Annotated in this window: 51 protein-coding genes, 1 rRNA gene and 1 pseudogene (1 of these 53 cut by a window edge); 42 read left to right on the plus strand and 11 right to left on the minus strand. The window is 73.7% G+C overall.

Features of this window, described 5'->3' with window-relative positions; all coding sequences use genetic code 11:
* From rrf to ACIQF6_RS35170, 3 genes and pseudogenes are all read left to right on the plus strand, one after another.
* Positions 1–86: ribosomal RNA gene (gene rrf, locus ACIQF6_RS35160) — 5S ribosomal RNA — on the plus strand; the annotation flags it as partial.
* A gap of 588 nt (positions 87–674) precedes the next feature.
* A pseudogene (locus ACIQF6_RS35165) lies at positions 675–1,682 on the plus strand (hypothetical protein); the annotation flags it as partial.
* A 54-nt stretch (positions 1,683–1,736) separates the two neighbouring features.
* Positions 1,737–2,615 (plus strand): tetratricopeptide repeat protein, encoded by an 879-nt coding sequence (locus ACIQF6_RS35170; RefSeq protein WP_400902890.1) that lies wholly within the window; start codon positions 1,737–1,739, stop codon positions 2,613–2,615.
* A gap of 83 nt (positions 2,616–2,698) precedes the next feature.
* Here ACIQF6_RS35170 and ACIQF6_RS35175 read toward each other — a convergent pair whose 3' ends face one another.
* Entirely contained in the window at positions 2,699–4,054 is a 1,356-nt protein-coding gene (locus ACIQF6_RS35175) for a DUF1015 family protein (protein ID WP_400902734.1), read from the minus strand.
* A 41-nt stretch (positions 4,055–4,095) separates the two neighbouring features.
* On the opposite strand from ACIQF6_RS35175, the gene ACIQF6_RS35180 reads away from it, so the two are divergent.
* The 3 genes from ACIQF6_RS35180 (at position 4,096) to ACIQF6_RS35190 (ending at position 6,440) form a co-directional block, all read left to right on the plus strand.
* Positions 4,096–4,668, plus strand: a complete 573-nt coding sequence (locus ACIQF6_RS35180) for a tetratricopeptide repeat protein (RefSeq protein WP_400902737.1) — start codon at positions 4,096–4,098, stop codon at positions 4,666–4,668.
* Between the two features lie 42 nt (positions 4,669–4,710).
* Entirely contained in the window at positions 4,711–5,724 is a 1,014-nt protein-coding gene (locus ACIQF6_RS35185) for an HAD-IIA family hydrolase (protein WP_400902740.1), read from the plus strand.
* Positions 5,725–6,152: 428 nt separating this feature from the next.
* Entirely contained in the window at positions 6,153–6,440 is a 288-nt protein-coding gene (locus ACIQF6_RS35190; RefSeq protein ID WP_400902743.1) for a hypothetical protein, read from the plus strand.
* A 114-nt stretch (positions 6,441–6,554) separates the two neighbouring features.
* Here the strand turns inward: ACIQF6_RS35190 and ACIQF6_RS35195 are convergent, their stop codons facing one another.
* Positions 6,555–6,902: an alkyl sulfatase C-terminal domain-containing protein gene (locus tag ACIQF6_RS35195; RefSeq protein ID WP_400902746.1), complete on the minus strand. Its 348-nt coding sequence runs from the start codon at positions 6,900–6,902 to the stop codon at positions 6,555–6,557.
* Positions 6,903–7,089: 187 nt separating this feature from the next.
* On the opposite strand from ACIQF6_RS35195, the gene ACIQF6_RS35200 reads away from it, so the two are divergent.
* The 4 genes from ACIQF6_RS35200 to ACIQF6_RS35215 all read left to right on the plus strand — a co-directional run bounded on the left by ACIQF6_RS35200 (position 7,090) and on the right by ACIQF6_RS35215 (position 10,104).
* Complete coding sequence (locus tag ACIQF6_RS35200; protein ID WP_400902749.1) at positions 7,090–8,100, plus strand: hypothetical protein; 1,011 nt, start codon at positions 7,090–7,092, stop codon at positions 8,098–8,100.
* Complete coding sequence (locus tag ACIQF6_RS35205) at positions 8,093–8,248, plus strand: hypothetical protein (RefSeq protein WP_400902752.1); 156 nt, start codon at positions 8,093–8,095, stop codon at positions 8,246–8,248. The genes ACIQF6_RS35200 and ACIQF6_RS35205 overlap by 8 nt, the downstream gene beginning before the upstream one ends.
* Positions 8,249–8,284: 36 nt before the next feature.
* Positions 8,285–9,091: a TlyA family RNA methyltransferase gene (locus ACIQF6_RS35210; protein WP_400902755.1), complete on the plus strand. Its 807-nt coding sequence runs from the start codon at positions 8,285–8,287 to the stop codon at positions 9,089–9,091.
* A gap of 110 nt (positions 9,092–9,201) precedes the next feature.
* The gene (locus ACIQF6_RS35215; RefSeq protein WP_400902757.1) at positions 9,202–10,104 is read left to right on the plus strand and encodes an NAD kinase; all 903 of its coding nucleotides are present in this window, start codon (positions 9,202–9,204) and stop codon (positions 10,102–10,104) included.
* Positions 10,105–10,136: 32 nt separating this feature from the next.
* Here the strand turns inward: ACIQF6_RS35215 and ACIQF6_RS35220 are convergent, their stop codons facing one another.
* Positions 10,137–11,612, minus strand: a complete 1,476-nt coding sequence (locus tag ACIQF6_RS35220; RefSeq protein WP_400902760.1) for a PLP-dependent aminotransferase family protein — start codon at positions 11,610–11,612, stop codon at positions 10,137–10,139.
* Positions 11,613–11,749: 137 nt separating this feature from the next.
* On the opposite strand from ACIQF6_RS35220, the gene ACIQF6_RS35225 reads away from it, so the two are divergent.
* The 3 genes from ACIQF6_RS35225 (at position 11,750) to ACIQF6_RS35235 (ending at position 15,583) form a co-directional block, all read left to right on the plus strand.
* Positions 11,750–12,373 carry a YitT family protein gene (locus ACIQF6_RS35225; protein ID WP_400902892.1) on the plus strand — a complete coding sequence of 208 codons (624 nt, stop codon included), beginning with the start codon at positions 11,750–11,752 and terminating at the stop codon, positions 12,371–12,373.
* A 64-nt stretch (positions 12,374–12,437) separates the two neighbouring features.
* Positions 12,438–14,171, plus strand: coding sequence for a DNA repair protein RecN (gene recN, locus ACIQF6_RS35230; protein ID WP_400902895.1), 1,734 nt, complete (start codon positions 12,438–12,440; stop codon positions 14,169–14,171).
* 248 nt (positions 14,172–14,419) lie between these two features.
* A complete protein-coding gene (locus ACIQF6_RS35235) occupies positions 14,420–15,583 on the plus strand; it encodes a glycosyltransferase family 4 protein (RefSeq protein WP_400902763.1) in 1,164 nt (387 codons plus the stop codon).
* Positions 15,584–15,590: 7 nt separating this feature from the next.
* Here the strand turns inward: ACIQF6_RS35235 and ACIQF6_RS35240 are convergent, their stop codons facing one another.
* Complete coding sequence (locus ACIQF6_RS35240; RefSeq protein ID WP_400902766.1) at positions 15,591–17,672, minus strand: glycoside hydrolase family 15 protein; 2,082 nt, start codon at positions 17,670–17,672, stop codon at positions 15,591–15,593.
* 191 nt (positions 17,673–17,863) lie between these two features.
* On the opposite strand from ACIQF6_RS35240, the gene ACIQF6_RS35245 reads away from it, so the two are divergent.
* From ACIQF6_RS35245 to ACIQF6_RS35290, 10 genes are all read left to right on the plus strand, one after another.
* Complete coding sequence (locus ACIQF6_RS35245) at positions 17,864–19,534, plus strand: CTP synthase (RefSeq protein WP_400902769.1); 1,671 nt, start codon at positions 17,864–17,866, stop codon at positions 19,532–19,534.
* 116 nt (positions 19,535–19,650) lie between these two features.
* Positions 19,651–20,274: an NUDIX domain-containing protein gene (locus ACIQF6_RS35250; protein ID WP_400902772.1), complete on the plus strand. Its 624-nt coding sequence runs from the start codon at positions 19,651–19,653 to the stop codon at positions 20,272–20,274.
* A gap of 223 nt (positions 20,275–20,497) precedes the next feature.
* Positions 20,498–22,381: a tetratricopeptide repeat protein gene (locus ACIQF6_RS35255; RefSeq protein ID WP_400902775.1), complete on the plus strand. Its 1,884-nt coding sequence runs from the start codon at positions 20,498–20,500 to the stop codon at positions 22,379–22,381.
* Between the two features lie 240 nt (positions 22,382–22,621).
* Positions 22,622–23,737 (plus strand): alanine dehydrogenase, encoded by a 1,116-nt coding sequence (gene ald, locus ACIQF6_RS35260; protein WP_400902777.1) that lies wholly within the window; start codon positions 22,622–22,624, stop codon positions 23,735–23,737.
* Positions 23,738–24,207: 470 nt separating this feature from the next.
* Positions 24,208–25,269: a ParA family protein gene (locus ACIQF6_RS35265; RefSeq protein WP_400902898.1), complete on the plus strand. Its 1,062-nt coding sequence runs from the start codon at positions 24,208–24,210 to the stop codon at positions 25,267–25,269.
* Positions 25,270–25,310: 41 nt separating this feature from the next.
* Positions 25,311–25,772 (plus strand): hypothetical protein, encoded by a 462-nt coding sequence (locus tag ACIQF6_RS35270; RefSeq protein ID WP_400902900.1) that lies wholly within the window; start codon positions 25,311–25,313, stop codon positions 25,770–25,772.
* A 124-nt stretch (positions 25,773–25,896) separates the two neighbouring features.
* Positions 25,897–26,697 carry a segregation and condensation protein A gene (locus ACIQF6_RS35275; RefSeq protein WP_400902780.1) on the plus strand — a complete coding sequence of 267 codons (801 nt, stop codon included), beginning with the start codon at positions 25,897–25,899 and terminating at the stop codon, positions 26,695–26,697.
* A gap of 188 nt (positions 26,698–26,885) precedes the next feature.
* A complete protein-coding gene (scpB, locus tag ACIQF6_RS35280) occupies positions 26,886–27,488 on the plus strand; it encodes an SMC-Scp complex subunit ScpB (RefSeq protein ID WP_400902903.1) in 603 nt (200 codons plus the stop codon).
* Positions 27,481–28,770: a pseudouridine synthase gene (locus tag ACIQF6_RS35285; RefSeq protein WP_400902783.1), complete on the plus strand. Its 1,290-nt coding sequence runs from the start codon at positions 27,481–27,483 to the stop codon at positions 28,768–28,770. Before scpB ends, ACIQF6_RS35285 begins: the two co-directional genes overlap by 8 nt.
* 211 nt (positions 28,771–28,981) lie before the next feature.
* Positions 28,982–29,959 (plus strand): helix-turn-helix domain-containing protein, encoded by a 978-nt coding sequence (locus ACIQF6_RS35290; protein ID WP_400902786.1) that lies wholly within the window; start codon positions 28,982–28,984, stop codon positions 29,957–29,959.
* 7 nt (positions 29,960–29,966) lie between these two features.
* Here the strand turns inward: ACIQF6_RS35290 and ACIQF6_RS35295 are convergent, their stop codons facing one another.
* The 3 genes from ACIQF6_RS35295 to ACIQF6_RS35305 are packed head-to-tail and all read right to left on the minus strand — an operon-like array spanning position 29,967 to position 34,034.
* Positions 29,967–30,329, minus strand: coding sequence for a DUF952 domain-containing protein (locus tag ACIQF6_RS35295; protein WP_400902789.1), 363 nt, complete (start codon positions 30,327–30,329; stop codon positions 29,967–29,969).
* Between the two features lie 43 nt (positions 30,330–30,372).
* On the minus strand, positions 30,373–31,950 hold the full coding sequence (locus tag ACIQF6_RS35300) for a DUF4139 domain-containing protein (RefSeq protein ID WP_400902791.1): 1,578 nt from the start codon (positions 31,948–31,950) through the stop codon (positions 30,373–30,375).
* Positions 31,947–34,034 carry a DUF4139 domain-containing protein gene (locus ACIQF6_RS35305; RefSeq protein ID WP_400902794.1) on the minus strand — a complete coding sequence of 696 codons (2,088 nt, stop codon included), beginning with the start codon at positions 34,032–34,034 and terminating at the stop codon, positions 31,947–31,949. The genes ACIQF6_RS35300 and ACIQF6_RS35305 overlap by 4 nt, the downstream gene beginning before the upstream one ends.
* A gap of 169 nt (positions 34,035–34,203) precedes the next feature.
* Here ACIQF6_RS35305 and ACIQF6_RS35310 point away from each other — a divergent pair, with 169 nt between their 5' ends.
* From ACIQF6_RS35310 to der, 4 genes are all read left to right on the plus strand, one after another.
* The gene (locus tag ACIQF6_RS35310) at positions 34,204–35,289 is read left to right on the plus strand and encodes a prephenate dehydrogenase (RefSeq protein ID WP_400902797.1); all 1,086 of its coding nucleotides are present in this window, start codon (positions 34,204–34,206) and stop codon (positions 35,287–35,289) included.
* A 73-nt stretch (positions 35,290–35,362) separates the two neighbouring features.
* Positions 35,363–36,175 carry a DUF899 family protein gene (locus tag ACIQF6_RS35315; RefSeq protein WP_400902799.1) on the plus strand — a complete coding sequence of 271 codons (813 nt, stop codon included), beginning with the start codon at positions 35,363–35,365 and terminating at the stop codon, positions 36,173–36,175.
* Positions 36,176–36,379: 204 nt separating this feature from the next.
* Entirely contained in the window at positions 36,380–37,096 is a 717-nt protein-coding gene (gene cmk / locus ACIQF6_RS35320; protein WP_400902802.1) for a (d)CMP kinase, read from the plus strand.
* A gap of 126 nt (positions 37,097–37,222) precedes the next feature.
* Positions 37,223–38,674, plus strand: a complete 1,452-nt coding sequence (gene der / locus ACIQF6_RS35325; RefSeq protein ID WP_400902804.1) for a ribosome biogenesis GTPase Der — start codon at positions 37,223–37,225, stop codon at positions 38,672–38,674.
* A 78-nt stretch (positions 38,675–38,752) separates the two neighbouring features.
* Here der and ACIQF6_RS35330 read toward each other — a convergent pair whose 3' ends face one another.
* A complete protein-coding gene (locus ACIQF6_RS35330; RefSeq protein WP_400902807.1) occupies positions 38,753–39,397 on the minus strand; it encodes a hypothetical protein in 645 nt (214 codons plus the stop codon).
* A 14-nt stretch (positions 39,398–39,411) separates the two neighbouring features.
* Positions 39,412–40,386 (minus strand): hypothetical protein, encoded by a 975-nt coding sequence (locus ACIQF6_RS35335; protein WP_400902810.1) that lies wholly within the window; start codon positions 40,384–40,386, stop codon positions 39,412–39,414.
* A gap of 623 nt (positions 40,387–41,009) precedes the next feature.
* Between ACIQF6_RS35335 and ACIQF6_RS35340 the strand changes: the two genes are divergently transcribed.
* On the plus strand, positions 41,010–41,801 hold the full coding sequence (locus ACIQF6_RS35340; RefSeq protein ID WP_400902813.1) for a transglycosylase family protein: 792 nt from the start codon (positions 41,010–41,012) through the stop codon (positions 41,799–41,801).
* Positions 41,802–42,119: 318 nt separating this feature from the next.
* Here the strand turns inward: ACIQF6_RS35340 and ACIQF6_RS35345 are convergent, their stop codons facing one another.
* Positions 42,120–42,989, minus strand: coding sequence for an MBL fold metallo-hydrolase (locus tag ACIQF6_RS35345; protein WP_400902816.1), 870 nt, complete (start codon positions 42,987–42,989; stop codon positions 42,120–42,122).
* A gap of 162 nt (positions 42,990–43,151) precedes the next feature.
* Here ACIQF6_RS35345 and ACIQF6_RS35350 point away from each other — a divergent pair, with 162 nt between their 5' ends.
* The 8 genes from ACIQF6_RS35350 to ACIQF6_RS35385 all read left to right on the plus strand — a co-directional run bounded on the left by ACIQF6_RS35350 (position 43,152) and on the right by ACIQF6_RS35385 (position 51,717).
* Positions 43,152–43,982, plus strand: a complete 831-nt coding sequence (locus ACIQF6_RS35350; protein WP_400902819.1) for an alpha-ketoglutarate-dependent dioxygenase AlkB family protein — start codon at positions 43,152–43,154, stop codon at positions 43,980–43,982.
* Positions 43,983–44,302: 320 nt separating this feature from the next.
* Complete coding sequence (locus ACIQF6_RS35355; RefSeq protein ID WP_400902822.1) at positions 44,303–45,166, plus strand: acyl-CoA thioesterase; 864 nt, start codon at positions 44,303–44,305, stop codon at positions 45,164–45,166.
* Positions 45,167–45,238: 72 nt separating this feature from the next.
* The gene (locus ACIQF6_RS35360) at positions 45,239–46,036 is read left to right on the plus strand and encodes a DUF1684 domain-containing protein (protein ID WP_400902825.1); all 798 of its coding nucleotides are present in this window, start codon (positions 45,239–45,241) and stop codon (positions 46,034–46,036) included.
* A 180-nt stretch (positions 46,037–46,216) separates the two neighbouring features.
* Positions 46,217–46,849: a TetR family transcriptional regulator gene (locus ACIQF6_RS35365; RefSeq protein ID WP_400902828.1), complete on the plus strand. Its 633-nt coding sequence runs from the start codon at positions 46,217–46,219 to the stop codon at positions 46,847–46,849.
* 269 nt (positions 46,850–47,118) lie between these two features.
* A complete protein-coding gene (locus tag ACIQF6_RS35370) occupies positions 47,119–47,784 on the plus strand; it encodes a VC0807 family protein (protein ID WP_400902831.1) in 666 nt (221 codons plus the stop codon).
* 268 nt (positions 47,785–48,052) lie between these two features.
* Positions 48,053–48,457, plus strand: coding sequence for a hypothetical protein (locus tag ACIQF6_RS35375; RefSeq protein WP_400902833.1), 405 nt, complete (start codon positions 48,053–48,055; stop codon positions 48,455–48,457).
* A gap of 471 nt (positions 48,458–48,928) precedes the next feature.
* On the plus strand, positions 48,929–51,028 hold the full coding sequence (fusA, locus tag ACIQF6_RS35380) for an elongation factor G (RefSeq protein WP_400902836.1): 2,100 nt from the start codon (positions 48,929–48,931) through the stop codon (positions 51,026–51,028).
* Between the two features lie 230 nt (positions 51,029–51,258).
* The gene (locus ACIQF6_RS35385) at positions 51,259–51,717 is read left to right on the plus strand and encodes a hypothetical protein (RefSeq protein WP_400902839.1); all 459 of its coding nucleotides are present in this window, start codon (positions 51,259–51,261) and stop codon (positions 51,715–51,717) included.
* 6 nt (positions 51,718–51,723) lie between these two features.
* On the opposite strand, the gene ACIQF6_RS35390 is transcribed toward ACIQF6_RS35385, so the two are convergent.
* Positions 51,724–52,416: a Crp/Fnr family transcriptional regulator gene (locus ACIQF6_RS35390; RefSeq protein WP_400902841.1), complete on the minus strand. Its 693-nt coding sequence runs from the start codon at positions 52,414–52,416 to the stop codon at positions 51,724–51,726.
* 258 nt (positions 52,417–52,674) lie between these two features.
* On the opposite strand from ACIQF6_RS35390, the gene ACIQF6_RS35395 reads away from it, so the two are divergent.
* The 6 genes in view from ACIQF6_RS35395 to ACIQF6_RS35420 are tightly spaced (at most 38 nt apart) and all read left to right on the plus strand, a layout consistent with a single transcriptional unit that may run on beyond the window.
* Positions 52,675–53,535 carry a hypothetical protein gene (locus ACIQF6_RS35395; RefSeq protein ID WP_400902843.1) on the plus strand — a complete coding sequence of 287 codons (861 nt, stop codon included), beginning with the start codon at positions 52,675–52,677 and terminating at the stop codon, positions 53,533–53,535.
* Entirely contained in the window at positions 53,526–53,894 is a 369-nt protein-coding gene (locus ACIQF6_RS35400; RefSeq protein ID WP_400902846.1) for a hypothetical protein, read from the plus strand. The genes ACIQF6_RS35395 and ACIQF6_RS35400 overlap by 10 nt, the downstream gene beginning before the upstream one ends.
* Positions 53,891–54,634: a hypothetical protein gene (locus tag ACIQF6_RS35405; RefSeq protein ID WP_400902849.1), complete on the plus strand. Its 744-nt coding sequence runs from the start codon at positions 53,891–53,893 to the stop codon at positions 54,632–54,634. The genes ACIQF6_RS35400 and ACIQF6_RS35405 overlap by 4 nt, the downstream gene beginning before the upstream one ends.
* A 17-nt stretch (positions 54,635–54,651) precedes the next feature.
* Positions 54,652–54,951: a DNA-binding protein gene (locus ACIQF6_RS35410; protein ID WP_400902852.1), complete on the plus strand. Its 300-nt coding sequence runs from the start codon at positions 54,652–54,654 to the stop codon at positions 54,949–54,951.
* The gene (locus ACIQF6_RS35415; protein ID WP_400902855.1) at positions 54,948–56,066 is read left to right on the plus strand and encodes a hypothetical protein; all 1,119 of its coding nucleotides are present in this window, start codon (positions 54,948–54,950) and stop codon (positions 56,064–56,066) included. Before ACIQF6_RS35410 ends, ACIQF6_RS35415 begins: the two co-directional genes overlap by 4 nt.
* A 38-nt stretch (positions 56,067–56,104) precedes the next feature.
* Positions 56,105–56,428, plus strand: partial view of a hypothetical protein gene (locus tag ACIQF6_RS35420; RefSeq protein ID WP_400902858.1) — the 5' portion only. The gene runs 1,191 nt beyond the window's last position; only the first 324 of its 1,515 coding nucleotides appear in the window; the start codon lies at positions 56,105–56,107; its stop codon lies beyond the right edge, outside the window.

Consider the following 56,428-nt stretch of genomic DNA (forward strand, 5'->3'; position numbering starts at 1 on the left):
GTTACATTCCGAACCCGGAAGCTAAGCCTCACAGCGCCGATGGTACTGCAGGGGGGACCCTGTGGGAGAGTAGGACGCCGCCGAACAATTCTTCAAAAGGCCGAGGCCCCAGCGATGAGCTGGGGCCTCGGCCTTTTTTTGTTGGGCTTTTTCAGCCGAACAGACGGCCGGCGGACGGCGGTCGGCACCCGGACGCGGTGCTCGCCCGTCTGCCGGACAATGGACAAGACGGACGTGCCGGGCCCTGGTGGGGCTCGGGGCTCGTCCGGATCGCGCGCTGGTGTCGAGGGATCGGCAGTGGCGCCTCTCAAGCCAGCAGTGTGCAGACAGGAGTCACCAGCATGTCGAACCCGCCCCAGGACCGGCCCGAGCGCCGTAACGACGGCGGCCGGGGGTACGAGCCCAGGTCGCGCGGGGGCTGGTCGAACGACCGTGGCCCGCGCCGTGACGACCGTGGCGAAGGCGGCGGCTACCGCGGTCGTGACGACCGCGGTGACCGTGGCGGCGACCGCGGGGGTTACCGCAGCGACCGTGGCGACCGTCCGTCGTACGGCGACCGCCCGCAGGGTGGTGGCTACCGCGGCCGCGACGACCGTCCCCAGGGCGACCGCGGCGGCTTCCGCCGTGACGACCGTGGTGGCGACCGCCCGTCGTACGGCGGTGGCGGCGGTTTCCGTCGCGATGACCGTGGCGACCGCCCGCAGGGCGGCGGCTACCGTGGCCGCGACGACCGTCCTCAGGGCGACCGCGGCGGCTTCCGTCGGGACGACCGTCCGCAGGGTGGGTTCCGTCGGGACGACCGTGGCGACCGCCCCCAGGGTGGCGGCTACCGTCCGCGCGAGGAGCGGTCGTTCGACGACCGTCCGCAGCGCAGCGGTGGGTTCGAGCGTCGGGACGACCGTCCGCAGGGCGGTTTCCGTCGCGATGACCGTGGCGACCGTCCGCAGGGCGGTGGCTTCCGTGGCCGCGACGATCGTCCGCAGGGCGACCGTGGCGGGTTCCGTCGCGACGACCGCGGTGACCGCCCGTCGTACGGGCGGGACCGGGACGAGCGTGGCGGGTACGACCGTCCGCAGCGCAGTGGCGGGTTCGAGCGTCGGGACGACCGTCCGCAGGGTGGTTTCCGTCGGGACGACCGTGGCGACCGTCCGCAGGGCGGTGGCTTCCGTGGCCGCGACGAGCGCCCGTCGTACGGGCGGGACCGGGACGACCGTGGCGGCGACCGTGGCGGCTTCCGCCGTGACGACCGCGGCGACCGTCCGCAGGGTGGGTTCCGTCGTGATGACCGCGGCGACCGCCCCCAGGGTGGGTTCCGTCGCGATGACCGTGGCGACCGTCCGCAGGGCGGCGGTTTCCGTGGCCGCGACGAGCGCCCGTCGTACGGGCGGGACCGGGACGACCGCGGTGGCGACCGTGGCGGCTTCCGTCGCGACGACCGCGGCGACCGCCCGTCGTACGAGCGTCGGGACGACCGTCCGCAGGGCGGGTTCCGTCGTGATGACCGTGGCGACCGTCCGCAGGGTGGTGGCTTCCGTGGCCGCGACGACCGTCCGCAGGGCGACCGTGGCGGGCTCCGTCGGGACGACCGGGGTGGCGACCGTGGCGGCTTCCGTCGCGACGACCGGGGTGGCGACCGTGGCGGGTTCCGTTCCCGTGACGACCGCGGTGGTTACCGGGGTGGCCGGGACGACCGTGGCGGGTTCCGCGGGGAGCAGGACGAGCGTCGGCTGGAGCCGGTGCGCCGGCTGCCGATCCCGGACGATGTGACCGGGTTCGAGATCGACGCGGACGTGCGTCAGGACCTGAAGAGCCTGCCGAAGACGCTCGCCGACGACGTGGCCCGCAACCTGGTGATGGTCGCGCGGCTGCTCGACAGCGAGCCGGAGGAGGCCTACAACTACGCGCGGGTCGCGCTGCGGCTGGCGTCGCGAGTGGCGAGCGTCCGGGAGGCGGCCGGTTTCGCGGCGTACATGACGCAGCGGTACTCCGAGGCGCTGACCGAGTTCCGGGCCGCGAAGCGGATGACCGGTCGGGTGGACCTGTGGCCGGTGATGGCGGACTGCGAGCGCGGTCTGGGTCGTCCGGAGCGGGCGCTGGCGATGGCCGGCGAGCCCGAGGTGAAGCAGCTGGACAAGGCCGGTCAGGTCGAGATGCGGCTGGTCGCGGCGGGTGCCCGCGCGGACCTGGAGCAGTTCGACGCGGCCGTGGTGACGCTGCAGAGCCCGGAGCTGGCGTCCTCGGCGATCCACCCGTGGACGGCGCGCCTGCGCTACGCGTACGCCGATGCGCTGATCGCGGCGGGTCGGGCGGACGAGGCCCGTGAGTGGTTCGTGAAGGCCGTGGAGGCGGACTCGGACGGCTCGACCAACGCGTCCGAGCGGCTCGCGGAGATCGACGGCGTGGAGTTCACCGACGCGCTGGACGAGGACGCCGAGGTCGAGGTCGAGGAGTCCGAGGAGCCGGCCCGGAAGCCGGTCAACAAGGACGACATCGGCGACGACCGGATGATCTTCGAGGACGAGGAGGACGTCGAGGAGTTCTACGACGACGACGACCTCGAGATCGACGAGGAGTACGACGAGGACTCCTTCGAGGAGCAGCCGAAGAAGGCCTGACCTTCGAGCGGTGGTGCAGAACGGCCCCTGTCCCTTTCCGGGACGGGGGCCGTTCTGCGTTTCGGTGTCAGGAAGGCGGTGGGTCAGCCGAGTTCGAGCGAACGCAGCACCAGTCCGGTGGCCGGTTTGGGGCCGAAGGACGTGGACTTGCGGGGCATGGTGACGCCCTGTTCGGCGAGGCGGCGGACCACGCGTTCCTCGACGGGGTGGAGCAGGACGGCGGTGCCGCCGGTGCGGGCGGCCTCGCGGACGGCGGCTTCAGCGGAGTGCAGGTAGCCGATGTGTTCGGGGCTGTCGGGGACGTGCCAGGTGCGGTCGATCAGGGTGGCGTGCAGGACGGTGGCGTCGAGGTGGCGCCACTCCTCGGGGCGGTCGGTGCGGACGGTGGCGTCGAGGGTGCGTTCGTCGGGGCCGGTGAGCAGCAGGTGGCGGTCGTCGCCGGCGGTGAGGACGAAGGCGTTGCGGGCGTCCGTGCGGGCTTCGGCGAGGGCCTTGAGGGCGTCGTCGAGGCCGCCGGTGAGCTCGGTGAGCTGCCAGACGTCGGGGTCGAGAGCGGCGACGGCGGCGTGCAGGGGCAGCCGGTGCAGGACGCGGTGGATGGCGCGGACCCGGAGCGGGTAGCGGTCGGTGTCGACCAGCAGGACCAGGCCGCGGTCCCAGGGGCTGCGGGGCAGGTGGCGGTGCTCGCGCTGGAGCCGCAGGTACATCTCCCAGCGGTGGTGGCCGTCGGCGATCAGGGCCCGGCAGGTGGCGAGGTCGCGGCTGACGGCGGCCAGGTCGACGGGGTCGGTGACGGCCCACAGGCGGTGCTGGATGCCGTCGGAGGTGGTGACGTGCAGCAGCGGTTCGCCGGCGGCGGTGCGGTCGACGACCTCGGCGGCGCGGCCGTGGCCGCGGTAGGTGAGCAGCAGGGGTTCGAGGTTGGCGCGGGTGGTGCGCATCAGGCCGACCCGGTCGGCGACGGGTTTCGGCATGACGTCCTCGTGGGGGAGGACGACGCCGGCTTCGCGGCCGCTGACGGCGAGGGCGCCGATCAGGCCGCGCTGGAGGTCGCCGGTGGGGGAGTGCTGCTCGTAGACGTACAGGGCGGGCCGGGGGTCGGCGGTGAGGACGCCCTGGTCGCGCCAGTCGCGCAGCAGCCGGGCGGCGTGCCGGTAGCGGGTGTCGCGGTCGGGGCGGAGGCCGGAGTTCTCCGGTTCGGGGCGCGGCAGGATGAGTCGGACGATGTTGTGCGGGTCCGAGGTCTCCAGGTCCTGGCGCCGTCCGGGGTCCACCACGTCGTACGGGGGTGAGGTCACCGCGGCCAGGTCGCCGACCTTCTGGGGGTCGTAGCGCAGGCCGCGGAACGGGGACAGGGACAGCCCTGCGGTGGCGACGTGCCCGGGGTCTCCGGGGCCGCCCGAGGGCTCGTTGCCGATTTCGGCACGAGGGGCGCTCATCCTGGGCATGTTAGCCGGGTACTCCTTGTTGGGAGATCGCGATGCACGCGGCCATTCCGGTTGCGGGCGGGGCAGCGGGCGCCGAGCAGGAGAGCGGGGAGTTGCGGATGAACCACGGGAGCGACGACGGCACCGGCGCGGAGGCGTCGTCCGAGGGTGCGGCGGGGGCGCCGGGCGGCGGCGTGTACGACTGGTTCCGGCGCGGGGTGCGGCTGTTGGAGGAGCGGCATCCGGCGGCGGCGGTGCAGCTGCTGGCGCGGGCGGCGGACGCGGAGCCGGAGTCGCGGTCGATCCGGGAGGCGCTGGCGCGGGCGCAGTTCGACGCGGGGCAGTACGCGGCGGCGCGGGAGAGCTTCCGGGCGGTGGCGTTGGCGGACCCGTCGGACGACTACGCGCAGTTCGGCTGGGGCGTGGCGGCTGCCCGGCTGGGGGACTTCGAGTCGTCCGCGGAGCATCTGGCGCTGGCGGTGGCGATGCAGCCCGGCAACAAGCACTACCGGGCGGCGCTGCGGCAGACTCGGGCGACGCTGGCGGCCCGGGCGGGGGCGTTCGGGCCGTTGCAGCCGGGCGCGCCGGGGTATTCGGCGCCGCCGGAGGACTCGGACGGGTCCTAAGGTTGCGGGTGTTCGATCGTTCGAGGTGAGTGGAGAGCTGTGATGGTGCGGAGCGTGCCGCGGGGAAGTGCGGTGGCGTTGACGGAGGCGTACGACACGGCGCTGCTCGACCTGGACGGGGTGGTGTACGCGGGGCCGCACGCGATCGCGTACGCGGTGGAGTCGCTGGAGCGGGCGCGGGCGGCGGGGATGCGGCTGGCGTACGTGACGAACAATGCGTCGCGCCCGCCGCGGGTGGTGGCGGAGCACCTGTCGGAGCTGGGGGTGCCGGCCGAGCCCGGTGATGTGATCAATTCGGCGCAGGCGGCGGCACGGCTGGTGTCGGAGAAGGTGCCGGCGGGTTCGCGGGTGCTGGTGGTCGGCGGCGCGGGGCTGGTGGAGGCGCTGCAGGAGCGCGGCCTGGTGCCGGTGCGCTCCTTGGACGAGGACCCGGCGGCGGTGGTGCAGGGCTACGACCCGACGGTGGGCTGGGCGGACCTCGCGGAGGCGTCGTACGCGGTGGGCCGGGGCCTGCCGTGGGTGGCGTCGAACACGGACCTGTCGATCCCGACGGCGCGTGGCATCGCGCCGGGCAACGGGACGCTGGTGGCGGCCGTGTCGGCGGCGACCGGTGTGACGCCGGAGGTGGCGGGCAAGCCGCTGCCGCCGATGCACCGGGAGACGGTGCTGCGGACGGGCGCGAAGCATCCGCTGGTGGTGGGCGACCGCCTCGACACCGACATCGAGGGCGCGTTCAACGGCGGTGTGGACTCGCTGCTGGTGTTCACCGGTGTCACCACCCCCGAACTGCTGCTGGCCGCCCCCGTCCGGCACCGCCCGACCTACCTGTCGGACGACCTGCGGGGCCTGCTGGAGCCGCAGCCGGAGGTGTTGGAGCTGGGCGACGGCCGGTTCGCCTGCGGCGGCTGGGCGGCCGGCGTGGACGGCGGCGCGCTGACCCTGGACGGCGCGGGCGAGCGGATCGACGCGCTGCGGGCGCTGTGCGCGGCGGCCTGGACGTGGGCGGACGCGCACGGGGCGGCACCGGAGACGGCGAAGGCGCTGGCACTGCTCTGACGGCCCCGAACTGCCGTTCGGTGACGGCAGGTTGACGGGTTGTTGCGGCGGGTGCCCGGGGTAGGGCTTCGGGGCGTTCGGGCTATGGCTCGGGTGCCCGGAAGCCGGGGGGATGTGGTGCGGGGACGTGCGGTGGGGCCGCCGGACTGGTGGTGGCGGCGTCGCCGGCGGCGGGGTGCGGGGTGCGGGGTGCGCGGGGCCGGGGGCGGTGCGGCCGCCGGGCTTCGGCCCGTCGCCGGATCTCCTCCAGTTGGTGCGGTCGCGGTACCTGAACGGGCCGGAGCCGGTGACCGATTCGCTCCAGGGGGCCGGGAGACCGGGCGGACGCGGCGGGCGGTGGCTTCCGCTGGACGCTGCCGGACGGGCAGTGGTGCGTCGCGGTGACGACACCGTCGGGCAGCGGGGGGTGGAGCGCGTGCCTCCGCCCCGTGGACCGCGCCCGCGCGGCGGCCCGCCGCCGAGGTGCTGTCCGGGGGAGGGGCGCGACCTGGTCGGCGGTGCTCGTCGCCGACGGCGAGCGGCTGTCGGACCCGCGCTGCGGGGCCTGGACGGCGCCGGTGTTCGACGTCGGCACCGCGGCGGCGCCGGGCGGGCGGCTCGGGCTCTGGGTGGCGCTGGGCGACGACCGGCCGGCGGGGACGGTCGTCGAGCAGCTGCCGCTGCCGCTGCCGGCGGGCGCGACCCGGCCGGGGGCCGGGCCGCAGCCCTGCGGGTGAGCGGGCGGCGGCGCCATGAAGCAGGGGGGCGTCAAAGCGGTTGCGAGGCCCGCTGATCGGTGGGCGGCCGGGGCGGGGACGGAGTCGTCGTCCTACGGGTGACCGGGCAGGGGGTCAGAGCAGGCTGCGCAGGCGCAGCAGGTCGAGGAAGCTCGCGTCGAGCTTGAGGCGGCCGGTGGCCCACGCGGTGGGGAACGGCAGTTTGCCGTCGACCAGGGCGACCAGGTCGGTGCCGGTGGTGGTGAGCCGGATGTCGGCCTTGGCGGCGGGCGCGCCCGGGGTGTCGGTGATGCCGGTGAGCTGCCCGCCGGTGAGCCGCCCGGTGAAGGTCAGGTCGAGGTCGGTGAGGTGGCAGCTCAGCGACCGGTCGAGGGCGGCGGCCTTCCGGACGTCGCCGTTCGCGCCGGCGAGGTTGCGGCTGAGCTGCTCCAGTGCGCTGCGGCACTCCTCGATGGTGGCCATGGGTGCGGCGTACTCCTGTGTCTCGGTGGTCGGTGCGGCGTTCCACGCTAACGCGCCGGGCGGGTGCGGTGGCCGGGCGGGGTGAGAGGGGCCGACCGTGGGGCGGGCGGGGCAGTCGGGTACGGGCGGGCGTAGGACGGGGTAGCGTCATGGCGGGCAGTCGGTGCCCGCGGAGGAGGCGGTTCGGATGCTGCGGGATGCGGTGCGGGGTGTGGTGGTGGTCGCGACGGAGCTCGCCGAGGAGGCGAGCCGCCGGGTACTCGGCGCGGCCGAGGAGCTGATCCAGCGGGCCGGTGAACTGCCGCCCGGGGTGGAACAGTTGCGGGTGCTGGCGGGGGAGGCCGTGACGGCCGGTCTGGCCGGGGTCGACCTGGTCGCGGGCGTCGCCAAGAACGAGGCCGAGCGGGTGTTCGAGAAGGTCGGCGACCAGGTGGTGAAGGTCGGCGTGGTGCTGAGCTTCCTGGAGTCGAAGCTGCGCGAGGTCGACGAACCGACCGCCCCCGAGCCCGAGCCGACCCCGAAGGAGCCGACGGTCCGTCCGGCCGCCCGGGCCCAGGGCCTGTTCGACGCCGGGTGGGACGCGGAGCCCGCGCCCGCCGACGCCGGGTCGGAGCCCGCGCCCGCCGACGCCGGGTCGGACGAGGCCCCGGCGGCTGCCCGTCCTGCGCCGGCGCGAGGGAAGGCGACTGCGCGCAAGGGGGCGGCGGCAAAGCAGGCGGCGGCCGGGCGGTCGGTGCCGCGGAGGGTTCCGGCGGCGGGCAGTGCGGCGGCGGTGGGGAAGGCTTCGGCGGCCGGCGGGGAAGCTGTGACGCCGAGGACAGTGGCGAAGAAGGCCGCGGCGAAGCGGCCTGCCGCGCGACGTTCGGCTCCGGCTGCGGCTCCGGCTGCGGCTTCGGTTGCGGCTCCGGCTCCGGGGGACAGCCCGTCGGCCCCGCTGCCCGCTGCGGCGAAGAAGTCGGCGGCGAAGAGGACGGCCACGACGAAGACGGCCGCGACGAAGGAAACGGTGACGAAGGCCGCGTCCGTGGAGAAGCCGGCGACGGTGAAGAAGGCTGCGCCCGCGAAGAAGTCCGCGACTGCGACGAAGGCGGCGAAGCCGAAGCCCGCGAGCGTGAAGAGCGCGCCCGCGAAGAAGCCCGCGCCCGTGAAGAAGGCGACGGCGACGAAGCGCGACACCGGGGGCACCACCGGTGAGTGAGGTGCGGTGGACGGGCGAGCCCGAGGTGGACGAGGTGCTGGCCCGGCTGGGGGAGGCCGACGGGGTGGGGGCGGGGGAGCGGGTCGAGGTGTACGAAGATGTTCATGCGCGGCTCGCCGCGACCCTCGCGGCGCTGGACCGCGAGTGACGATTGCGGAATGTGGGAGCTGACGTAGCAGTGGCAGTGGCACGACGCCGTCTGGATGCGGAGCTGGTGCGGCGGAAGCTGGCGCGCTCGCGCGAGCATGCGAGCGAGCTGATCGCGGCGGGCCGGGTGACGGTGGGCGGCACGGTGGCGACGAAGCCGGCGACCCAGGTGGAGACGGCGGCGGCCGTGGTGGTCGCCAAGGACGACACGGACCCGGACTACGTGTCGCGGGGCGGGCACAAGCTGGCGGGCGCGTTCGCCGCGTTCGTGCCGCAGGGCCTGGTGGTCGAGGGCCGGCTGGCGCTGGACGCGGGCGCGTCCACCGGCGGGTTCACCGATGTGCTGCTGCGCGCGGGCGCCGCGCACGTGCTGGCGGTGGACGTCGGCTACGGGCAGCTCGCCTGGTCGCTGCAGAGCGACGAGCGGGTGACGGTGATGGACCGCACCAACGTGCGGGAGCTGACGCCGGAGCTGATCGGCGGCACGCTCGTCGACCTGGTGGTCGGCGACCTGTCGTTCATCTCGCTGGGCCTGGTGCTGCCGGCGCTGGCGGGCTGCGCGGCGCCGGACGCGGACCTGGTGCTGATGGTGAAGCCGCAGTTCGAGATCGGCAAGGACCGGCTGGGCTCGGGCGGTGTGGTGCGCTCGCCGGAGCTGCGGGCCGAGACGATCCGCCAGGTGGCGTCGCAGGCCTGGCAGTTGGGCCTGGGTGTGCACGCGGTGACGGCGTCGCCGCTGCCGGGGCCGTCGGGGAACGTGGAGTATTTCCTGTGGCTTCGCCGGGATGCGGGCGAACTGGATCCGGCCGAGGCGGACCGGGCCGTGGCGGAAGGTCCCAAGTAGGGTACTGGGCCCCAAGTAGGGTACTTGGCAGACGTCCGAGCGTTGCGCAGACTGGCATGCCGCGGTCGGGCCAGCAGGGTCCGGCAGGCGTAGGGAGAGGGCAGCGGGCAATGAGCGATCGTCGTACGGTCTTCCTGATCGCGCACACCGGCCGGGAGGCCGCCCTGCGCAGTGTGGAAGGGCTGGTGGACGGCCTGCTGAAGGCGGGGATCCGGATCCGGCTGCTGGAGGCGGAAGCGGTGGGCCTGGACCTGCCGGACGGGGTGGAGCTGGTGCCGGGCGGGCCGGGCGCGGCCGACGGCTGCGAGCTGATCCTGGTCGCGGGCGGGGACGGCACCCTGCTGCGGGGGGCGGAGCTGGCCCGCGAGTCCGGGCTGCCGATGCTCGGCATCAACCTGGGCCGGGTGGGCTTCCTCGCGGAGGCGGAGCGCGACGACCTGGCGACGGTGGTCGACCGGGTGGTGGACGCCGACTACGCGGTCGAGGAACGCATGACCATCGACGTGCTGGTGCGCACCAACGGCGATGTGCTGCACGAGGACTGGGCGCTGAACGAGGCCTCGGTGGAGAAGGCCGCCCGTGAGCGGATGCTGGAGGTGGTCACCGAGGTGGACGGCCGTCCGGTGTCGAACTTCGGCTGCGACGGCGTGGTGCTTTCGACGCCCACCGGCTCGACGGCGTACGCGTTCTCGGGCGGCGGGCCGGTGGTGTGGCCGGAGGTGGAGGCGCTGCTGATGGTGCCGATCAGTGCGCACGCGCTGTTCGCCCGCCCGCTGGTGACCTCGCCGGACTCGGTGCTGGCGGTCGAGGTGCAGCCGAAGACGCCGCACGGGGTGCTCTGGTGCGACGGGCGGCGTTCGGTCGAACTCCCCGCCGGGGCACGGGTGGAGGTCCGCCGCGGCAAGACGCCGGTGCGGCTGGCCCGGCTGCACCGGGCGCCGTTCACGGACCGGCTGGTGGCGAAGTTCGCGCTGCCGGTGACGGGTTGGCGTGGCCGGTCGGGATCGGCGTAGGGAGCACTGACAGGGGCGGGGGAGACCTGCTGTCACAGGCTGCACGGCTCCGGGTCCGCCGTCGTGAAGCGTTCGTTGCGGGCGAGTTCGGCGGCCTCCGCGATGCGGTGGAGGGCGTCGGGGACGTGGGCGGCGTGGAAGGTGAGGGGGAGGCGGAGGTACTCCTCGAACGCGCCGTCGATGCCGAAGCGGGCGCCGGAGGCGAGGCGGGTGCCGAGGCGTTCGCCGGCCCGGGCGAGGGCGGTGGCGGGGAGGCCGGGGGTGGCCACCCAGAGGGCCAGGCCGCCGGGTGGGAGGGTGAAGCGCCAGTGCGGGAAGTGCCGGGGCAGGGCGTCGGCCCAGGCGTCGGCGGTGGCGCGCAGGCCGGCGTGGCGTTCGGCGCGGACGGTCGGCAGGTGGTGGGTCAGCAGGCGGGTGGTGATCAGCTGGTCGAGGACCGGGGTGCCGAGGTCGAGCAGGGCCCGGTCGGCGGCCAACTTCCGTACCAGGGAGGGCTGGGCGCGCAGCCAGCCGATCCGCAGGCCGGGCCAGAGCAGTTTGCCGGCCGAGCCGACGGTGATCACCCGGGCGTCGCGGTCGAGCGCGGCCAGGGGCCGGGGCAGCGCGGAGTCGTCGACGCCCCAGCCGAGTTCGGCGCAGGTCTCGTCGGCGAGGACGGCGGTGCCGGCGGTCCGGGCGTGCGCGAGCAGGTCGCGGCGCTGGTCCTCGTCGATCAGGGCGCCGGTGGGGTTCTGGAAGTCGGGGATGGCGGAGACCAGTTTCGGGGCGGCGCCGCGGAGCACCCGCCGCCACTGCGGGAGGTCCCAACCGGTGTGCCCGGCCCGGTCGGTGGCGAACGGGACGGGGACCAGGCGGGCGCCGAACCGGTCCAGGGCGCGGAGGGTGTTGGGGTAGCTGGGCGCTTCGACGGCGACCCGGTCGCCGCGGGTGAGCAGCGCGTGGTGGGCCAGGTGCAGGGCGCTCATCGCGCCGGTGGTGATCAGGACCTGGTCGGGGTTGGTGGGCAGGCCGCGTTCGGTGTACCGGTGGGCGACGGCCTCGCGCAGTACGGGCAGGCCGGTGGGGTAGGTGCCGTGTCCGGCGGCGTACGCGGGCAGGCGGTCGAGGGCGTGGGCGGCGGCCTCGGCGAGCTGCGGCGGGGCGGTGGGCGCGGCCAGGCCCAGGTCGAGTGCGGTGCCGGGCCGGTCGAGGGCGAGCGGGTGCAGGGTGTCGGCGGGCGGTCGGGTGCCGTCCGGCAGGGCCGTCCAGGAGCCGGCGCCGCGCCGTGAGCGCAGGAATCCGTCGGCGCGCAGCGCCTCGTACGCGGCGGCCACGGTGGTGCGGCTGAGTCGGAGTTCGGCGGCGAGTTCCCGTTCGGCGGGCAGCCGGGTGCCGGCCGGGAGGCGGCCGTCGGCGACCAGCCGGGACACCCGGTCGGCGAGTGACCGGTAGGCGGGCCGGTGGCCGTCCGCCGGGGGCAGTTGGCGGGCCAGGGCGTGCGGGGTCAGTGTGCTGTGCCACTCGGCCATCGGAAATCAGTCCACTCGGATCGGATTGGCCCTGTCGGGTGTCCTTTTGGACCGCCCATAGTGACGGTCGGTGCCGAGGAACGGCAAGCACTGCACGAAAAGAGGTCCACCCGATGGCGGTCTCCCTGTCCCCCCTCATGAAGGCCGGGCGTACGAAGTCCACCGACCTTCCGGTCCGCCTGGTCCGGCTGGCCGCCGGCCTGGTGCTGTACGGCGTCTCGATGGCCCTGGTGCTGCGCTCCTCGCTGGGCGGCAACCCGTGGGACGTCTTCCACCAGGGCCTGTCCCGGCACGTCGGCCTGAGCGTCGGCACCTGGGTGACGCTGGTCGGCCTGCTGGTGCTGCTGCTGTGGATACCGCTGCGGCAGAAGCCCGGCATCGGCACCGTCGGCAACGTCGCGGTGCTCGGCGTCGCGATGGACACCACGTTGGCGCTGCTGCCGCACCCGCACGCGCTGGTCGCCCGGATCCCGCTGCTGGCGGCGGGCATCGTGCTCAACGCCGTGGCGACCGGCCTGTACATCGGGGCGCGGCTCGGCCCGGGCCCGCGCGACGGCCTGATGACCGGCCTGCACCGGCGCACCGGCCGCTCCGTGCGGCTGATCCGTACCGCCATCGAGTTGACCGTGCTGGCCGCCGGCATCGCCCTCGGCGGGACGTTCGGCGTCGGCACGGTGGCCTACGCGCTGGCGATCGGCCCGCTGGTGCAGTTCTTCCTGCCGCGACTGACCGTGCCCGAACGGCCTGCCACTCAGGTGTGAAACCCGGGGCGGTCGTCGCAAACCGACACCGGAACCTCGTAAGGTCGTCTCCGTGTTGGACGAGATGCGGATACGGGATCTGGGTGTCATCGACGACGCGGTGGTCGAGCTCGCGCCCGGGTTCACCGCCGTCACCGGTGAGACCGGCGCCGGCAAGACCATGGTGGTGACCAGCCTCGGGCTGCTGCTCGGCGGCCGGGCCGACCCGGCGCTGGTCCGGAACGGCTCCGAGCGGGCCGTCGTCGAGGGCCGGCTCGCCCTCGACCCGGACTCCGCGGTGGTGGCGCGCGCGGTCGAGGCGGGCGCGGAACTCGACGACGGCGAGCTGCTGATCAGCCGCACCGTCTCCGCCGAGGGCCGCTCCCGCGCGCACGTCGGCGGCCGCTCGGTGCCGGTCGGGCTGCTCGCCGAACTCGGCGAGGACCTGATCGCCGTGCACGGCCAGACCGACCAGCAGCGGCTGCTGCGCCCGTCCCGGCAGCGCGGCGCGCTCGACCGGTACGCGGGCGAGGCCGTCGCCGAGCCGCTGGGACGCTACCGCGAGGTGTACCGCACCCTGCGCGAGGTCTCCGCGACCCTGGAGGAGCTGACCACCAGGGCCCGCGAGCGCGCCCAGGAGGCCGACCTGCTGCGGTTCGGCCTGGAGGAGATCGCCGCCGCCGAGCCCGTCGCCGGGGAGGACGCCGAGCTGTCCGTGGAGGCCGAGCGGCTCGGGCACGCCGACGCGCTGTCCTCCGCCGCGACGCTCGCGCACGCCGCGCTGGCGGGCGACCCCGCCGACCCGGAGGCGGTGGACGCGGGCACCCTGCTCGCCCAGGCCCGCCGCGCCGTGGACGCCGTCCGCCACCACGACGAGCGCCTCGCGCAGCTCGCCGACCGCCTCGGCGAGGTCGGCTACCTGCTCGCCGACGTGGCCGGCGACCTCGCCGGGTACGCCGACGACCTGGACGCCGACCCGGTGCGCCTCGCCGCCGTCGAGGACCGCCGCGCGATCCTCGCCCACCTGGTGCGCAAGTACTCCGGCACCGAGGGCGCCCTGGCCGAGGTGATCGCCTGGGCCGAGGCCGGCTCGGTGCGGCTGCTGGAACTCGACGGCGACGACGAGCGGATCGACGAACTCGGCGCGCAGGAGACCGAGTTGCGCACCCAGCTGGCCGACCTGGCGGCCGAGGTGTCCCGCGCCCGGCACGCCGCGGCCGACAAGTTCGCCGCCGCGGTCTCCGGCGAGCTCGCCGAGCTCGCGATGCCGCACGCCCGGGTGACGTTCGCGATCAGCCAGGTCGACGACCTGTCCGGGATCGAGGTCGACGGCCGCACCGTCGCCTACGGCCCGCACGGCGTCGACGAGGTCGAGGTGCTGCTCGCCCCGCACCCCGGCGCGCAGCCCCGTCCGATCGCCAAGGGCGCCTCCGGCGGCGAGCTGTCCCGCGTCATGCTGGCCGTGGAAGTGGTGTTCGCCGGCGCCGACCCGGTGCCGACCTACCTGTTCGACGAGGTCGACGCGGGCGTCGGCGGCAAGGCCGCGGTGGAGATCGGCCGTCGCCTCGCCAAGCTCGCCCGCAGCGCCCAGGTGGTGGTCGTCACCCACCTGCCGCAGGTCGCCGCGTTCGCCGACCGGCACCTGGTGGTGGAGAAGACCAACGACGGGACCGTCACCCGCAGCGGCGTGAAGACCCTCAACGACGAGGAGCGGGTGCGCGAGCTGTCCCGGATGCTGGCCGGCCTGGAGGACTCCGAGCTGGGCCGGGCGCACGCCGAGGAGCTGCTCGAAGCCGCCCGCACCGCCCGGGCCCGCTAGTCCCGGCCCGGTCGATCCTGCGCGGCGCGCGACGCCGGATCGTCCCTCTCCCGGGGCCCGGGGGCGACGCGCGCCGATCCGGCAGGATCGACCGGCCCGGCCCCGCCCCAACGGTCCGCTCCGCACACGTCGCCCGGGTTCGCACGCCCGGGCGACGCGCCGCAGCGGTGCCGACTGTCCAAGAGGGCGACCGACCTGGCATCGTGGCGAGCGGACACCAGCTGACAACGAGTCGGAGCGAAGACGACGTGGACCATTCCGCCGCCCGGGCCACCGCGGCCCCCCAGCTGCACGTGGTGCTCGTCCTGGCCGCCGCGACGGGCGGGATCGGCGCGCACGTGCGATCCCTGACGCAGGGTCTGGTCGCCCACGGGGTGACGGTCACGGTCTGCGCGCCCGAGGGCACCGACCGCCGGTACGGCTTCTCCGTGGCCGGCGCCCACCTGCACACGGTGGACATCACCCCCACCTCGGGGGCCCGCTCCGACGCCGTCGCGATCGGCGAACTGCGCCGCGCCTTCACCGGCGCCGACATCGTCCACGCGCACGGCCTGCGGGCCGGCCTGCTGTCCGACCTGGCGCTGCGCACCGCGGGCCGGTTCCCCGGCATCCGCCCGGAGACCCCGCTGGTGGTCACCTCGCACCACGCGCTGCTCACCACCGGCCTGGACCGCCGCCTGCAGCGCCTGATGGAACGCCGGGTGGTGCGGGCCGCCGACCTGGTCCTCGGCGCGTCCTCCGACCTGGTCGCCCGGGCCCGCGAACTGGGCGCCACCGACGCCCGGCTCGGCCCGGTCGCCGCCCCGCCGATGCCGCCCGCCGACCTCGACCGCGCCGCGGCCCGCGCCGCCAGCCTGCCCGGCGGCGACGACGGCCGCCCCGTGGTGCTGGCGGTCGGCCGGCTGGTGGCGCAGAAGTGCTTCTCGCTGCTGCTGGACGCCGTCCCGTACTTCGCGGCGCCCGGCGAGCCGATGCCGCACGTGCTGCTGGCCGGCGACGGCCCCGAGCGGCAGGCGCTGGCCGAACGGGTGCGGGCCGAGCGGCTGCCCGTGGAGGTGCTCGGTCACCGCACCGACATCGCGGACCTGCTGGCCGCCGCCGACCTGGTGGTGCTCTCCTCCCGCTGGGAGGCCCGCTCGCTGGTCGCTCAGGAGGCGATGCGGGCCGGCGTGCCGGTGGTCTCCACCGCCGTCGGCGGTGTCCCCGAACTGGTCGGCGACGCCGCCGTGCTGGTCCCGTTCGCCGACCCGCGGGCGCTCGGCGGCGCCGTCCGCGACCTGCTCGGCGACGAGAAGCGCCGGTCCGAACTCGCCGACGCCGGCCGGGCGCAGGCCCGCACCTGGCCGGACGAGGCGGCCACCGTCGCCCAGGTGCTGTCCATCTACGACGAACTGGCGCAGCGTCAGAGCTGACGTCGCATCAGTGCGACGACAGGTTCAGCCCGGCGGCGGCGGTCAGCCGCAGCGCGGTGTCGATCAGCGGAACGTGGCTGAACGCCTGCGGGAAGTTGCCGACCTGACGGCGCGTCCGGGAGTCCCACTCCTCGGCGAGCAGCCCCAGGTCGTTGCGGAGCGACAGCAGCCGCTCGAACAGTTCGCGGGCCTCGCCGACCCGGCCGATCATCGCCAGGTCGTCGGCCAGCCAGAACGAGCAGGCCAGGAACGCCCCCTCGTGCCCGGACAGCCCGTCGACGTTGTTGCCCTGGTCGTCGTGCGTCGGGTAGCGCAGCACGAAGCCGTCCTCGGTGGACAGTTCGCGCTGGATCGCCTCGATGGTGCCGATCACCCGCTTGTCGTCCGGCGGCAGGAAGCCCACCTGCGGGATCAGCAGCAGCGAGGCGTCCAGCTCCTTGCCGCCGTAGTACTGGGTGAAGGTGTTGCGTTCCGGGTCGTAGCCCTTGGCGCACACGTCGGCGTGGATCTCGGCGCGCAGCTTCTCCCAGCGCTCCGCCAGGCCCTCCGGCACGTGCTCCAGCTGCTCCAGCAGCTTCAGGGTGCGGTCGACGGCGACCCAGGCCATCACCTTGGAGTGCACGAAGTGCCGGCGCGGGCCGCGGACCTCCCAGATGCCCTCGTCGGGGTTGCGCCAGTGGTCCTCCAGGTACTCGATCAGGCGCAGCTGGAGCTGGTGGGCGTGGTCGTGCCGGGCCAGGCCGGACATGGTGGCCAGGTGCAGGGCCTCGACGACCTCGCCGTACACGTCGAGCTGGAGCTGCCCGGCGGCGCCGTTGCCTACCCGCACCGGGCGGGAGTCCTCGTAGCCGGGCAGCCAGTCGAGCTCCGACTCGGTGAGTTCGCGCTCCCCGGCGATGCCGTACATGATCTGCAGGTTCTCCGGGTCGCCGGCCACCGCGCGCAGCAGCCACTCGCGCCAGGCGCGGGCCTCCTCGCGGTAGCCGGTGCGCAGCAGCGAGGACAGGGTGATCGCGGCGTCCCGCAGCCAGGTGTAGCGGTAGTCCCAGTTGCGTTCGCCGCCGAGGTCCTCCGGCAGCGAGGTGGTGGGGGCGGCGACGATGCCGCCGGTCGGGGCGTAGGTGAGGGCCTTCAGGGTGATCAGCGAGCGGACCACGGCCTCCCGGTAGGGGCCCTGGTGGCGGCACTGCCCGACCCATTCGTGCCAGAACCGCTCGGTGTTGGCGAGCGCGCCCTCGGCGTCCGGCGGGGCGGGGGCCGGCTCGTGCGAGGCCTGCCAGGTCAGTCCGAAGGCGATCCGCTCGCCGGCGGTGACGGTGAAGTCGGCGTACGTGGTCAGGTCGCGGCCGTAGGTCTCGGCCCGGCCGTCCAGCCACACCGAGTCGGGGCCGGCCACGGCGACGGTGCGGTGCCCGCCCTCGGGCTGCGCGACCCGGTGCACCCAGGGCACGACCCGGCCGTAGCTGAACCGCATCCGCACCGCGGAGCGCATCCGGACGGTGCCGGCCAGGCCCTCCACGATGCGGATCATCTGCGGCACGTCGGGGGTGCCGAGCAGGTGGCGCGGCGGCATGAAGTCGATCACCCGGACGGTGCCGCCCTGGGTGTCCCACTCCTGCTCCAGGATCAGCGAGTCGCCCCGGTAGCGGCGTCGGTCGCAGGGCAGCGCGGGCGCGGCGGCCGTCACCGGCGGGACGGCCGGCTCGTCGGCGTCCAGCAGGGTCCGGGGCGGCGGGGCGGCGGCGGGCGGCGGTTCGACGGGCAGGGCAGGGCCGATCCGCCAGAAGCCGTGCTCGTCGGTGCCGAGCAGCCCCGCGAACACCGCGGGGGAGTCGAACCGCGGCAGGCACAGCCAGTCGACCGCGCCGTCCCGGCGGACCAGCGCGGCCGTCTGCATGTCCCCGATGAGCGCGTAGTCCTCGATGCGACCGGCCATGGCTCTCCGTTCCCAGCGGCCCAGCGTGCCCCGGCGGCGGCGGTTGCGCACGGGTCGGGCGAGGATGTGGACGTTTGAGCAGAATACGTGGATTCGGATGTTTCGGGCGCATCCACGCGCCCCCTCCGTCTGCCCGGATCCCTTGCCCCGCATGCCCTCCGGGCCCGTTTCGACCAGCCCGGACGGGCCGTTCGGCCGACGCGCCGGAGCCCTCTCCACCCGGACGCGGGCGAGCACTCGCCGGGGCACTGATACGCTGGTATCCCGTGGAACTGGTGGGAACGAGGGCCGGGAGCCCCTCCACCGGCGTCACTCTCCGACACGACACCCACGGGAGCCCCCTCTTGGCACAGCCCCATTCCGGCAAGTCGGCCAACGGCCGCGCCGTGACGACCAAGCACCTCTTCGTCACCGGGGGTGTCGCCTCTTCGCTCGGCAAGGGCCTCACCGCCTCCAGCCTCGGCGCCCTGCTCAAGGCCCGCGGCCTCCGCGTGACCATGCAGAAGCTCGACCCGTACCTCAACGTGGACCCGGGCACCATGAACCCGTTTCAGCACGGTGAGGTCTTCGTCACCGACGACGGCGCCGAGACCGACCTCGACATCGGTCACTACGAGCGTTTCCTCGACACCAACCTGCACGGCTCGGCGAACGTCACCACCGGCCAGGTCTACTCCACCGTGATCGCCAAGGAGCGGCGCGGCGAGTACCTCGGCGACACCGTCCAGGTCATCCCGCACATCACCAACGAGATCAAGTCCCGGATCCGCCGGATGGCGACCGAGGACGTCGACGTGGTGATCACCGAGGTCGGCGGCACCGTCGGCGACATCGAGTCGCTGCCGTTCCTGGAGGCGGTCCGCCAGGTCCGCCACGAGGTCGGCCGGGACAACGTCTTCTTCGTGCACGTCTCGCTGCTGCCGTACATCGGCCCGTCCGGCGAGCTCAAGACCAAGCCCACCCAGCACTCGGTGGCCGCGCTGCGCAACATCGGCATCCAGCCCGACGCGATCGTGCTGCGCGCCGACCGCGAGGTGCCGCAGGCCATCAAGCGCAAGATCTCGCTGATGTGCGACGTCGACGAGGAGGCCGTGGTCGCCGCGATCGACGCCAAGTCGATCTACGACATCCCCAAGGTGCTGCACGGCGAGAACCTGGACGCCTACGTGGTGCGCCGCCTCGACCTGCCGTTCCGCGACGTCGACTGGACGGTCTGGGACGACCTGCTGCGCCGCGTCCACGAGCCGCAGCACGTGGTCAAGGTCGCCCTGGTCGGCAAGTACATCGACCTGCCGGACGCGTACCTGTCGGTGACCGAGGCGCTGCGCGCCGGCGGCTTCGCCAACAACGCGCGGGTCGAGATCAAGTGGGTCACCTCCGACGACTGCGAGACCCCCGAGGGCGCGCAGGAGCAGCTCGGTGACGTCGACGCGATCTGCATCCCCGGCGGCTTCGGCGACCGCGGCGTCAACGGCAAGGTCGGCGCGATCACCTACGCCCGCGAGAACAAGATCCCGCTGCTGGGCCTCTGCCTGGGTCTGCAGTGCGTGGTCATCGAGGCCGCCCGCAACCTGGCCGGCCTGCCCGAGGCGAACTCCACCGAGTTCGACCCGGCCGCCAAGCACCCGGTCGTCTCGACCATGGCCGAGCAGCTCGCCATCGTCGACGGCAAGGGCGACCTGGGCGGCACCATGCGTCTGGGCCTGTACCCGGCGAAGCTCGCCGAGGGCTCCATCGTGCGCGAGGTGTACGGCGGCGAGCAGTACGTCGAGGAGCGCCACCGCCACCGCTACGAGGTCAACAACGCCTACCGCGCGGACCTGGAGAAGACCGGCCTGCAGTTCTCCGGCCTCTCCCCGAAGGGCGACCTGGTCGAGTACGTCGAGTACCCGCGCGAGGTCCACCCCTACCTGGTCGCCACCCAGGCGCACCCCGAGCTGAAGTCCCGCCCGACCCGGCCGCACCCGCTGTTCGCGGGCCTGGTCGCCGCGGCGATCGACCGCAAGGTCGGCTGATCGGTTCCTGCTGAGGCCGCCCGTCCCGGAGTTCGCTCCGGGGCGGGCGGCCTCGGCGTGTCGGGGCGGCCCGGTCCGCTAGATTGTGTCGGACTGACGAGAAGGGGTGGTGCCGGGTGACCGGGATTCGCGATGTGGCCGAGGAGTGGGACGTCCGGGACGGGCACACGCCGTTCCAGGGCAGGATGACCGGCATGCGCTCCGAGCAGGTGCGGATGCCCGACGGCAGCTGGGCCCGGCGCGACTACCAGCTCCACCCCGGCTCGGTCGGCATCCTCGCCGTCGACCAGCAGGCCCGCGTCCTGGTCCTGCGCCAGTACCGGCACCCCGTCCGGCACCGGCTGTGGGAGCTGCCCGCCGGGCTGCTGGACGTCCCCGGGGAGAACCCGCTGCACGCGGCCCGGCGCGAGCTCTTCGAAGAGGCGTACTGCAAGGCCGGGACGTGGCGCGTGCTGGTCGACTTCTACACCTCGCCCGGCGGCAGCAACGAGGCCCTGCGGCTCTTCCTCGCCACCGACCTGTCCGAGGCCGACGGCGAGCGCTACGCCGCCCACGGCGAGGAACTGGAACTGGAATCCGCCTGGATCCCGCTCGAACAACTCCTCGACCTGGTGCTGGCCGGCGAACTCCACAACCCCACGCTGGTCACCGGCACCCTCGCCCTGCACGCCGCGCTGTCCCGCGGCAGCATCGACGCCCTCCGCCCGGCCGACGCACCGTGGGCGGCCCGGCCGTTCTGAGCGCGCGCCCCGGGCGCACCGCTCCTCTCCCACCGGCCGCTCCCGCCCGGTCCGGGGCCCCGTTCCGCCGAATCCGGACCTTGCGCCTGTTGGGCCGGGGGGGTGGTGTGGGGGTGGGCGGCACCGGGGTGTCTCGGCGTGGCGGGGTGGTCGAACTACGCTTCGCGGACAGGGCCCGGTGTGCGGGTCCGGGGCGCTGGGCGACGGGTCGGGAGTGGCGCGGGTGGCGAGGGATGCGGCGGCGGTGGCCGAGGCGGCCGGGATCTTCGACGCGTTGCCCGGGGCCGCCCGGCCGTTCGGGGGCCGGACGGCGGAACTCGCGGCGCTGACGGTGGCCGCCGGGCGGCCCTCGCCGGGGCGCGGACGGCTGCTGGTGCTGGCGGGGCGGCCGGGCTCGGGCCGCACCGCGCTGGCCGTGCAGTGGGCCCGCAACGTCGTCGCCGAGTACCCGGACGGGCTGCTGTACGCGCGGCTGTCCGCGCCCGACGGGACGCGGGTGGGCGCGGGGCGGGCCGCCCGGATGCTGCTGGACCAGCTCGGCGAGCGGCCCGGCCTGGCGCTGCTGCCCGGCGCCGCCGAGGAGGACCCGGCGTGCGAGGCGCTGCGGGAGGCCCTGGCCGCGCGGCGGGCGCTGCTGCTGCTGGACGACGTGCGGGACACCGGCCAGGTGTGGCCGCTGCTCGCCGAGAAGACCGAGTCGCTGGTGCTGGCCACCACCTCGGGGCCGCTGACCGGCATCGACGGCATCGACCCGGTGATCCTCGGCGGCCTGGAGCACCGCGGTGCGGTCGAGCTGCTGTCCGTCCTCGTCGGCGGCACCCGGATCTCCTGCGACCCGGTCGGCGCGGCCGAGCTCGCCGAGGCGTGCGCCAACCGTCCGGCGGCGCTGCGGCTGGCCGCGGGCTGGCTGCGCAGCGAGCCCCGACTGCCCGTCACCGAGGCCGCCGTCCGGCTGCGGCAGCCCGTGGAACAGCCGCGGGAGCGCTCCCGCACGGCGGCGGAGCGGCCGGACACCGTGCCGGTGGTGGAGGGCGACCCGCTGCGGGGGGCGTTCGAGCCCGCGTACCGGCGGCTGCCGGCGGCCCGGGCGCGGCTGCTGCGGCTGTGCACGCTGGCGCCGGGCCAGCAGGTCGACCTGCGGACCGCGTCGGCGCTGGTGGGCTGCCCGGCGCCGGAGGCCGGGACGCACCTGGCGGCGCTGGCCGAGCTGGAGCTGATGGAGCGGGAGCCGGCCGCCGCCGACGGCACCGAGCGCTACCGGGTGCCGGGACGGCTGTACGGGCGGCTGGTGGAGCTGCGCGCCGAGATCGACCGGCCGTCCGAACTGGAGCTGGCCCGGGCCCGGCTGCTGGAGCGGCTGGTGCGGCTGGTCGACTCGGCGCGGCTGCTGCTGGACCCGGCGGCCGGCCCGAACCCCGACCCGCTGCCGGGGCCGCTGCGGCTGCGTTCGGCCGCGCACGCCGGGCAGTGGCTGCTGGGGGAGCGCGAGCAGCTGCTGGCGGCGGTCGCGGACGCCGTCGGCCAGGGCGACCTGGACGGCACCGCGGGCCGCCTGGTGACGGCCCTGCTGCGCGCCCTGCCGCTGACCGGGGAGGCCGCGCCGGCGGACCTGCACGCGCTGCACGAGTCGGTGCTGAAGGTCGCCCGGCGCCAGGGCGCCCCGCGCCGGGCCGCCGCCGCGCTGCTCAACCTCGGCGACCTGCAGGCCGACGCGGACCGCTGGGAGCAGGCCGCCGAGCGCTACCGGCGGGCCGTGGAGCTGTTCCGGGGCGCGGGCGACGAGGCCGGCTGCGCCCGGGCGCTGGAGTCGGTGGGCCACTGCCACCGGGCGCTCGGCGATCCGCTGCGGGCCGCCGACGCGTACGGGCGGGCGCTGGCACTGCGGCAGGCGGTCGGCGACCAGGTCACGGAGGCCCGGCTGCTGGTGCGGCTGGCGGAGGCGCACACCGCGCTGCGGCGGTTCGAGGAGGCGCTGCGCGAGTACCGCTCGGCCGCGGCGGTGCTGCGCCGGATCGGCGACCGGGAAGGTCGGCAGCGGGTCGCGGCGCTGGCCGGGCGGCTGCGGGAGCACCTCGGCCAGGAGGGGTTTCGACCGCTTTCGGAGTAGTGTCTTGAGTGCGGAGTTCACCCCGAAAAATGGCCCCAGGAGGCCTGCAAGCCTACGAACTTGCCAATGAGTCGAGCTGATTTGTTCTCTTTGGAAGGCTGACACGCTTCCTGGGCTTCATTACAATCGAACTCGGTCGCGCATGGATCTATGCACCGGTTGCCCCGTTGTACCCCTCGTGCGCGTCGCCCCGCCGGTCTTCCCCCGGTAGGTTCCCCATGGCAAGAGGACGTGTTAGCCGTGAAGGTCGGCATCCCCCGCGAGGTCAAGAACCACGAGTACCGCGTGGCCATCACGCCTGCCGGCGTGCATGAGCTGGTCCGCAACGGACACGAGGTCGTCATCGAGGACAACGCCGGTGTCGGCTCCTCGATCCCCAACGAGGAGTACGTGGCCGCCGGTGCGACCATCCTCCCCACCGCCGACGAGGTGTGGGCCGCGGCCGACATGATCCTCAAGGTGAAGGAGCCCATCGCGTCGGAGTACCACCGACTGCGCAAGGGCCAGACCCTCTTCACCTACCTGCACCTGGCTGCCGACCGCCCCGGCACCGACGCGCTGATCGCCTCCGGCACCACCGCCATCGCGTACGAGACCGTGCAGCTGACGAACGGCGCGCTGCCGCTGCTCGCCCCGATGTCCGAGGTCGCGGGCCGCCTGGCCCCGCAGGTCGGCTCGTACCACCTGATGCGTCCGGCCGGCGGCCGCGGCACCCTGCCCGGTGGCGTGCCCGGCACCCACTCGGCCAAGGCCGTCGTCATCGGCGGTGGCGTCTCCGGCTGGCACGCGGCCACCATCGCCATCGGCATGGGCTACGACGTGACCCTGCTGGACCGCGACATCAACAAGCTGCGCGAGGCCGACAAGATCTTCGGCAACAAGATCAAGGCCATCGTCTCCAACTCCTTCGAGCTGGAGAAGGCCGTCGTCGAGGCCGACCTGGTCATCGGCGCCGTGCTGATCCCGGGCGCCAAGGCCCCGAAGCTCGTCACCAACGAGCTGGTCTCCCGCATGAAGCCGGGCTCCGTGCTCGTCGACATCGCCATCGACCAGGGCGGCTGCTTCGAGGACTCGCACGCCACCACGCACGCCGAGCCGACCTTCCAGGTCCACAACTCGGTCTTCTACTGCGTGGCGAACATGCCGGGCGCCGTCCCGAACACCTCCACCTACGCCCTCACCAACGCCACCCTGCCGTACGTGGTGGAGCTGGCGAACCGTGGCTGGAAGGAGGCGCTGCGCCGCGACGCCGCCCTGGCCAAGGGCCTGAACGTCCACGAGGGCCAGATCACCTTCCCGGCCGTCGCCGAGGCCTTCGGCCTGGAGTCGGTCTCGCTGGAGAGCGTCCTCGCCTGACGCCCCGCACCCGCTGTCGCCCCCGGCCGTCCTCACCCTTCGGTTCGGGGGCTTCGGCATGCCCGAAACGCCCCGGGGGTTTCGCCGGGATGTCCGGAGGTGTCCACGGCCGGTCAATTGCGGTGCGGTTTGTCACCCGCTCTGTCGACAAGGACACCTGACGCCTGTCTGACGCCCCCTCATGGCCCACCGCCTGCGCGGAAACGTTAGGGTCGTCTCTTGACACGGGGTGGGTGAGTGGCCGACACAACCGGCCCACTACCGTGGATTGTGTTGCTGCGAATGCCCGAAACGGCCTAGAGTCGCAAACCGTTGGCATGCTGCCACGCTGACGAATCGACATAGAGTCCTGGATGTCCAAGGAGGTAAGACGACTTGTGAATGAGTCGACATTTGCTCCCGGGGGTGGTCAGCCAGGACTGGCGGAGCTCTCCGCCGGGCAGCCGAACGAGGAAGCCCGGCACGCCACGGTGGGTGCGCAGGAGGTCGGCTCGGTCGCGGTCCGTACCTTCGAGGCGCGCCAGAGCGCGGCGACAGCCGCCACCGACTACGACGCCGACTTCGCGGCGTACGGCCTGGCCTACAACGAGCTCGGCTACGGGCCGTACGACGACCCGGACGCCGAGTACGAGCCCGACCCCGAGTACGCCGCCACGCTGGCCCCCGACGCGGCCCGCCAGCGCCGCGAGCGGGTCGGACCGACCGGCCGGCCGCTGCCGTACTTCCCGATCCCCGCGCCGCTCGCCGAGCACGGCCCCGCGCAGATCATCGCGATGTGCAACCAGAAGGGCGGAGTCGGCAAGACCACCTCCACCATCAACCTGGGCGCCGCACTCGCCGAGTACGGCCGCCGGGTCCTGCTGGTGGACTTCGACCCGCAGGGCGCGCTCTCCGTCGGCCTCGGCGTCAACCCGATGGAACTCGACGTCACGGTCTACAACCTGCTCATGGAGCGGGGCCTGACGGCCGATGAGGTCCTGCTGAAGACCGCCATCCCCGGCATGGACCTGCTGCCGTCCAACATCGACCTGTCGGCCGCCGAGGTGCAGCTGGTCAGCGAGGTCGCCCGCGAGTCCGCGCTGGCCCGCGCGCTCAAGCCGCTGCTGCCCGACTACGACTACGTCATCATCGACTGCCAGCCCTCGCTGGGCCTGCTGACGGTCAATGCCCTGACGGCCGCTCACAGCGTCATCGTGCCGCTGGAATGCGAGTTCTTCGCGCTGCGCGGCGTCGCGCTGCTCACCGAGACCATCGAGAAGGTCTGCGAGCGGCTCAACCCCGAACTGCGCCTGGACGGCATCCTCGCCACCATGTACGACTCCCGCACCGTGCACTCGCGCGAGGTGCTGGCCCGGGTCGTCGAGGCGTTCGGCGAGCACGTCTTCCACACCGTCATCGGACGGACCGTCAGGTTCCCCGAGACCACCGTGGCCGGCGAGCCGATCACCACCTACGCCACCAACTCGGTGGGCGCGGCCGCCTACCGACAGCTCGCCAGGGAGGTGCTCGACCGGTGCCGCCCCGTCGAGTGAGTCTCCCGGGGGCCGACGAGCTGTTCCGGGCGACCGGCGGAATGGCCCTGTCGCCCTCGCTCGCCCGCAACGGTTCCGGCGGCGGCGCGAGTGCCTCCGGCGGTGCCGCGGGGGCGCAGGAGCCTCCGAAGGACGGCCAGAGCGGGGCCGGGGCGGGCCGCACGGCCGACGTCCCGGCCGCCCGGCCGGAGCCCGGAGCCGCGCCCGCGGGGCGCGCGGAGGACCCCGCGGAGGCGGCCCGACGGGCGGCGACCACGACGGTGCGCGGACGCGGACGGGCCCGGCGCCCGTCCGGGCGGGAGCGGCACGACGAGAAGATCACCGTGTACGTGTCCGCCGAGGAGCTGATGGACCTGGAGCACGCGCGGCTGGTGCTGCGCGGCGAGCACGGGCTCGCGGTCGATCGCGGGCGGGTGGTGCGCGAGGCGATCTCGGTTGTGCTGGCGGATCTGGAGCAGCGAGGCGAAGCGTCGATCCTGGTGCGGCGGTTGCGGGGGCGCTGAGTCGCACCCACGTGCAACTTGCTGCCGGCGGCGCGATCTTTCCGGCGTTCGCCTTCCGACTCGCGCAGTTCCTCGCGCCCCTGGTTTCGCGCCCGCCAGCGCTTGCCTGCCAGAATTGGCCGTTATGTTCCAGGTCCGGTTGGAGAACTTCGAGGGGCCGTTCGACCTGCTGCTCGGGCTGATCGCGAAGCACAGGATGGACGTCACCGAGGTGGCGTTGTCGCAGGTCACCGATGAGTTCGTGGCGCACATCCGGGCGATGGGGCCGGAGTGGGACCTGGACGCGGCGACGGAGTTCCTGGTGGTGGCGGCGACGCTGCTGGACCTGAAGGCGGCGCGGCTGCTTCCGGCCGCCGAGGTCGAGGACGAGGAGGACCTGGCGCTGCTGGAGGCGCGGGACCTGCTGTTCGCGCGGCTGTTGCAGTACCGGGCGTACAAGAAGGTGGCGGAGCTGTTCGCCGAGCGGTGGGCGGCGGAGTCGTCGCGCCGGCCGCGGACGGTCGGGCTGGAGCCGCACCACGCGCAGCTGCTGCCCGAGGTGGTGCTGTCGATCGGGCCGGAGCGGTTCGCGCAGCTGGCGGCGCGGGCGTTCGTGCCGAAGCCGAAGCCGGCGGTGTACGTGGACCACATCCACATGCCACCGGTGAGCGTGCGGGAGCAGGCGGCGCTGGTGGTGGAGCGGCTGACCGCGCTGGGGGAGGCGACGTTCGGGCGGCTGGTCGAGGACGCGGACAACGAGCTGGTGGTGGTGGCCCGGTTCCTGGCGCTGCTGGAGCTGTACCGGGAGAAGGTGCTGGCGTTCGAGCAGCCGCAGGCCCTGGAGGAGCTGGTGGTGCGCTGGGTCGCCGAGGGGGACCGGACGGTCGAGGTGACCGACGAGTTCGACCGCCCCGCGGGCGGTGGCGAGGAAGGCGGTTCCCGATGACGGAGCGGCAGTCGCGGCGGGCGCTCGGCCTGCCCGGACAGGCCCGGCCCGGGGAGTGGCAGGAGTCGGCGTACCCCGACGGCGAGCGGGTGGAGCCGGTGGAACGCGTCCTGGCGCTGCCGGATCCGGATCCGGAGCCGCTGCCGGAGCCCGGGGCGCCGCTGCGGGCGGAGCTGGAGGCGGTGCTGATGGTCGCCGACGAGCCGGTCGCGGAGGGCCGACTGGCCTCGGCGCTGGCTGCGCCGCAGGGCGAAGTGGCCGCCGTACTGCGGCAGTTGGCCGCCGAGTACACGGCGCAGGGGCGCGGGTTCGAGCTGCGGCAGGTGGCCGGCGGGTGGCGGTTCTACAGCCGCGCGGAGTGCTCCGCGGCGGTGGAGCGGTTCGTGCTGGACGGGCAGCAGGCCCGGCTCACGCAGGCCGCGCTGGAGACGCTGGCGGTGGTGGCGTACCGGCAGCCGGTGTCGCGCGGGCGGGTTTCCGCGGTCCGTGGTGTGAACTGCGACGGCGTGATGCGTACCCTGGTACAGCGAGGACTGGTCGAAGAAGCCGGCACCGAGCCCGAGACCGGAGCGATCCTGTATCGGACGACGAACTACTTCCTGGAACGGATGGGGCTGCGCGGCCTGGACGAGCTGCCGGAGCTCGCGCCCTTCCTGCCCGAGGTCGACGACGTGGAAACGGAGTCCCTGGAGGGCACGATGATCGCGCAGGCGGTCGCCGCCGCACAGGAGGGGCCGAACCAGGCCGACCGGACCCAGACGGATACGACGTACGGACATTTTGATGCGTAGCAGTGGCAACGGCAGGAACAGCGGCGGCGGTCAGGGCCGGGGTGGACAGGGCGGCCGGGGCGGCCAGCAGGGCGGCAGCCGCGGCGGTTCGTCCTACGGCCAGGGCGGCGGCCAGGGCGGCCAGGGCGGCCGGGGCGGTTCGTCCCGCGGCGGCGGCTCGTACGGCGGCGGCGGCCAGGGCGGTTCGTCCCGCGGCGGCTCGTACGGCGGCGGCCAGGGTGGCTCGTCCCGTGGCGGCGGCTCGTACGGCGGCGGCTCGGGCTCGTACGGCGGGTCGTCGCGCGGCGGCAGCGGGCGCGAGGAGCGCCGCTACCCGGACCGGCCGCTGCGGCCGGAGGAGCGCAAGTACGACCGCCCCGAGTACGGCGGCGGCCCGAACGCGACGCCGTCGTACAGCGCCTACGGTTCGCGCAAGCCCGGGGCGGCGCCCCGGCCGCGTCGGGACGGGCAGGGCGCGCCCGGCGACCCGCGGCGTCAGCCGCAGCGTTCGCGCGAGCTGCAGGGCAAGATCGAGGACCGGGTGCTGGCCCGCCACGAGGGCCCCGGCAAGCAGGTCGGCGAGGAGGGCGAGCGTCTGCAGAAGGTGCTGGCCCGGGCCGGCATGGGCAGCCGACGCGCCTGCGAGGAGCTGATCGCGCAGGGCCGGGTCGAGGTCAACGGCAAGCTCGTGGTCGAGCAGGGCCTGCGGGTCGACCCGATGAAGGACGAGATCAAGGTCGACGGGCTGACCGTCGCCACCCAGTCCTACCTGTTCTTCGCGCTGAACAAGCCGGCCGGCGTGGTCTCCACCATGGAGGACCCGGAGGGCCGCCAGTGCTTGGGCGACTACGTGACCAACCGGGAGACCCGGCTGTTCCACGTCGGCCGCCTGGACACCGAGACCGAGGGCATCATCCTGCTCACCAACCACGGCGAGCTGGCGCACCGCCTGACCCACCCCAAGTACGGCGTCACCAAGACGTACCTGGCGGCCATCCAGGGCCCGATCCCGCGCGACCTGGGCAAGCAGCTCGCCAAGGGCGTGGAGCTGGAGGACGGCTGGGCGCGCGCCGACAGCTTCAAGGTGATCTCGAACGTCGGCAAGAACTACCTGGTCGAGGTGACCCTGCACGAGGGTCGCAAGCACATCGTGCGCCGCCTGCTGGCCGAGGTCGGCTTCCCGGTGGAGAAGCTGGTGCGGACCGCCTTCGGGCCGATCTCGCTCGGCGACCAGAAGTCGGGCTGGCTGCGCCGCCTGACCAACCCCGAGGTGGGGGCGCTGATGCACGAGGTCGGGCTGTAACGGCTCGCCTTCGGGAGCCCGTTCGCCGTGCGACGGCGGGCGGGCTCCCGGCGTGTACGGAGGACTTTGCCGGGTCTTGACCGGTGAGCGGGGCCGTGCGGCCTTGCTATCGTTCGACCCGTTGGCAGAAAATTGCCACCGAAGTTCGCCCCGGCGCGTGGCGGAAGTGCGCCATCGCGTCAGGGGACGGGGCGGCGGGGGAAGGAAGTTCATGCTCGACGCATTCACCGTGCTGGGCCTCGGCCGGCCGGACGGCCAGGTGTACGCCGCGCTGGTCGTCGCGCCGCAGTCGACCGCCCAGGAGCTGGCCGAACACTGCGGCCTGACCCTGGAGCAGTGCCGGCAGGCGCTGGACCGCCTCGCCGAACAGGGCATGGCGACGCGCGCCCCGGTCGACCGGGAGCGCTACCTGGCCGTCGCCCCCGACGTCGCCATCGGCACCCTGATAGGCCACCGCGAGGCCGAACTGCGGTCCGCCCGTGCCGAGATGCACCGCCTGATGGACGCGTTCCGGGAGGCCTCCCGGTACACCGACCCGGCGCACTCGGTGGAGGTGCTCACCGGCGGCGAGGCGATCAACCAGCGGCTGGACCACCTGGTGGAGTCCGGCCAGTACCAGATTCGCGGCTTCGACTGCCCGCCGTACGTGCAGGACCCGACCGTGCAGCAGCCCCGGCAGCGGGCCAAGCTCAAGGCCGGGGTGCGGATCCGCACCGTCTTCGACAAGGAGGCGATCGCCTGGCCCGGACGGCTGGAGCAGGAGATCCTCACCGGCGTCGAGGACGGCGAGGAGGCCCGGGTCCGGCCGGTGCTGCCGATGAAGATGATGATGGCCGACGACAAGATGGCGATCATCCCGATCAGCGTCGGCGACAGCGTCCTGGACGCCGCGTACGTCATCCACCCGTCCGCCCTGCTGCAGGCCCTGGACGCGCTGTTCGAGGCCGAGTGGGAGCGGGCCGTGCCGCTGCAGACGGTCATCGGCGGCGGGGACGGGCCCGGGCCGGACTCCGACCACCTGAAGCTGCTCGGGCTGCTCGCCGCCGGCCTCACCGACGAGTCGATCGCCCGCTCGCTCGGCTGGAGCGCCCGTACCACTCAGCGCCGCCTGCAGGGCCTGATGCGCGAACTCGGGGCCACCACCCGGTTCCAGGCCGGGATGGCGGCCCGCGAGCGCGGCTGGCTGTGACGCCCGGTCAGCTCCAGGGGAGCAGCGCGGCCCAGCGCCCGTCCGGGCCGCGCTCCAGCTTCTCCAGGCCCACCACGGCCGTCCGGTTCAGCCGCCCGTAGATGTGCGGGAACAGCACCCCCGGGGTGCTGCCGGGAGGCGGCCCGCCGGTGGCCGCCTCCCACTTCACCATCGGTTCGACGAGCTTCTCCTCGATCAGCAGCGCCATCAGCGGATCCGGCGTGTCCGGGAAGAACAGGTTGGCGACCGCCAGCACCGTGGTCTCGTCCGGCGAGCAGTGCAGGAAGCCCTCGGTGAGCAGCGAGGCGGCGGTGTACGGCCGGCCCGGGTCGCGCAGCCAGTCGTCCAGCGGGGCGAGATGGTAGATCATGTCTCTTTTGTACCGGAGTTGACGGCCCGTCGGGAGCGGCCGCTCACAGGCCCGCCACCTTCGCCGTCGCCGACACCTCGTACACCAGCGTCACGGTGCGCCGGCCGCCCGGCGGCAGCGGCACCTCCCAGCGGGCGATGCCGTCGGCGTCCAGCTCGTCCGGCGGCGGCGCGCACCGGTCCCCCAGCAGCCGCACCTCCACCGCCTGCACCTCGGAGACCGGGATCCGCTCGCGGACCGTCACCACCTGCTCGGCGTCCTCGCCGGGCGCGGAGAACCGCGACAGGTGCAGGCGCACCGTGCGGGTCAGCAGGGTGCGCCGGTCGCCCAGGCCGACGCCCTCGCGGCGCTCCTCGGCCTCCCGGACCACCCGCAGGCCGTCCGTGGAGCCGAACGCCAGGCGCACCGGCGCGCCCGGCGCGGCGAACTCCAGCGCGCCCCGGCCGGTCCAGCCGGAGCCGCGCACCAGGTCCACCGGGCCCGCCAGCAGCGCGTGCCCCGAGGCGTTGCGGAACGACACCACCTCCGTCACCAGCTCCGACAGCTCCGGCACCGCCGCGAACTCGCTGCGCGCCCCGGTCTCGAACGCGCTCACCGGCACCCGGTGCGCCCGCCCGTCCGAGGGCACCGTGACCGGCTCGGCGGCCCGCAGCACCCGCACCTCGCCGCCGTCGTCCACCCCCGGCAGGCCCGGCTCCAGCGGTCCGGCGTCGGAGATCAGCTGCTCGCGCAGCTCCACCTCGACGGTCTTCTTCTCCTGCGCCGAGCGCTCCCGCAGCACCAGCCGGTCCTCCAGCAGCGCCGGAGGCTCGCCCGCCGACGCCGAGCGGGCCGTCGACAGCGTCAGCGCGACGCCCGACCAGTCCTCGCCGGTGCGCTGCCACACCACCGCCTCGGTCTCCAACCGCAGCGTGTCGCCCACCAGTTCGGCCCGGTACGCGGGCCGCCACAGGGCACACGCCGACAGATGCCCCACCCGGGCCAGGAACCGGCCCGGCACGGCGCACTCCACCGACAGCTCCACGAACGCCAGCAGCTCGGCCGGCTCCTCCTCGGCCCGGGCCAGCGCCAGCTCCGCCTGCCCCTGGGCCGCCGCCAGCTCCACCGCGCGCATCCGCGAGGCCCGCAGCTGCTCGCCGTACGACTCCCGTTCCGCGTCCACCCGGTCCAGCTCGCGCGACCAGCGGGCCTGCTCCAACTCGCCGACGCCCGCGCCCTCGCCGATCTCCCGCAGCAGGTCCGCGGCCAGCTGCCCGAGCAGCGCCAGCCGCGCCTCCAGCCGCTCCTGGCGGCGCGACTCCGCCAGGTACTCCCGCTCCAACCGGTGCACCCGCCGCCGCAGCGCCGAATCGTCCGGGCCCGGGGCGAGCGGCGCCGGCGGCTGCCAGGACCGCACCAGGCGGACGTCCAGCACCTTCGCCCCGTCGGTCGGCGCGCCGTCCCCGGCCAGCACCGCCGCATGCAGCGAACGGTCCACCGCCAGCGCCGTCACCGGGCCCAGCCGCAGCCGGTGCACGCCCGGTGAAAGCTCCAGCTCCGCCGTCCGCTCCAGCTGCGCCCGGTCCTCCAGGCACGTCACGGCGGTCACCGGAAGGGCGATCGTCTCCTCGTACACGTTCAACTCCTCCGGTTCCCGCCGACCACGGCCCTACCGGCCGGGATACGGATCACATAACCGCCCGTCAGCTCCGCCGAACCACCCGGCGGCACCACCACCCGCCGGATCCGCGCCGACGACGGCAGCTGCGCGGTCGGCTCGTCCGGCGGCGACCAGCCCGGCCGCTCCTCGATCCGCACCTCCGCGTCGCCGCTCACCGGCACCCGCTCGCGGACCTCCACCGGCGCGTCGTGCGGCAGCCGGTTCACCAGCTCGATCCGCACCTGGTGGTCCAGCACCGTCGTCGAGTTCAGCACCCCCGACGTCGACTCCCGCACCTCGCTGTGCCGGGCCACCCGGACCTCCTCCGCCCGGCCCAGGCCCACCTCGCGCACCCCGCCCGGGGCCAGCGTCGGCAGCGCCGCCGTCGCCAGGAAATCGCCGTCCACCGACACCTCCACCGGCCCCGCCAGCAGCGCGTGCGCCGTGCCGTTCGCCAGCTCCAGCACCGCGTACACCGCCTCCTCCACCGACGGCACGCACACGTAACGCGTCGTCACCTCCACCGGCAGCTCCGCCACCGCCACCGTGTGCCACACCCCGTCCGAGGGGATGTCCGCCGGGGCCTGCGCGTCGAAACGGTGGTCGAACGACCCCGCCGAGACGCGCGGCCACGCCGCGAACGCGGGCAGGGGCAGGTGACGCACCGCCTGCGCCTGCTGCCACGACTCCGGAACGGCCGGCTCGCCACGCGGGAACAGCCGGCCCCGGCGGAAGTCCGCGTCCTGCGGGCCGGCCAGGACCATCCCCGCGTAGTCCAGCTGGTCGGTGGACGGACGCGGGCCGCCCGAGGGCTCCGCCAGGTCCGCGAACGGCGCCGCGCTCCGCAACTCCTCCGACGCGAACGCCGCCGACGCGAACGCCACCGGCGCGAACGCCACCGGCGCGAACGCCACCGGCGCCGTACCGCCGAACGCCGTCGCCGCGACCGGCGCCGGGGCGCCGGGGCCGGGGGCACCGGGGGCCGGCGGCGGGCCCTGCGGCGGTGGGCCCGACGGCGCGACCGGCGCGACCGGGGCGGGCATCGACCGGGGCCGCTTCGCGCCCGCCCCGGCGAAACCCGCCGGCCGGGCCGGCTTCGCCGCCGCCACCATCGGCGCCACGGAGACCGCAGGCGGCCACTCCGGCGCCGGCTTCGACGCCTGCGCGCCCACCCAGTCGGCGAACAACTCCTCCAGCCCCGCCGGCTGCGCCCGCCACCCCGACGGCGCCGGAACCGGCTGGCGGCGGCCGATCCGCAGCGAACTCAGCCTCGGCAGCCCGCTCGGCCGGGCCAGATCCGCCGTCGACAGCGCCAACCGCACCCCCGACCAGTCCTCGCCCGTCCGCTGCGCCACCGACGCCCGCAGCACCAGCCGCGCCGAACGCTCACCCCGGCGGTGTGCCAACCGGTACGTCGGCACCCACACCGCGCCCGGCACCGCGTACTCCACCTCCAGCTCCACCGGCCCCGCGCCCCGCACCGTCACCAGCGCCTGCGCCGACGACTCCACACCGCCCGGCCGATCGGCACTCGACCGCTGCCGCGCCCGGACCGCCGCCACGTCGAACGCGTGCTCCGCCAGCCGCACCTGCTGCGCCAGCTCCACCGCCCGCTCGTGCAGCACAGCCAGGCGCGCGTCCACGAACTCCGCCAGCTCCAGCACCGCGTCCGCGGGCGCCCGCCGCAGCCCCTCGTCCCGGCGGCGCTGCGGCGGCACCGGGCGCAGCGCCGCCACCTCGCGGATCCGCGCGTCGAGGCGCTCCTGACGCTCCAGCAGGCGGTCGCGCTCCGTGCCCAGCTCCACCAACTCCCGCTCCCAGGCAGGCGATTCGTCGTCCTCGCGGACGTGCTCCGCAGCCTCGACGCGGGCCTCCACGACCTGCGCGCCGCCGGCCAGCACCCGGACCCGCAGCGAACCCTCCGCCGCGAGCTGCGGCAGCCCCGCCACCCGCACCCGGCCGTCCGCCGGCAGCACACCCGACGCGCGGCGCCGGCACACCGCGCCCACCGCGTGCACCACCACCGACTCCAGCCTCGACTCCCACACCGCCTGCTGCCCCGCCACCTCGCCCCCTTCGCCGCCGGCCCGAACCCCGGACCCGGGCGCCCAGTCTGCACCCAACCGCCGTCACAGCACCCGGATTTCCGCTGCGCGTCGGCCAACCGCGCTGCCCGCCGGGCGGTGCGGGACAATGGCCCGGCCAGCACCGTGACCAGCGAGACGAGAACCCGCCATGCGCACAGCCGCCGTCATCGGCACCGGACTGATCGGCACCTCCGCAGCGCTCGCCCTCACCGGCCGCGGCATAAGCGTCTACCTGGAGGACGCCGACCAGGACGCCGCCCGGACGGCCGCCTCGCTCGGCGCCGGCACCACCGAACTCCCCGACGGGCCGGTCGACCTGGCGATCATCGCCGTCCCCCCGGCGCTGGTCGGCAAGGTCCTGGCGGACTGCCAGCGGCGCGGCCTCGCCCGCTGCTACACCGACGTCGCCAGCGTCAAGGCCGGGCCGCGCGGCGAGATCACCGCACTCGGGCTCGACACCGTCCGCTACATCGGGTCGCACCCGATGGCCGGCCGCGAACGCTCCGGGCCGCTCGCCGCCACCGCCGACCTGTTCGAAGGCCGGCCGTGGGTGCTCACGCCGACCCCCGACACCGACACCGAGACGCTCAACGCTGCCCTCGAACTCGTCGCACTGTGCGGGGCGATGCCGATCGTCATGGACGCCACCGAGCACGACCGGGCCGTCGCGCTGGTCTCGCACGCCCCGCAGCTGCTGTCCTCGCTGGTCGCGGCCCGCCTCGAACACGCCGAGGAGACCGCGGTGCGGCTCTCCGGGCAGGGCGTGCGGGACGTCACCCGGATCGCCGCCTCCAACCCCGCCATGTGGATCGACATCCTCTCCGCCAACGCGGGCGTGGTCGCCGACATCCTCGACGACCTCGCCGCCGACCTCGCCTCCACGGTCACCGCGCTCCGCGCCCTCCAGGGCGCCGACGAGAACGCCCGCCGCGAGGGCGCCGCCGGCATCGAAGCCGTCATGCGCCGCGGCAACACCGGCCAGGCCCGCATCCCCGGCAAGCACGGCGCCCCGCCCACCCGCTACGAGACCGTCACCGTCGTCCTCGGCGACCAGCCCGGCGAACTCGGCCGCCTCTTCGGCGAAGTCGGCTCTCTCGGCGTCAACATCGAAGACGTCACCATCGAACACTCCACCGGCCAGCAGGTCGGCCACGTCCAGCTGGCCGTCGCCCCCACCGTGGTCCGCACCCTGGCCGCGGGCCTGCGCGACCGCGGCTGGGTGGTCCGCGACTGAGTTCCGGCCCCGCCTGCGCGGAACTCCTCGGGCGGGGGCCGATGAGTTCCGGGGGCGGGGGCCGTCTGTAGGGGTGGGCGCCGCTGGGGCGCCGCTTCGACGGACGGAGGACTCTGTGACGAGTGGGACTGGCGGGCGGCCGGCGGTGGTCGACATGGCGACGTGGGAGGCCGCGCGGGCGGAGTTGCTGGTGCGGGAGAAGGCGCATACCCGGGAGGGGGATGCGTTGGCGGCGGCTCGGCGGGGGCTGCCGATGGTGGAGGTGGACGGGGCGGCCGAGGTGGTGGGGGCCGGTGGGGCGGTGGCGTTCCGGGAGTTGTTCGAGGGGCGGGACGAGCTGGTGGTGTACCAGCACATGTGGTGGGACGGGGCGCCGTTCCAGGGGCAGTGCGAGGGCTGCACGATGGTGGCGTGGCACCTGCGGGACGCCGCGTACCTGAACGCCCGGGGCGTCTCGTTCGCGATGCTGACCAGTGGGCCGTGGGCGGAGGTCGCGCCGTACGTGGAGTTCATGGGGTACACGCAGCCGTGGTTCTCGGTGCGCGACGCGCCCGCGCCGATCGGCGGGGACATGGGCCGGCTGCTGAGCTTCCTGCGGGACGGCGAGCGGGTGTTCCTCACGTACGGCACCACCGGCCGCGGCACCGAGCGGATCAACAGTTCGCTCGCACTGCTCGACCAGACGCCGTACGGCCGCCGGGAGCGCTGGGAGACGGTTCCGGACGGCCGGCCGGAGGCGCCGGACGGGGGCGCGCCGGGCTGGTTCTGGCGGACGGACGTCGACGGCGTGGCGACCTGGGGCCCGACCGGCCGCCCGGTGCCGCAGTGGACCCGCCCCGGGGTGTCGCCGGCGGAGACTCTCGGTCGGGGCGGCCACTGCCACTGACCACGGGCGGCGCGGCCACTGGCACTGCCACTGATCACGGGCCGTGCGGCCACTGCCACTGATCACGGGCGGCGCGGCCACTTGTCACCGACCGCGGGCGGCGCGGCCACTTGTCACGGGCCGCGGGCAGGGCCGGGACGGGGCACGGCGGGAGTCCATTAACCTTGAGGTGAGTTCTTGTGCCGTGAGAGAGAGGTTCGCCCCGTGGACAGTGTCGACCGAGCGTCGAACAGCCCGGTCGTCGTCGCCATCGACGGACCTTCGGGTTCCGGGAAGTCGACGGTGTCGCGGGCAGTGGCCGCGCGGCTGGGCCTGAGCTTTCTGGACACCGGCGCCATGTACCGGGCGATGACCTGGTGGATGCTCGCCAACGAGGTGGACGTGGACGACCCGGAGGCGGTGGCCATCGCCTGCGCCAAGCCGGTCATCGTCTCCGGCACCGACGCCGCCGGGCCGACCATAACCGTGGACGGCCAGGACGTCTCCGGCCCGATCCGCGGCCCCGAGGTGACCGCCAAGGTCAGCGCGGTGGCCGCGGTTCCCGCGGTGCGGGCCCGGCTGGTGGAGCTGCAGCGCGGCTGCGCCTCGCACGCCGCCCGCGGCATCGTCGCCGAGGGCCGAGACATGGGCAGCGTGGTGTTCCCGGACGCCACCGTGAAGGTCTTCCTGACCGCGTCCGAGCAGGCCCGTTCCGAGCGGCGGGCCGCCGAGCTGCGCGCCAAGGGCCTGGACGAGGCGACCATCACCGCGATGGCCGCCGACCTGGCCCGCCGGGACGCCGCCGACTCCTCCCGCGAGACCGCCCCGCTGACCCGGGCCGCGGACGCCGAGCTGGTCGACACCAGCGAACTCACCCTCGACCAGGTGATCGGTACGATCACCGCACTGGTCGAGGAGCGGGCCGGTCTGACCACCGCCTGATCCCGAGTACCCCACCTTTTTGACGATCCGACCGCGCGAGATCCGCGCGGTTCGCGCTGCCCGCCGGGCAGGTACGCACGGTCCGCCCCTGGGAAGGGCCGGGCCGGGAAATGGAAGACGGAAAACATGAGCAACGACACCACCGCCCAGCACGGCGAGCTCGGCGACGCCGAGTACGCCGAGTTCATGGCGCTGGCCGCCGAGGAGGGCTTCGACGCCTCCGAGATCGACGCCGACCTGGACGGCCACGGTCCGCTGCCGGTGCTGGCGATTGTCGGCCGCCCGAACGTCGGCAAGTCCACCCTGGTCAACCGCATCATCGGCCGCCGCGAGGCGGTCGTCGAGGACCGCCCCGGCGTGACCCGTGACCGGGTCAGCTACGAGGCGATGTGGGCCGGCCGCCGCTTCAAGGTGCTGGACACCGGCGGCTGGGAGATCGACGTCCTCGGCATCGACGCGATGGTCGCCGGGCAGGCCGAGCTCGGCATCGAGCAGGCCGACGCGGTGCTGTTCGTGGTGGACGCCACCGTCGGCGCCACCGACACCGACGACGCGCTGATCAAGCTGATCCGCCGCGCCGGCAAGCCCGTGGTGCTGTGCGCCAACAAGGTCGACGGCCCGTCCACCGAGGCCGAGGCCGCGTACCTGTGGTCGCTGGGCCTGGGCGAGCCGTTCCCCGTCTCCGCGCTGCACGGCCGCGGCTCCGGCGACCTGCTGGACGCCGTGCTGAAGGTGCTGCCGGAGGCCCCGCCGCAGCTGTTCGGCGAAGGCCAGGCTCCCGGCGGCCCGCGCCGCGTCGCGCTGATCGGCCGCCCCAACGTCGGCAAGTCCAGCCTGCTGAACAAGGTCGCCGGCGAGGACCGCGTGGTCGTCAACGAGCTGGCCGGCACCACCCGTGACCCGGTCGACGAGATGATCGAACTCGGCGGCAAGACCTGGAAGTTCATCGACACCGCCGGTATTCGCCGCCGGGTCCACCTGACCTCCGGCGCGGACTTCTACGCCTCGCTGCGGACCTCCGCCGCGCTGGACAAGGCCGAGGTCGCGGTCGTCCTGGTCGACGCCAGCGAGACCCTCGCCGAGCAGGACACCCGGATCATCTCGATGGCCGTCGAGGCCGGGCGCGCCGTCGTCATCGCCTACAACAAGTGGGACCAGCTCGACGAGGAGCGCCGCTTCTACCTGGAGCGCGAGATCGAGCGCGACCTGGTGCAGGTCCAGTGGGCGCCCCGGGTGAACGTCTCGGCGAAGACCGGACGCCACATGGAGAAGCTCGTCCCGGCGATCGAGACCGCGCTGGCCGGCTGGGAGACCCGCATTCCCACCGCCCGCCTGAACGCCTTCCTCGGCGAGCTGGTCGCCGCGCACCCGCACCCGATCCGCGGCGGCAAGCAGCCGCGCGTCCTGTTCGGCACCCAGGCGGGCACCCGCCCGCCGCGGTTCGTGCTGTTCGCGTCCGGCTTCCTGGAGGCCGGCTACCGCCGCTTCATCGAGCGCCGCCTGCGCGAGGAGTTCGGTTTCGAGGGCACCCCGATCTCGATCTCCGTCCGGGTGCGCGAGAAGCGCAAGAAGAAGTAGGACAGACACCGACACGGCCGTGGGCCGCGGACACCGGGAAGGTGTGCGCGGCCCACAGCCGTGTCCACGGGGACGGAGTCAGGCGTCCCGGCCCGGCGGCAGGGACAGCACCGAGCGGTGCCGCCCGCCCGCCGGACCGCCGGCGGGCGGAGCGGCGACCTGCTGGGACGGGCCGAGGTAGCCGGACGCCACCCAGCCCTGGCCGTTGGCCTGTGCGGCGGACCCCGGCGAGGGCATGAACTGCGGCGCGCCCGGAGCCTGACCGGCGTACGTGTCGAAGGACTGGTGCTGCGGGTACCCGGACGGCTCGCGCCGCTCGGCCGCGACCTCGCGCGGCTGCTGGTCGCGGACCGCGAAGCCGGTGAACCTCAGCCCTTCCTCGCCGGAGCGGTCGCCCGGCAGCGCCCGGAACATCCGCCGGTATTCGGAGTACAGCGAGTCGTAGATAGGGGTGGCCGACACCGGGTGCTCCGCGTCGTACGACGGGCGCATGCTCGGGATCGACCGGCTGGCGGGGGAGGAGGAGGGACGGCCGGGGGAGGCGAGGTCGTAGCTGTACACGTAGGAGCCAACGAGCGAGACCGGCTTGGGATGCGGGGGCGCCGCCCCCGGTCCTATCGCCGGCCTGCCGCCCCTGACCTCTTCAACCCCCGCCCGGACGGCCGGGGTTGACGCGGCGTCGGACGATCCGGCGGCGGCCGGGTCGTTCACCGGGTCGGTCATCGGCGTGCTCCCGCTCAGGTGCCGGCCAGCGGCAGCATGCCCGCCGCCAGCACGCCGCGGGCGGCGGCGCGGTCCAGCGCCACCCGCAGCAGGTCCTCGCGGGGCTGCCGGCCGACCGCGCCGGCCGGCACCGCGAACATGATCACCTCGGACTTCCGGGCCGCCGCCGCCCGCCACGCCGGGGTGACCTGAAGGGCCTGGTGGGCCTGCCACCAGGCGGCCGAACCGCCGGTCGCCGAGGGCTGCAGGATCGCGTGCAGCTGCCCCATCGCCATCAGCACCGACCAGCCGGCCCGCGGCCGGGACGGCGCCCGGTTGACGTCCTGGACCAGCTGGAAGCCGTGCTCGGTCAGCAGCGACAGGAACTCGTCCTCGCCGCTCACGCTCCCCGGCCGCCCGACCGGCCCGGTCGGCTCGATCACCAGCGCGGCGTGCTGGGTGTCGCCGCACAGCACGATGCCGCAGGTCACGCCGAGCACGGCGGGCTGCGGCCGGCCGGCCGGCACGGGGTTGATCGGCTCCGGGATGGTCACCAGGGTGGCGGGCTCGGCCGGGACCGCAGGGACCGCCGGCGCGGCCGGGGCGGGTGCTTGGGCCGGCACGGTGTGGGCGGCCGGCACGGCGTGGGTGACCGGGGCAGGCGCCTGGGCCGGCACGGCGTGGGTGGGTACGGCGTGGGTGGGCACGGCGGCCTCCGGGACGGCGGCGGTGCCGCCCTGGCTGATCGACGCGACCGCGCCGCGCAGCTGCTGCTCGTCCACCGTCACCACCTGGGACGGGATGCACCGGGCGTGCGCGAAAGCCAGCACGGCGGTCTCCTCGCCGACGAACAGCACCGTGCTGGTGCGTTCGCGCAGCGAGTCGCCCGGTTGTCGGCACGAAGTGCAGTCGTACGCGTCCGGGGCGTGGGCTCCCGCCAGCAGGCTCTCGGCCTCGTCGTCGCCGATTTCGGCGCGTACGTCCTCGCTCACCTCAAGCATGCGCGGCACAAAGACTCCTCGTTTCGCCCTGACGTTCGGGTGCGCCCGGTCGGGGACTCTCCGGGCACGCGGCGCGGGGCGCGCCGACCGCCTTTACCAACGGGAGGTTGTGGCTGGGGTCACGGGTCGACGGCCGGACGACGGGATTTGCACGGCTTCTGACTGCCCTGTGCGCACGGGGCGTCGCTATCTGTCGACGCTGTGCCCGACCTCACACCGGCCAAACTGTGACCGGGAGCATATTCGCAGATGGAATGATCTTAGGGAAAGCGGACGAAAGGGACATATCACCTTCGTTTGCTTGATCAATACCGCCGGTAACCCCTCTTTGACCTGGGACAACCCGAAACTGTTTGGCGGCCCGCACACCCGCTTCGTAGGTTCATGGCCGGTGCAACGAGCACCTCCCGGGTTCACCCCCGACGCACGGTCCGCCCCGGCTCACCCCGGACCCGGACCCTGCGCCACCGGCGCGACGGCAGCCAGCCGCCGCCGGGGATGCGGACAGGTGGCCGGGGCGGCAGCGGCACGTCCGACACGTGCCTGGCCGCCCACCGGACTTGGCGAGCGAACACGACCCCGCACGGGGTCTGGTTCCGCCTGCCCATCCCGGGGATGTCGAGAGGAATCTCATGACTTTCCGTAACGAGACCGCCGCTGCCACCACCGCCTCCAAGCGCAACCGCGTCCGCGCGGCTGTCGTCGGCGGCGCCCTGCTCGCCGCCCCGGTGGCCGGCCTCGTCACGGCCAACTCGGCTTCCGCCGCCGACGTCGCGACCTGGGACAAGGTCGCCCAGTGCGAGTCCGGTGGCAACTGGTCCATCAACACCGGCAACGGCTTCTACGGTGGCCTGCAGTTCACCTCCTCCACCTGGGCCGCGTTCGGCGGCACCGCCTACGCCGCGCAGGCCAACCTGGCCACCAAGGCGCAGCAGATCGCCGTCGCCGAGAAGGTGCTCGCCTCCCAGGGCCCCGGCGCCTGGCCGGTGTGCTCCGTCAAGGCCGGTCTGACCAAGGGCGGCGCGCCGGCCCAGGTCGACACCTCCGCCGGTTCCTCCTCGTCGACCTCCTCGAAGTCGACCACCTCCAGCTCCTCGGCGTCCTCGTCCTCGACCGCGTCTTCGACCGCGAAGTCGAACACCGTGGTGAACAACTCGGCCAAGGCCCCCGCCGTCCAGACCCCGAAGGTCCAGCCGAGCACCTCCGCCAAGCAGGACGCGCCGAAGCAGCAGACCTGGAAGAACAAGTCCGGCGCGGCCGCCAACACCGCCAAGGGCAACACCTACACCGTCAAGTCCGGTGACACCCTGTCCAAGATCGCCGCCGGCCTCGGCGTCGACTGGCACAGCCTGTACAACAAGAACACCGGTGTCATCGGCGGCAACCCGGACCTGATCCTCCCCGGCCAGGTCCTGTCCGTCTGAAACACCCCCGGAAGCCCCGCTTCCCCCGGGATCGTCAACTGATCCCATCCTGTCGGCGTGAAGCCGCCACCCCACTGCCGGGGTGGCGGCTTCCGCCGTTCCCGGACCCACCGCCGGTTCGACCGGGTGGCCGCACTGCGCAGGTGGCCGGGGCGGGGCGCTGCTCAGCGTCGGGGCTGCCCGGGTTCTCGGGGCTGCCCGGGCTTGGGCTCTCGGGGCTTCCCGGGTTCTCGGGTTCTCGGGGCTTCCGGTCGGTCGGGCTTGCCGGGTGTCGGGCCGGCCGGTTCCGGGGCTGCGAGCTCTCGGGGGCGCCGGTGCTCAGGGGTGGGCGAGGGCGGCGCGGACGCTCGGTGCCACGGTGGCGGGCAGTGCGGCGGACGGGAAGCGGTGCAGCAGGGCGGCTTCGACGGCCTCCGGGGCGACCGGTTTGCCGAGCTCGGTCTCGAAGGCGCGCAAGTAGTCGCCGGTCCAGGCGACCGGGTCGGGGGCGTGGTTCGGAGCCGGAGCCGGAGCCGGGTGCGAGTGCGAGTCCGGGGTCGGAGCCGGGGCCGATTCGGGCGCTGATGCCGGGGTGGTGAGGTGGCGGTGGCCCGGGACGACGAGCTGTGCGTCGAGGGCGGCGATCTCGTCCAGCAGGTCGATCCACGCGGTGCGCTGGGCGGCGTGCGGGGTGTCGGCGAGTCGCGGGTGGACGTTCAGCCACAGCAGCGGCCCGCCGAGCAGGGTCCGACTGCGGTGCTCCCACACGTAGTGCCGGTCCGGCAGGCCCAGGGACGCGCCGCGCAGCTCCAGCCGGTGGCCCTCCAGCTCCACCGCGTCCTCGTTCAGCGGTTCCAGCCCGACCAGCCGGGTGGGAAGCTCCGGCCCGAGGCCGGACCAGGCCGCGCGGACCTCCCGGTGATTGCGTTCGATCCGGGCCAGGACGGGCGCAGGCGCGACGAACCGGGCCTCCGGGAACGCGTCGCGGAGCACCTCCGCCGCCAGCCAGTACTCGGGCGCGAAGTCCGGCACCAGTACGGTGCTCAGCTGTCGCCCCGAGGACGCCACCTCCCGCTCCAGCCGCCGCCCGTCCGCCAGCCGCAGCCCCGTACCGACCAGCACCGCCCGGTGCTGGCCGAGCACCAGCACTGCCGCCTGGTGCGACGACTCCTCGGGAAGGTCCACCACCCGGAACTCCAGCGGATGCATCGCGCCTCCTCCGCCAACCGGCAACACCCCTCCCCCCAGAGTCGGACGGGACCGGGGCCTCCGCATGTGGGGCGACGGGCGCGACACGGCGCGCGAAGTGGCGGCGGGGCAGGGGCGGGGCGGGCCGCGTGGCGGTGGGGAGGCCGGTGGGACCATGGAGGGATGAGCGGTGGCGGGGTGTTCGCCGGGGAGCTGTTCGGGCGTGACCGTGAGGAACCGGCGCCCGGGGTGGTACTGCTGCCCGGATGGCTGGGGCCGGAGGAGCAGCGGGAGCTGGTCGCGGCGTGCCGGGAGTGGGCGCGGCCGCCGGCCGGGATGCGGACGGTGACGCTGCCCACCGGCGGCGTGATGTCGGTACGGACGGTGTGCCTGGGCTGGCACTGGTACCCGTACGGCTACGCGCGCACGGTGGTGGACGGCGACGGCGCGCCGGTGAAGGCGTTCCCGCCGAGGCTCGGGGAGCTGGCCCGGCGGGCTGTCGCGGAGGCGTACGGCGGCAGCGGCGGCAGCGGTGGCGGCGGCGGGGACGCGTATGGTGGCGGCGGCGGGGACGCGCATGGTGGTGGCGGCGGGGACGGCGTCGGAGCCGGTTTCGGCGTCGGCACCGGCACCGGCGTCGGCACCGGCACCGGCGTCGGCTTCGGCATCGGCGAGATCGCGGGTGCGGCCGGCTTCGCGCCGGACGTGGCGCTGGTCAACCACTACCCGCACGGCGCGAAGATGGGCCTGCACCGGGACCGCGAGGAGCGGGTGGACGCGCCCGTGGTGTCGCTGTCGCTGGGCGACACCTGCGTGTTCCGGCTCGGCAACACCGAGACCAGGACCCGCCCGTGGACGGACCTGGAGCTGCGCAGCGGCGATCTGCTGGTGTTCGGCGGTCCGATGCGGTTCGCGTACCACGGCGTGGTGCGGACGCTGCCGGGCACGGCCGACCCCGAGCTCGGCCTGGTGGGGCGGCTGAACATCACGGTGCGGCAGTCCGGCCTGGAATAGCGGCGGCTGCGCGGGTCGGTGGCGGCGGGGCCGGGTGTCCCTGTGCCGGGCGGCTGTGCCGGGCCGGTTGTGCCGGGCCGGCTGTGTCGCGCGGCGGTCGGTGGGGCCGGGCGGCGCCGTACCGGACGGCGGCGTGGCGGGGTCTGCGTGTGTGGCCGGGGGGCCGGGGGAGTGCGCTGGGGCGTGGGCAGGGGGTGCGGGCCGGTGGGCGTGCCGGAGGGCGGGAATTCCCGGCGGGCGCGGAGACTTGTGCTGGACGGAACACGGCGACCGGCGGCACACCCAGCTCCGCGCGGCCGCCCGGAGAGGGAGCGACATACATGGGAACCCCCGTCGACCAGCTCGTCGACCTGCTCGACCTGGAGCAGATCGAGCTGAACATCTTTCGCGGCCGCAGCCCCGAGGAGGCGCTTCAGCGCACCTTCGGCGGGCAGGTCGCCGGCCAGGCGCTGGTCGCGGCGGGCCGCACGGTGGACGAGGACCGGCCGGTGCACTCCCTGCACGCCTACTTCCTGCGCCCCGGCGTTCCCGGCGTCCCGATCGTCTACCAGGTGGACCGGATCCGGGACGGACGCTCCTTCACCACCCGCCGGGTGATGGCCATCCAGGGCGGGCGGTCGATCTTCGCCCTGACCGCGGACTTCCACAAGCCCGAGGACGGCGGCATCGAGCACCAGTTCCCGATGCCGGACGTCCCCGCCCCCGAGGACCTGCCGAGCGCGCTGGACGAGGTCGGCTCCCGGCTCGGCGAACTGCCGCCGTTCATCAGCCGCCGCCAGCCCTTCGACATCCGGTACGTGGACCGGCTGAGGTGGAGCCGCGAGGAACTCGACGGCGTCGAGGCCCGCAGCGGCGTGTGGCTGAAGACCAACGGCCCGCTGCCCGACAACCCGCTGATCCATGTCTGCGCGCTCACCTACGCCAGCGACATGACCCTGCTGGACGCCGTCCGCGCGCCCGTCGAACCCCTGTGGGGCGAACGGAACTTCGACATGGCCTCGCTGGACCACGCGATGTGGTTCCACCGCCCGTTCCGGGCCGACGACTGGCTGCTGTACCGGCAGGAGTCGCCGATAGCGCACGGCGCACGCGGCCTGGCCCGCGGCGAAATCTACGACCGGAAGGGGCAGTTGGTGGTCTCCGTGATGCAGGAGGGGCTGTTCCGGCCGCTCGCCGGCCGCTGACCCGCTGGACCGGCCGATTCTCCGCCCCGTGAAGCAAGTGCCCTAACCAGAGCCCCACTTGGAGGCAGTCCGATGACCGACACCGCAGCCGAGGCGTGGCAGCACTGGACGGAGTCCCGGAGCGCCGCCGTGAGCGCCCCGCACGGCCCGCTGGCGCTGACCGGCACCCACTGGCTGGAGCCCGAACCGGCGAAACTGCCCGGCCTGCCCGGGACTTGGTGGGTCGAGAGCGGCACCGTGTGCGCCGAACTCGCCGCCGGCGACGGCGTCCGCCTCGAGGGCGAGCAGCGGGAGGCGACCGGCCGGGTCGCGCTGCGCCCCGACACCGATCCGGGCGCACAGATCGCCGTGCTGGACGGGCTGCGCCTGGTCCCGATCGAACGCGAGGGCGAACTCGCCCTGCGCGTCTTCGACCCCGCCGCGCCGCGCCGGGCCTCGTTCGCCGGCATCTCGGTCTTCCCGTACGCGCCCGACTGGGCGGTGCCTGCCGTGTTCGCCCCGTTCGAGGACGGCGTGCAGGCCCTGATGGTGGAGAACGCCGACGGCCGGGCCCGCCCGCTGACGGTCGCCGGCCGGATCGCCTTCACGCTGGCCGGACAGGCCCACACGCTGACGGTCAGCGGCTCCGACGGCCCCGGCGGCCAGCTCAGCGGAGTCATCGCGGACAGCACCAGCGGCCGGGAGACCTACCGGTTCCGCTTCGTCACGCTCCCCGCGCCGGACGCCGACGGGAACACCGTGCTCGACCTCAACCGGGCGTACCTGCCGCCGTGCGCGTTCTCCGACCACTTCATCTGCCCGTTCCCGCCGCCCGGCAACCGGCTCACCGTCGCCGTCGAGGCGGGCGAGCGGCACGTGGTCACCGTCTGAGTCCCTCCCTGTCCCGCAACCGGCCCCGGCGAACTCTTCGCCGGGGCCGGCGGCGTTCGAGGCGGTTGATGGACTGTCTGCTCGTTCGCGCAGCTTCTTGCTCGGGTGAGCAAAGAGCGCTACCGTTTTGCTCGGTCGAGCAAGGGTTGGCTCGAACGAGCAGACAGACAGGGGTGCTCCGTGGGGCGCACGTTCACCGAATCGGCGCGGCGTCGGCAGATCGTCGAGGCGGCCATCGAAGTGATCGCCGACGCGGGGTATGCCAAAGCCTCGTTCGCGCGGATCGCCAAGCACGCCGGGCTGAGCAGCACCGGGATGATCTCGTACCACTTCAAGGGCAAGGACGACCTGCTGCGCGAGGTGGTCGGGGAGGTCCTGCGGGTCTCCGAGGCGTACATGCGGCCGCGGATCGAAGCGGCGGTGGGCCCGCGGGCGCGCCTTCGCGCGTACATCGAGTCCAACATCGAGCTGGCGGCCGCACATCCACGGGAGTTGGCCGCGCTGGTGGAGATCCTCAACGGCCAGGGGGACGACACGGACAGCGAGTTCGCGTCGGGGCGCCAGGCGGTGATGGACCTTCAGGAGCACGTGGTCCGCGCGGCCCAGGCGGACGGCGACTACGGCCCGTTCGACGCGAAGGTGCTGGTGACGGCGATCCGGGGGGCGATCGACGCGGTCCTGGTCCGCGTGCTCCGCGAGCCGGCGATGGATGTGACCACCAGCGCACGGGAGTTGGCCGACCTCTTCGACCGGGCGGTGCGCCCGGCGGAGATCTGCATGGAAGTGCACCGGGTACCGGGGGAGGACGCATGAACGAACGACGGCCCGAGACGGTCGGGCCTGACGGGGTGGTGCCGGACGTGACGGGAACGGGGACAGGGGTGGGGGCGGGGACGGGCATGAGGGTGGCGGACGTGGCGGGAACGGCCTTGGCGGGCACGGATGTTGGGGCCGCCGGTGGCGTTGGCCCCGGCTTCGGCTTCGGCTCCGGCTCCGGTGGCGTTGGCCCTGGTGGCGTCGGTTCCGGTGGGGGTGCGGACGGTGGGGGTGCGATCGAGCTGCCGCGGACGGCGGACGGGCAGGTGGACTGGGCGGCGCTGGCGGGGGACGACGCGACGCCGAAGCAGCGGTCTGCGCGCGGTCTGCGGCAGGCGGCCAAGTCGCTGGTGTTCGAGCTGGCGATCCCATTGGGCGCGTACTACACGCTGCTCGGATTCGGTGCCGGCCAGTGGCTGGCGATCACGCTGAGCAGCCTGACCGCGCTGCCGTGGGTGATCTACGGCCTGGTGCGAAACCGCCGGCTGGACCCGATGCCGGTGTTCACACTGCTGCTGATCGGGGTGGGCGCGCTGCTGTCGGCCGTCACGGGCAGCCCCAGGGTGCTGCTGGTGCGCGACAGTTGGGTGTTCGGGGTGATCGGCCTGTGGATCCTGGGCAGCCTGTTCGCCCGTCGCCCGTGGGCACTCGGCGCGGCCCGGACAGTGGTCGCCGCCAAGATCGGCCCGGTGGGCGCGGACGCCTGGACCGGCCAGTGGGACTACGACCCGGCGTTCCGGCGCCACATTCGCCTGCTGACGCTGCTGTGGGGCTCGGGCTTCACCCTGGACGCCCTGATCCGGGTCGCTTTCGCGATGACCTTGCCGATCGGCGCGGTGCCGCTGGTGAACGCGCTGCAGTGGCTGGTCGTGCTGGGAGCGATGCTCGGCATCCACACCTGGTACGTGAAGCGGAACGGTCTGCTGGTCTGAGACCGGAAGGCAACTCTCCGGCGCGGGGTGGTGCGGTGCGGTGCGGGACGGGGCGATGCGGCGCGGTGCGGGGCGGCGGTCTCGGCGGAGGTGGCCGGGGCCGCCGCGGCCGTCGTCTGGCGCTGTTGCTGAGCGCTGTCGCCGGGTGCCGTTGCTGAGCGCCGTCGCTGGCCGACGGTGTGGGGTGGCTGTCGCGGGGGGTCGGGTCGTGTCGGCGGGGCTGGCGTCGGTGGGGCTGGTGTCGGTGGGGGCGGGCAGGATCGGCGGCATGATTTCTGTCGAGGACGTCATCGGGCGGGCCGGCCCGGAGGGTGTGCTGCCGCTGCTGACGCCGGCCGAGTTCTTCGAGGGCAACACCGTCGAGGACTCGCTGGCACCGAACCAGTGGGGCTACGGCCGACCGCCGCTGGCCGACCTGGCCGCCGGCCTGGCCCGGATCGCCGACCGGCCGGACGTGGCCTGGGTGCGGGTGCAACTCCACCCGGAGACCCTGGACTTGGAAGAGCTGCTGGCCGAGGCCGTCGCCGTGTGCACCAGTGCGGACGCCGCGAACTGCGAGTCCTGGACGATCGGATGGGAGTCCAGCGGCGTGGTGACCGGCCTGGTCGACGACTACCTGGACGTGCCTCCGGTGCCCGCCGGAATGGCGATCCGCTCGATCGTCTGGGACTGACGGCACGTTATATACCCTTCCCTTCGCCCGACATGGACGAGCGGAAATTTGGGTGACGGTGACGGTCGGGCGTCCCTAGACTCGGCTCGCCGAAAGACGCCCGGGCCGGTTGGCCGACTGGGCGCACCGTGATGTGGAGAGGGAGGGGCCGGCTGTGCGTACTGCCGCTGCTGTCGTTCCCCCGTCGCGGTTCGAGGTGATCCTGGTGTCCTCGGCAGGCCGGCGCCCGCTGCGCGGCCGGCGCCGGTAAGGACCGCGAGCTCCACCAACCTCCCTGCTGCGAACACCCGTTGTGGTCGTCGCACGGCCGTGTCGGCGTCCTGCCGACGGCCGTTCCCACCGCCTGTGCGCCTGTGCGCCGCATCGCGCCTTGCCGCCGTCGCGGCGGGTCCGGGGTCGGGGTTGCTGCTCGCGCTGCTCCTGTGAATCGCGCTGCCCACTTCAGCACCGAATTCCGAAAGGCACCGGGCCATGCGCACCGACCTCACCTTCCGCACTACCGGCACCGGCACCGGCACCGTCTCCGCGACCGCGGCCGTCCGCAACCTCGGCATCCTCGCGCACGTGGACGCCGGGAAGACCACCGTTACCGAACGCATCCTGTTCCTGACCGGGGCGACCCACCGGCGCGGTGAGGTGCACGAGGGCACCACCGTCACCGACTTCGACCCGCAGGAGCGCGACCGCGGCATCACCATCTTTGCTGCGGCGGTCAGTTGCGACTGGGCCGGGTACCGGCTGAACCTGATCGACACCCCGGGGCACGTGGACTTCGCCGACGAGGTGGAACGTTCGCTGCGGGTGCTGGACGGTGCGGTGGCGGTGTTCGACGCCGTTGCGGGCGTCGAGCCGCAGAGCGAGTCGGTGTGGCGCCAGGCCGACCGGCACGGCGTGCCGCGGATCGCGTTCGTCAACAAGATGGACCGGCCCGGCGCGGACCTGGACGCGGCGGTCGCCTCGATCCGGGACCGACTCCACCCGGTGCCGCTGGCCGTGCAGTTGCCGATCGGCCGGGAGGGCGGCTTCACCGGAGTGGTCGACCTGCTCCGGCTGCGCGTACTCACCTGGACGGACGGTCCCGGCAGCGTCGCCGGCGTTCACGTAGCCGATGTCCAAGTCGCCGACGTCCCGGCCGAGTTGCGTGCCGAGGCGGAACGTCGACGGCAGGCGCTGGCGGAGGCGGTGGCCGAACTGCACCCGGCGGCGCTGGAGGAGTACTGCGCCACCGGCACCCTCGACGCGGACACCCTTGCGGGTGCGCTGCGTCAACTCACCGCCGACGGGCAGGCGGTGGTCGTGCTGTGCGGCTCCGCGTACCGCAACCGCGGCATCGAACCGCTGCTGGACGCGGTGACGGCGTACCTGCCCTCGCCGTTGGACGTCCCGCCGGTGCGCGGCGACTGGCAGGGCACCGCGCAGGAGCGCCCGGCCGACGCCGAACAGCCGCTGGCCGCACTGGTGTTCAAGGTGAACGCGGGCAGCACCGGGCGGCTCAGCAGCCTGCGGATCTACTCGGGAACGCTACGGAAGGGGGACACCGTGCTCGACGCGCGCACCGGCCGCACCGAGCGGATCGGCCGCATCCTGCGGGTGCAGGCCGACCGGCACACCGAGACCGACACGGCGGTGGCCGGCGACATCGTCGCCGTCGTCGGGCCCAAGGCCGCCCGGGCCGGCACCACGCTGTGCGCGCCGGGCGCCCCGCTGGTGCTCGAACCGGCCGTCGCCGCCGACCCGGTGGTGACCGTCGCGGTCGAGGCCCGCCGCTCGGTGGACACCGACCGGCTGGCGGCCGCGCTGTTCCGGCTCGCCGAGGAAGACCCGTCCCTGGTGGTCGGGACCGATCCGGAGAGCGGGCAGCGGGTGCTGTCCGGCCTCGGCGAACTGCACCTGGAGGTGGCGGTGGAGAAGCTCCGCCGGCTCGGGCTGGAGGTCACTGTCGGTCGGCCGCGGGTCGCCTACCGCGAGACGAGCTCCCGCCCGGTCGCCGGACTCGTCCTGCGGCACGTCAAACAGGACGGCGGCGCAGGGCAGTTCGCGCACATCGTGGTGGACGTCGAACCGCTCGGCGAACCCGGCACGGACGGCTTCGAGTTCCGCTCCACCGTCACCGGCGGGCGGGTCCCGCAGGAGTTCGTGCAGGCCGTCGAGGCGGGCTGCCGGGACGCCCTCGCGGACGGCCCGCTCGGCCACCCGGTCACCGGCGTCCGGGTCACCCTCACCGACGGGGCGACCCACGTCAAGGACTCCTCCGACCTGGCATTCCGCACCGCCGGCCGCCTCGCCCTGCGCGAGGCCCTGCGACGCGGCGGCCCGATCCTGCTGGAACCCGTGGTGCACCTCACCGCGACCGTCCCGCCGGACGCCCTCGGCACCGTCCTCGGCGACCTGTCCGCCCGCCGCGGCCGCGTCCACGCCTCCGCCCCCCGCAGCACCACCGAAACAGTCCTGACCGCCACCGTCCCCCTCGCCGAACTCTTCGGCTACGCCGCCGCGTTGCGCAGCCGAACCCAGGGCCGCGGCACCTTCACCACACACCCGGCCGGCCACGCCCCGGCCCCGCGCCGGTAGTAACGGCCCCGCGCCGGCGGCGGTGACGGCGCAAACGACGGCCCCGCCGGGAACTCCCCGGCGGGGCCCCTTCCGGCCGCAGCTCGACACTCAGGCATCAGTCGTTCAGGTGTTTGCAGGTCGAGTAGCTCGCTGTGTGTCTTCTGCTCGATTCGTGCTGTTCGGTCTCTCATCGCGTCCTCAGTGTTCACGGGGGTTGCCGCTGCCCCCTGTTCCAGTTGGAGGAGTCCGTGGTCCCGAACGACTTGTCGCGCGCCGCTCGCTTCGCCTCGGTCTACGCCCTGATGCGTGTCGCGGCCGATGTGGCGGACCATTGGGTGCAGACCGACTACCAGGCCGCCACCAAAGGTGAGTGCGACAGCGAGCCCGGCCAGTCGAGCTGGAGGGGGCGGCGGGCCTGCGCCTCGCATGTGGCGGCATACACGGCAACCCAGGGGGCGGTGCTGTTGCTCGGGGGACGCCTGCTGGGCCTTGGGCTGAGGCCGTCGCGAGTTGCTGTCGCGCTCGGGCTGTCGGCGGTCAGCCACTATATGGCGGACCGCCGCTGGCCGATCCGGAAGGTTGCCGACCGGATCGGGAGCGGCAGGTTCGTCAGGCTGGCGGACCATGGGATGAACGGCGGATACCTGATGGATCAGGCGTGGCATCATGGCTTCGAGGTGTGTGCGGCCGTCATCGCTGCGACGTAGTTCAGCTCAATGCCACAGGCCCAGCCGGGAGACGGTCTCCCTCCAGCGTGCGAGATTGACGGTGAGCCGGCCGTTCTGGCGGTAGCCGCCGATGGACAGCGTGTCCACCAGTCGGTCCGTACGGTCCCGGCCGAGGCGCAGACCCTGGGAGAGATGGTTCCGACTGATACTGATCACGACCTCCTTCGCGTCGATACCACGGAGGCGCTGCGCATGACGAACCAGGGGCCTGATGAGGCCGGCCATGCGCACCTCCGGATCGCCGGGGCCGTGCACCGCTTCGGTCTCGCGGGAGCGTGACAGCAGGTAACGAAGGAAGTTCTCGTTCGTTTCGGTTCTGATCAGTTGCTGATTGAAGGAGGATGGTCGGCAGACGAGGACGCGGCACTCGGTGTGCGCGCGGACCCTGGCGGTTCTCGGTTCAGGGCCGTAGAGCGCGGCGGTCTCGCCGAGCGAGTCGCCCGCCGAGCGGAACGCCTGGAGCCAGGATCTGCCGTCCTCGACGAGTCGGTCGACACGGAACACCCCGTCTTCCACGAAGTAGACGTAGTCCGACGGCACCCCTTGTTCGATCAGAGCGTCGCCGCGACTGCACTCCATTCGCCGCCAGCCTCTGGTCAGTTCGCTCAACTGCTCGGGGCTCAGTACGTCATACAGGGTCCGACCCACTCCCACGCAACCGTCCGCCATCTGATGCATGGTCAGAGGCTAGGGCAGAGACTCCGCAAAGCTGCCCAACTTCGCTGTGTCGGAGCCGGGCCCTGTGGGCCGGTCGTTCGGCGAGTGGGAGACCGAAAAATTTCTCCGACGGGCCGTACCGCTGGAAACGCGCGCGGGTAGCACAGGCACCCGAGCCGCGGACTGCGGATCCGCACAACTCGCGGGCCGCCGTCGGCGCACACTCCTGGAGAGCCGATCGGCCCGGGTGGCTCCCGGGTGCCATGAGTTGGAGGTGCCATGAGTGATTGCGCTGTTCCAGCCTTCCACGGCGGGGCGCAGCAGCCCGAGAACCAGATGGTTGTGGTGGTCGACGTGGAGCGGTACACCAGGCGTTCGAGCGCGGAACAGGTCGCGATCAGTGCGCTGATCGAGCCACTGGTCGACGATGCGCTGACCGCTTCGGGCCTGGACGAGGTCCGGAGGGACAAGCGGTTCGCCCGCAATACCGGGGACGGCGTCGTCTTCGGTTGCGCGCCGGCCTACTCGCCGCAGCTGCTTCACCCGTTCCTCGCCGAGCTGGAGGCGGCGCTCGGCCGTTGCCCCGAGTGTCTGGGATCGGAACCGCTCCGGATGCGTGCCGCGCTCACCTCCGGTCCCTTGCCGTTGCACGGGGGGCCGGGGGACGGCAACGGTGAGGCCCGCAACCAGGCGCACCGACTCGTCGACTCGGATGTCATTCGGCATGCGATGGCGGTTGCGGATCCGTGGGCCACCCGGCTGGTGGCGATCGTCTCGGAACGGGTCTACCGGGACACCGTGGCGGCCGGCTACGGATCGGTGCACCCGAGCCGGATGATCGAGGTGACGGCCGCTGTGGACGACAAGTCGTTCAAGGAACAGGCATGGCTGTTCGTCCCGGTTCCGTCGGGCGGGCTGCTCAGAGTTCCTGAACCCCCGGCACGGCGTGGCGGGGCGGTGTATCCGGGGCGGCGAGGAGGGCGCGCGTCGGGCAGGGCAGCCGCGGTCCGCCCGGGTGACATCCAGGCTGTCACTCAGGACGTGTCGAACGGCATGGCGTTGATGGGAGGGGTGGTCGGTGACATCGTTCTCGGGTTCGGGTCGGAGCCGGGGGCGGGAGGCCGGGGCCCGTGCCGATGAGCGGACCACTTGACGACGGGTCGCCGGAACCTGTTCCGGCGACCGGAGTTCCCACAGCCGGGGAGCCGGAGCCCAGGCCGGGCGAAGGGGAGAACGAGTCCCTCCCGGCAGCCCACCAAGGCGTACAGAACGGGCTGGCGATCATTGGCTCGGCCGGCGACATCAGCATCGTTTTTCACCTGGCCGGCGCGGACCGGGCCGGCCAGGTGGACGGCCGGCCGTTCTCCACCGCCGCGCTGGCCTTCGGGACGGCCCTGGACGACCTGGTCGTACAACTCGGCTCCTACTGGCGGCGTCTTGCCGGGGTGGTCGATCGATCCACCACACCGCCCGACTCGGGAGGAGGCACCAACTCATGACGACGATCCCGCTCAGCGCCGGCAGCACGACAGCCTTCCAACTCCTCTGCCGCGAGGTTGCCATCGGACCGGGGCCGCGTCCGGCCGGGGTGGCCGTCACCTGGGCCGGGGGCGGCGCCGCAGCCTGGCTCTCCCCGGCGGAGACCCGGCAGTGGCTCTACGACGTACCCCGGGAGGCCACGGTCAGGCGTGCGGTCTGGCAGCACGTCGTTCTGTTGGCCGGCCGGGAGCGGTGCGGCCCGCCCGATCCGGGCAGCACCGTGACCGGATGGCGGACGGTCATGCTCTGGCTGGCCGTTCCCCGGCTCCGTTCGGCCCTGCACCGGATTCAGCGCACGTTCGGTGTGGGCCGCGCCGACCTGGAGTCGTCCGCCGTCACCGGCATGATCGAGCAACTGGCTGCTTTCGGGTCGCACCCCCCGGAGAACGTCGACAGTCTCCTGATCGGGTCGGCTCTCCGACACTGTTGGGCGCTCACCCGGGCGGTCGGGCACGAGATCCCGGTCGCCGACATCGGACGGTTGGCAGCCCGTCCGGATGAGGAGCCGGGGGCGAGGCTCTCCGAGCTCGGCGAGGACGTGTCCTGGCAGCCGCCTGCGGCGGGCGCGGAACTCGAGGGGATTCGCCTTGGCGCCTTGGCAGCGCGGCTCGGGTTTCCGAACCCCGACGTGTGCCGGCTGGGGTTGCCGTCGGGCCGTCACCGAGCGGGACAGACGCTCCCCGTCGGGGCCGTCAGGTGACCCGGTGCGATCGCCGGGTGCTGACGTTCCCCGAGGTGTTCGAGCTGCCGGTGTCGGTCGACCTGCTCACCGCCGCCCGGGCCTTCGACATCAGCCGCACATTGGCCTACCGGCTCGCAGCTGTCGATGCGTTCCCCTGCGAGGTACTGCGCATCGGCCGGTTCTACCGGGTCCCGACGAGCGGGCTGCTGGCTGCTCTCGGGATCGAGTCCCGGTCGGTCCGAGCGGCCGACCTGCGGACCGGCGCGGACCTTGCCGCCAGATGGGCGCGCGATTCGCCTCTCTTCGACCTGTTGGACCCGGAGGACCTCACATGACCACCACACCATCGTCCGGGCCGGTGCCGCCCGGTGATCCCAGTCTCCGCCGAGGGCCATGGACCTGCCTCGTCATCGGCCCGGTCGGGGACGGCCGGGCGGAAGCGGGATCCGCTGCCCGTCGCACCCACGATCAGTTCCTGCAGGTGTACGAACAGGCTGTCCGTCCGGCGTGCACGGCGTTCGGTGTCGCCCCGATGCTGGCCGGCTTCCTCTCCGGTGCGGAGGATGGCGCCGAGCCGGCCCAAAGACTGCTGCTGGAGGCCGATCTGGTCATCGCCGACGTGAGCGGCGGAGATGCCCGGGTGGTGCATGAACTTGGCCTTCGGCGCATGAGCGGGAAAGCGATCGTCCACCTGGCCGAGATCGGTCAGGACCTCCGGCCGGTCGGCACTCTGTTCTTCGAGCGGTCGCCCGCCGGGCTGGCCAGGACCAGGAACGAGCTCACCGAGCTGCTGGCGCGGGCCCTGGGCGGAGAGAGCGGCGAGGCCGAGTTCCGTCACCGGCCCGCGAGTCCGCCGGCGCAGCTGCCCGCAGAGAGGGCCGAGCAGGAGTCCCATGAGTACGTTCCGGCCCTGCTGGCGACCTTCGCAGACTTGGAGTCTGGGCTGGCCGCGATGGCCGGCGACCTGACCGCGATGACTGAATTCGTCGTGTCCATCGCCGAGTTGACGGAGTCGCACACTGCCGGGACCCAGCGTGCCAAGCGGGACGGGGGCCTGCCGGGTGCCCGGATCACGACGGCCGGGCAACTGGCCGAGGCGTTGAGCGGACCGGCGGCGGACCTGCGGGCGACAGCCCGTGACTTCTCGGACCGAATGCTCGGTATTGATGCAGGTGTTCATGCGGCGACCGACCTGTTGGAGCGGACGCCACCGACCTCGTGGAGTGCTGATGACCGGGGCTTTGTCGCCCAACTCGTCGCAATCTCGGGAGCGGCCCAGGAGGGAGTGCAGACTCTCGCTCTGTTCCGGACCGTCGTGGACACGTTGATCGCCGTGCATCGTGAACTGCGTGGCCCGGCCGCCGACATCAGTGCAGCGGTGCACCTGCTCGCCGACGCCATGACCAAGGTCGGTGCCTGGAACCGGCGGGCCCGCGTCCTCACCGCCTGATGCATTCGCACCGGAAGGGACAGAGAGGTACCCCGCCGATGGATCTCGACAACGACCCGCCCGTGCCCGCGAACCTTCCTGACGACGGTCTGGTACGCCGGGCCAAAGCGCTCGCCTGTACCGCCCCGTTGCAGAGCCTCGACGCCCACAAGGCCTCGCTGGAGGGTATCGACGCCCGCGGCTACCAGATGTCGCAGCTGGCCCTGCACGCGATCGACCAGGTCACGATCGCCATGGACTTCGACCACGGTGCCGACCCCGAGCGGGTGATTCGCCAACTCACCCGGTATGCGGGGCTGCAACAGCCCCAGCACACCGAGGAGGAACACCGGCGGATCGCCGAATGGGTACTCAACAAGCTC

The organism is Kitasatospora sp. NPDC092948 (assembly GCF_044754805.1).
Classification (GTDB): domain Bacteria; phylum Actinomycetota; class Actinomycetes; order Streptomycetales; family Streptomycetaceae; genus Kitasatospora.

Bases quoted from the DNA above. Each gene is read 5' to 3' on its own strand.
- ACIQF6_RS35415 (WP_400902855.1), top strand. From the start codon at position 54,948: ATGACCACCACACCATCGTCCGGGCCGGTGCCGCCCGGTGATCCCAGT.
- ACIQF6_RS35285 (WP_400902783.1), top strand. From the start codon at position 27,481: ATGCGTAGCAGTGGCAACGGCAGGAACAGCGGCGGCGGTCAGGGCCGG.
- ACIQF6_RS35405 (WP_400902849.1), top strand. From the start codon at position 53,891: ATGACGACGATCCCGCTCAGCGCCGGCAGCACGACAGCCTTCCAACTC.
- ACIQF6_RS35225 (WP_400902892.1), top strand. From the start codon at position 11,750: ATGAAGGCCGGGCGTACGAAGTCCACCGACCTTCCGGTCCGCCTGGTC.
- der (WP_400902804.1), top strand. From the start codon at position 37,223: ATGAGCAACGACACCACCGCCCAGCACGGCGAGCTCGGCGACGCCGAG.
- ACIQF6_RS35390 (WP_400902841.1), bottom strand. From the start codon at position 52,416: ATGCATCAGATGGCGGACGGTTGCGTGGGAGTGGGTCGGACCCTGTAT.
- ACIQF6_RS35240 (WP_400902766.1), bottom strand. From the start codon at position 17,672: ATGCGGGGCAAGGGATCCGGGCAGACGGAGGGGGCGCGTGGATGCGCC.
- ACIQF6_RS35200 (WP_400902749.1), top strand. From the start codon at position 7,090: ATGCTGCGGGATGCGGTGCGGGGTGTGGTGGTGGTCGCGACGGAGCTC.
- ACIQF6_RS35395 (WP_400902843.1), top strand. From the start codon at position 52,675: ATGAGTGATTGCGCTGTTCCAGCCTTCCACGGCGGGGCGCAGCAGCCC.
- ACIQF6_RS35345 (WP_400902816.1), bottom strand. From the start codon at position 42,989: ATGCATCCGCTGGAGTTCCGGGTGGTGGACCTTCCCGAGGAGTCGTCG.
- ACIQF6_RS35330 (WP_400902807.1), bottom strand. From the start codon at position 39,397: ATGACCGACCCGGTGAACGACCCGGCCGCCGCCGGATCGTCCGACGCC.
- ACIQF6_RS35180 (WP_400902737.1), top strand. From the start codon at position 4,096: ATGCACGCGGCCATTCCGGTTGCGGGCGGGGCAGCGGGCGCCGAGCAG.
- ACIQF6_RS35375 (WP_400902833.1), top strand. From the start codon at position 48,053: ATGATTTCTGTCGAGGACGTCATCGGGCGGGCCGGCCCGGAGGGTGTG.
- ACIQF6_RS35290 (WP_400902786.1), top strand. From the start codon at position 28,982: ATGCTCGACGCATTCACCGTGCTGGGCCTCGGCCGGCCGGACGGCCAG.
- recN (WP_400902895.1), top strand. From the start codon at position 12,438: ATGCGGATACGGGATCTGGGTGTCATCGACGACGCGGTGGTCGAGCTC.
- fusA (WP_400902836.1), top strand. From the start codon at position 48,929: ATGCGCACCGACCTCACCTTCCGCACTACCGGCACCGGCACCGGCACC.
- ACIQF6_RS35340 (WP_400902813.1), top strand. From the start codon at position 41,010: ATGACTTTCCGTAACGAGACCGCCGCTGCCACCACCGCCTCCAAGCGC.
- ACIQF6_RS35220 (WP_400902760.1), bottom strand. From the start codon at position 11,612: ATGGCCGAGTGGCACAGCACACTGACCCCGCACGCCCTGGCCCGCCAA.
- ACIQF6_RS35185 (WP_400902740.1), top strand. From the start codon at position 4,711: ATGGTGCGGAGCGTGCCGCGGGGAAGTGCGGTGGCGTTGACGGAGGCG.
- ACIQF6_RS35195 (WP_400902746.1), bottom strand. From the start codon at position 6,902: ATGGCCACCATCGAGGAGTGCCGCAGCGCACTGGAGCAGCTCAGCCGC.
- ACIQF6_RS35355 (WP_400902822.1), top strand. From the start codon at position 44,303: ATGGGAACCCCCGTCGACCAGCTCGTCGACCTGCTCGACCTGGAGCAG.
- scpB (WP_400902903.1), top strand. From the start codon at position 26,886: ATGGTCGCCGACGAGCCGGTCGCGGAGGGCCGACTGGCCTCGGCGCTG.
- ACIQF6_RS35350 (WP_400902819.1), top strand. From the start codon at position 43,152: ATGAGCGGTGGCGGGGTGTTCGCCGGGGAGCTGTTCGGGCGTGACCGT.
- ACIQF6_RS35360 (WP_400902825.1), top strand. From the start codon at position 45,239: ATGACCGACACCGCAGCCGAGGCGTGGCAGCACTGGACGGAGTCCCGG.
- ACIQF6_RS35310 (WP_400902797.1), top strand. From the start codon at position 34,204: ATGCGCACAGCCGCCGTCATCGGCACCGGACTGATCGGCACCTCCGCA.
- ACIQF6_RS35295 (WP_400902789.1), bottom strand. From the start codon at position 30,329: ATGATCTACCATCTCGCCCCGCTGGACGACTGGCTGCGCGACCCGGGC.
- ACIQF6_RS35175 (WP_400902734.1), bottom strand. From the start codon at position 4,054: ATGAGCGCCCCTCGTGCCGAAATCGGCAACGAGCCCTCGGGCGGCCCC.
- ACIQF6_RS35270 (WP_400902900.1), top strand. From the start codon at position 25,311: ATGGCCCTGTCGCCCTCGCTCGCCCGCAACGGTTCCGGCGGCGGCGCG.
- ACIQF6_RS35215 (WP_400902757.1), top strand. From the start codon at position 9,202: ATGAGCGATCGTCGTACGGTCTTCCTGATCGCGCACACCGGCCGGGAG.
- ACIQF6_RS35275 (WP_400902780.1), top strand. From the start codon at position 25,897: ATGTTCCAGGTCCGGTTGGAGAACTTCGAGGGGCCGTTCGACCTGCTG.